Source organism: Nostoc sp. C057 (genome assembly GCF_013393925.1).
Classification (GTDB): Bacteria; Cyanobacteriota; Cyanobacteriia; order Cyanobacteriales; family Nostocaceae; genus Nostoc; species Nostoc muscorum_A.
Map to the genome: position 1 here is coordinate 1 of NZ_CP040286.1, position 56,592 is coordinate 56,592.

The window sequence follows — 56,592 nt, forward strand, 5'->3', positions numbered from 1 at the left end:
ATGGACGATGATACTCAAGAACTAATCGCAATTCAGCAAGAACTTTCAGGAATCAGCGAACGCCTGAGAAAGATTTTTCCGTCAACTCATCCCCAATTTGACAGCGTATTTGAAGACGTGGGTGCAGCTGGATATTACATCCGGGAAGCAGGTTATCGTCTGGAATCAGTTCTTATGACTGTTCAAGGTGATAGCGCAGGTTCTGCGAGTGATGCAGAGATTTCAGAAACTGAAATTGAGTAAACTTCAGTGGGCAAACAACGAAAGAAAGTCATCAGCAAGTCAGCCCTAACTTGGGGCGTGCAGAAATTCAAAACTCGCCGCATCGCCCTAGTACTAAAAACTTCGGCAACTTCCGCCACCCCCTCTAACAGGTGATCTGGTGATGACTCCGATTCAGCAATCAACATCGGGAAGTATGTACGGGCTAACCACTTTTCATCCTCGTCTAAGTCAGCCAAATTTTTATTACTACCGCTATTAAGACTATCTAATAGCAAGAGTAATAATTTTTTAAAGTGCTGCCAGCCCCCCCAGCGTTGGGTAAATCGGCTTACCCATCCTTGGGTAGTGTCTATGATTTTGGCGATCGCCTTTTGTCCAATTTTCTGGTGTGACTGCCAAAGCTGGGTGAACGCTTTGACGATGGCGTGTCCGGTCTGCTGATCTCGGCTACCCGCTTCGGTGCATAGAGAGCAGGCATCAACGCTTTCTAATTTGACTCCTGGTAATTCACGATCGAGGAAACTGAGATCATAGTCAGCGCAGAAGTAGAATGTTAGCTCCACATTGGGGCGACGATGAGCGCGTAATCGCCCAATCTCTTGGATGATTTCTGCACGGATCAGGTCTGTGAGATACTTTTGGAAAGCGCTGTTTTTATCTTCCAGGTTGACTGGTTCACCAGTCATCACCTGATATTGTGCGGCTAAAACACCGATGTTTTGGTAAGGAATGCCAAAACTTGCGATCGCTGCAACGTCACTAAACCGATTAACACCACGCCCATCGACAAAGTGACCGTATTCTGTGCGGCCCTCGGTTTGGGATGCAATCTGTTTCCAATCGATAATGCCAAGGTTGGGGCAGAGTTTTTTCAAGGTTTCTTTGAGGGCATTAACACGAGCGCTAAGTGGGAGGGAGCGATTTTTAGGCAATTTACCCAGCCCAGTAACGTTGACGACTTTTAAATTGTCGTAGTCTGGGCGTTGTTGCTCAATGATTAACACAGGATCATTGATCCCCAGTTTCAATTTCAACTGTTGAGATTTGAAAGTGGCATCAAGGTAAATATTAAATTTGGCAGAATTGGCCAATTCAGTATGCTTGGGATTTCGGCGGTAAATGCTGAGTACACCCCATTGAGACTGAAAACTACCATCACCTTTCCAAGCTTCCAGAAAGTCAGGCAACCAGTAATTAGGCAAGTCAAGAAACTCCCTGCCTGCCGTTCGTGCGCTGTCTTTAACTACCTTTTTGGCAGCATAACGAGCGGCAGAACTTTTTTTGAGTTGTTTATCTTGGGTAATATCAATTGAGTCCAAGTCTTCTAAGAAAGTTAAATCAGGTTCTGAGGTTTGGCGAATCGCTTCGATATCTAAGCCTGTGGGGAAAGGGGGCAGCAGCGCACGGATGCTGGCATCATCAAAGCCGTAGCGGTCAGTAGGTTTAATTTGCTGAGTAAGCAGTTGGTGTAAAACTTTTAGTGCAGGTTGCAGCTGTGATAGAAGATTTGGTTCTAACAGTAGCAGCTTGCCGACAGTAGTTTCAAAATCGCCTCGGTTCACATCAACCGAACGCACGGGCTTGATGAGTGTGCCAGCTTCTTCCCATAAACGCCCAACGGTGAAAGTTTGGTCAGCAGCATTAGTTAAGGTGACAGGGGTAGAGTCTGGGTGCGCTCTGAGTTCGGAATAATTTTGAATTGCACTGCGTTTTTGAAAGCGGAAGCCAAAACCATCACCACTAGCGAAACGGCACTGATTTTTAAGGGAACAACCGCCACAGATGGGACTAATACCGCTCTCTTCAAAATCAAGGCTGCTAAAATTCTTGTTGCGGAAGGCGTTAAATAAGTAAGTTCTGTGACAATTGCCATCAGTGTCAGCAGTCTCACCCGCTTTAGTCCACAGTTTAAAATCCTCACCTGTAGGAGTTTTGCGGGTGGGGTCAAGTTTAAAGCCGTTGTGTCGCACTGGCAGGTCAACAAAATTCGTCTCAATGGGTAGTGTGGATGGGTTTCTGTGGTTGGCATCCTGGTAAATTAGTTTATCAACGCCAAATAAGGCCGCTGTCAGTTGCCCTGCGTTGTAAGACTTACCTAGTCCTGGGTGGGAATTATCTAAGATTTGCGTCCAGCCTTTAGAAACAGCTTCCACCCAAGCGGTAATATGTTCTTCTGGCTGGCAGGAGATAGAGATATTGCCTGTAACTTCAGTTATGTACGGGATATTGCCGGGCTTGTAAATAATTACATTGGGCGAAGGCGTGTCAATTTCGGGTAAGGGCAATGGTTGTGGTGGGGCTTTAAATCCTTTAAATATCGAACTAAATGGAGCGATGCCTACGGCGGTAAACAACGCTTGCTTTAATAAATTTTGGAAGCTGCTCAAGTCCTCTCTAACTCGCCCAAGCTCCCACTCTTCACGGCTAATTACTCCTTTGTTGCCGAGGTTGGGTTCATACTGCCGTTGTGGAAACCGAAAGCCATACTGTTTTGCAATGTGAAACAGTGTGCCGATCGTAATTCCCCCACGGCGAAAACTGCGAATCTTAGCGTGGATGTTCCAAGTTGAACCCTTGATACTGGGCGACCACTGTTCTGCTATAATTTCCGCATCCGTTGCCCCATAATGGTTAACCAGTGCCATCAACACCTGACGGCATTCGTCGTAGTTACCGCTTCCTGGGGTACGTGGTGGGATGAATGAAAGCGCGTTCTGGATTAGCTGGTCAATGTCCCAGCCTTCAGTGAGGGAAATCTCACGCCATTCTTTACGCCGTGACTCAATTTCCTGGATTCGTAGCTGATACTCAATACGTTCCTGTTGCGCGATCGCTACAGCTTCCTGAATCCATTCTGCTGGTAAAGTGGCTTCAGGGTTGACTAGCGGGAATTCTGCCTCTGTGCTGCCGTAGAAAACACGGCTTGCGTCTTTACAAGCTGGGTCATGGGGCAACTGCTGCATGAGGAAGCGTGTACAAGCTTCTACAGTATCAGCGCCTTGGACATATTCGGGCAGAAGGAAAACCAACCGGAATTTGTGCCACTCTGGTTTATGACTGGCTGTGGTGTAAATTAAAGCACAGTGTTTTTTAATGAAGGGATGGGCTAGGGCTTCTTCTATGGTTAATTGGTGATCGTAAACTTTGATATAATTCCCGTTTTCGTCTTTAATCGGCTTGTCATAAGCATCACGGGCGACATCGGAATTATCGATGTCAATTAGTAGCCAGTGAGAACCAATAATATTGGCCTTACTGCGCCATTTACCACCCAATAACCCAGCACAGATAGCGTGACCTGCTTTAATATGTTCCTGGACATCGGCTAGAGTGCCCTCTACATCAATGAAGTTACCGGCCAGCTTTTTAAAGTCCCAGTCTTTGTTTCTGCCTGTGGCATTAAACGCAAACTTGATTTTATTACTAGGTATGACTGGGGGTAAAAACGCGCTATCGTAAATAGATTTTTTCCCTGATAGTGCCGTTCTTCTGCTCTCAACTACGGGGTTTGTCATTTATTAGTCACTCCTTCTAGGAAACCGCCGCTTATCAGCCATTACCTCCTCTGTTGGTACACGCCAGGGTGCTTATTGTGGGAAGTAAGGTTTGAGGGCAGCTTAAGGTTTTCAGTAGCCAAAAAAGTTTTTGACATTTTTGGACATCAAGAAATAATGCCAGATTGGGCAAAACCACTAGGCAAAACTGATCTAATTAATCTAATTAATCAGGGCTGTTTTAAGGGGCTACAACCCTTATGCAGCAAGGATTTCAAAAATGGATTGTCCGGGGATTCTAGAGTTTTTGTCCGGGGATTCTAGAGTTTTTGTCCGGGGATTCTAGAGCCTTTGTTTTAAGAACCAAAGCCTTACAGGGCAGGGCTTTAAAGCCAATTTTTTGAATTATTTTTTTTAAAACAAGACTGCAACAGAAAACCAGCCAACCACAGCCGATCATCAACTCGTAGTTGGGAAATTTAGAGTAATAATACTTAGTCTTGTATATCTAGAAGCGTTTGGATCTGGGTGGCTAGCTGTAGATTGAAGGTGCGCTCACCCCGTTCAATCAGGGAAATAAGGTTTTGAGATACGCCGAGAAAACCAGCCAGTTTCGCTTGCGACCAGCCTTTAGCAATACGTGCTTCTTTAACTTGACTGCTAGTCAAGCTGATCTGTTGTTCCTGTGTGGGCTTGGCTTTGGGCTGTAACTGTTCGACTTTGGATTTAACTTTCAATTGCGATCGTTCAACCGTGAGTTTGGACTTGGATGCTATAAGTTCCGGGATAGGGGTTGGGGGTTTGATGGTGAGTTTTGCATCCAACAGCTTATCAAGGTAGCCTTTAGGTTTCTTATGCTTGGAGTCTGGTCTTAGCTCTTCGGGGTAAGTTTCGGGGTCAAATGCAATCTGCCAGCCCAGTTTTAGTAGTAGCTTTATGGCACTATCCCAGTGCTGTTTTAAGTCATAGGCTCGGCGGCGATCTAATCGAGCTTTATCTATAATCGGCTTGGCGAATGCAATTTCTAATAGCTCCTGTAGTTTGTAATTTCCATCAAGGCGAATTCGACTATCTAATGTTAGATATATAGCCAGCCTGAGTGCGAGTTCATCATGGTAGGGATCAATTTTCAAAACTTGTTGGGCTAAGTAGCCAAACTGATATAAAGCGTCCCTTGATTTTGCTCCGGCTCTGTTCAAAAAATGTTGAGTCCAAGCACCAGGTTGAATAATTAACTGAACTTCATTAGGCTCTTCTATTTTTCCTTGCAAATTTATCTGACCATAAGGCACAACTGTAATGTTCCACATTCGGCCTACAGGGGTACTAGCATTTATTCCACCTTTTTTGTTCCTACCTTCTATCCATACTGCTTTAACTAACAAACAATCTAATGCAAACGCAGTTTTGGCTATTTCTGAGAGTTTTTTATGTTTGGGTAAATCTGTTCGCTGATCCCAACCCATATCTTTTATCAAGTCGCTGGCATTGAGAATAAATAAGCTTTCCCACGGTCTTTCCTGTTTCATTGCATAGGCAGCAAAGATTAAGTGCAGTTTTGCGCTGTTAAACCCAAATTTATCAATGATTTGTAGTGCTTCATCCCAAGGGAGCATGGAAATATCACCGGGGTTGGCAATATAATGCTCAATGAAGTTTTGGGAATCGCCCTTAGCTCTATGTTGTAAGTAGGCTATGCCATCTTCATTTTGCTTCCACAATTCTTTTTTGATTTGAGAGTCAATACTGGAAAACATAAGTGCTGCTGTTGGAATAGCTTCAAAGTCTTGGGACTTAAATAATTTTGATTGTCTAACTGTGATTGAAGGATTGGGGATAGAATTAGCTGGAGTTTCAAAATAACTTCTGTTTTCCTGACTACTATTTTTACTTTTCTCCGTTTGAGATTTGGTAGCCGGAGGATATAATTCATCTTCGGCATTTTCAAAAAAATTGTTTTCTATCTTTCTCAGATTGATGGAAGTTGTTACAGGAACTTCTTTGAAAGACTGTAACAAATGACTGCGTAAAGCTTTTAGAAATTGTTCCTGGTTAGGAAATAGAGTTGAATCAATTTCTATGATTAATTTACTGAGGTCAATGTTTTCCTGGCCTTCTTGATTAATCAAGTTGAGATTTACTATTAATGGAAGTTGAGGATTTAAATCATTCGCTGCCATAAGATAACTCTAATCGAATGAAATTTATCGGCTAGGACTGCATGGGCAATAGCAGGCGGATTTTTTGATTGGTGTATCAGTTAACCGCCATTTAATGCCAGCAAGGAAAAGTTTTTTCTGTTAATTATGTGTGTCAGCTATTTCAAGCCGTTGTTTGAGCCAGATTTGCTGCCTCCGCTTGAAAGCTTGGTTTGATAGGTTTTGTAAATACAAGGTTGTTCAGCGTTGACTGAATGCCTAAAAGTCATTATTTTGCAGTCCCCTATTTCCCTTCTAAAAGAAATAGGGGGACAGTTGGGCTGAGGCGATCGCTTTAGTAATAGCAGGGATGGCACTAAAAGTGGGTTGATGTCAGTGTTCATTTATCCTCCTTGCCTTCCTGGTCTTTCCACTCGAAATACTGGCGCAATAGGTTCTCCAGCCCCTGACTGTTATCGACACCATTTTCTACACAATAAATTTTGAATTTTTTGAGTAGGTCTTGTGGTACCAACCCTCTTACCAAGCCGTAGTTAGGATCTTTTTTCTTATCTGTCACAGTAGCAATGTGCTGATGTAGCAACTCCTGCTCCATTATTCCATGCCTCCTCTTTGAATCTCTTTTGTATCGATGTTGCGACATTGCGATATAGTGATATAGTAACTTATAGGACGCAGAAAGTCTGCAAATTTTTTAGAAGACCAAAAAAAACCCAATTGCGTCCAATCTTATTTTTTGGCATGGGCATCTGATTGCAACCATGCTCACAGTTATGTCTGCAAATGTCTTACTTAAGGACTCAAAAATATGGCTCAAGCGCGAGTTGTGATTAGGGGTGCGGCGCTGGAAAAGGGCGAACATCTTTTGAAAACTACCAAATTAGCAAGTTTAACAGAGCTAATTAATGTGATGTTTTCCAGGTACGGCAGGCATTTAGAAGCTACTTGGGAAGTTTTACCAGCCTTTGATATAGATGAACGCGATTCTTTGGCAAAATCAGTGCCCACAGTAGTTACGCAAATATCTTTACCAGCAGAAGATTTCACTTTTGATGAACCAATTAGCAGATTGTAAGCTACCCACCACCGATAGAAGCAATCAACGAACTACCTTTTGAGAGAACAATGCTTAATCAAAATCAATTACGAAGGTTAGAAGCAATAGATCGCTGGCTCAGAGAAATTCGAGATTCTGAGGAATTCAGCCAACTGGAATACTCCCCAGATGTGATGCTAGGCGACGCAATCCAAGCAGTAGGCGAACTACTTGATTTTCACGTTCCCTATGATTCCAATCCCTTGAATTTTACTAATTCAGAGTGGCATTCATATCTAGAACAAAAGCCAGTAATGCATATTCTCCGTGTGAAAACTTGGCGTGAAAAGATTTACTCATTCATACTTAATGGAGCGTCATCAGTAGCAATTGTGAGCTTGGTAACTACTAGTTTTATGGTAGTTGGTTCTATCTTTTGTCACGGCTTTGACCGGATTGAAGAAGGCAGAGGTGAGGAATATCAACCCACATGGATTTACAACGCCAAAATTTTTGAAGGAAGCGCGATCGCATCAATTGCGGTTTTCTTGGGTGCAAGCTTGACAGGCGCGTGTGTTGCGGGAGACAAGAATGATGATCGATAAACAGCTTGTAGGATGCGTAACCCTCCTAAGCAAGTCCAAAACCTACAGCATTGATGGCGCTCTCTATCGCTATCTCTATAGCAATGACAGTATCAGACACACACAATATTATTTCCGTCCTTTACCGCGTCAGTCTAAGAGCGCTGACTTAAAGCTCAATCGTGACAAGGTGCTAAGACGCTGCTACGAAGTGCCGAGCTTATATAAACAGCACACAGCAGAGATAACTAACAACTCAATACAGTTGAGTTTGTTCTAACCCTTGGTAACATCTATTACCGCGCGTCGCGGACAAAGGCTTTGGTACAAGCGCGTCAACTAGTCCAAAAGGGGCGTATTCGCGGGGGTAAACGAGAAAGTGTCAGTAAGTCTTAAAAGCTGACAAACCTTGTTATTACGTGGTTATAGCCTCGGAAAAGTAAGTTCTTCGTGATTTGTCAGATTTATTTTCCAAGGTTATTGATAGTCGTCAGCTAACTGCTCATATCAAATAACTGGATTCAGCTAATTACATACATCAAATACCTTGTACTTGTCTGGAATGGCAGTTAATTTTATACACACTTAAGCATTAACCAGGAGAAAATGTGGCGACGAAAGAGTATATAGCTAAGTATCGCCAGTTGAAACAGATTTACGAGCGCGAGTTAAACAAACAGATTGCTGATATCACTTGGTATCGAGTGGTAGCAACCTTAAAGCAACACTTCAGTTTTGAAGTACAGGCAGTTGATGCTCAAAAGATAGTTGAAGGTTTCGCTGGATTAAAACGGCGCTACGGCAGTTTTACGGGTCGTGGTGAGGGGTTTACGGAACGCTGGCAAGCATTTAGACATTTCTATGAGTTAGATGCTCACTACTCAGGCAGACAGTTTTTAGAAATTCTTGCAGACTATCTCAAAATCAATCTTTCTGACGTACCGCGCAGTACTCGTTATTACTGGTTTGAACGCGCTGGCCTTTCTTTGAGCGCTAAGGAGGGGCATCACAGCAAAGATTTAGCCCTTGTTGCGTTTGTTGCTGCTAAATGGGCAATCAACAGACGACCCCCAAGTGTGAAATCTGCAACCACCGAAGTTTTAACACTAGCCCTATAAGGAGCAATCACCATGTCTGACAAGTTTACTAACAATGTCCGCGCTCGTTTGTACAAACAGGGTTATCAAGGATTCACTAAAGATGATTACACTTTGGCTGCGATCGCTGTCGAGTGCGATGACCTTGACAATCCCACCAAAGACCAATTGAGTCAAGCCGTTGATTATCTCAAAGTCAAATCGACAAGCCAATTATCTGTAATTGATGAACCCGTTGAAGAAACGTTTCTAGTAGGGGCAGAAGATGCACAACCTGACGCTGAACTTGATAACAGTCAGCTTACGGTCGCTTCCCAAGAGATTAACAGCATCACTGTAACTAGTGAAGATAAGCGTTCCTTTGTAACAGCCCAATCATCGGCGCTGGGGTTTGAGTTAACCGAACAAGAAACATTAAGTATCGCTCTTAATGTTGACGACACTTTTACCGACTACAGCCAATTCATCAGTACTGTAACGGCTGCAATCAAGAACTACGTTGATCAGAAATTTGATGTCATTGAGCAATCATTTGAGACTAACGCCCAAGACTTGCGAGAACACGTAACCAACAGAGCTTCTAGATTGAACCAAAAGGTTAACAACTTCTCAGGAGACATCAAAGCGGATATGGGAGTCATCCGCCAAAACATTAAAAGCACCCAATTCTCAATCCTCGCAAGGCTCAAGGCGGCTCAATAGCGATAACTTGACGCTGCTTGAGTGCTTGGGTATTCGGTGGGTGAGAATGAGCTACTTCTCAAGAATTGCTGTTAGTTTGGGTGCGCTCGGTGCTGTGATTTTACCCTTGTATAGCTGGGTATATCTGCCAATGCTAGAGCAATCAAGCTATCAGCAATATCTCAAACGAAAGTCAAATATTGAGCAATATGTAAGGCGAATGGAGTATCACTGCAACCAAATATTTACCCCATCAAAGGAATATCGCTGTGAAAAGTTCAATCAAGCTAAAGAATCTGGTAACTTCCAAATCACGCCACCTAGAGCGCCAATTAAAAACTAAATTTAACGCATCTACTAACTTAGTAGTTAGAGCGCTAACAGGTGATAAATCAGCCCTAAAGCTGATAGGCCAAATGGGTAATGACGGGGCAAAGATTAGTGAATTCGCCCCACAGGTTAGAGAGCAGATGTTAGCTGCTATCAAGGGGACTGAGGACTTAAACATAGTCCTTAGCGACATCTACAAACAAGCAGGTGTTAGCGGCGAAAAGATTGAAAGAGCAGTACAGTCAGCAATTTTAGCTGATACTCATCTAGCTAACATCCTAGAAGAGATGAAGCTTGATTTCACTTCATCCAAGGAGAAAGAAGCGCTACGCCATCAACAATCAACAGACCATCTATTGCTCAAGGCGTGGGTGGATAAACACATGATGCAAGTTGATGGCGAATATAAGATGTTGCAGACAGAATTGCAAACCGACATTAGACAACAAACAATTGACCTACAACATGATAGAGAACTGGGCAAGTATTACTTAGAAATGGGTGATAACGCTCGTGATGACTTTAAACCTAAAAAGCAATATGCTGGGCGCTCGATTGTACAAAAAATCAAGGATGCCCTAATAGGTTTCTAATAACTAAACCCGTCATTAACTTTAGCCGAGCGCTGACGGGTTCGAGAAATACCTAATACAGATATGACATACGATATTGAAGAGTCACAAGAGGAAGTAGTAAGCGAAATTGCCCCAGATACCCCGTTACCAAAAGACTTAATAGAACATTTAGAGTCACGCAAGCAGCACCGCAAAGACGTTATCAATACAACTGAAAAACTGACCAGATTCTTTGTCGGTTGGTCGCTAAACTCTACGGGATTCTTTATAGCTAAATATCTCTTAATAACTGGCGGTAGCGTTAATCTCTGGCTGGCAATTTCGCTCTCATTTTCTATATGCAGCGTTGGCTCTCTCGCTGGGCTAACGGGCTTGAGAGTTAATTACAACAGTGATGGATTAGAGGTAGATAATATGCAAAATCTTATAAAAACTGCTGGGGGCTTGGTGTTTGCAGGTATCACAACTTGGTTAGCAGTCAAAGACCATCAATATTTTGAGAATTTGACTAAAGAAACAGTCACCCAGATTAGCCAAGATATCCAAACCATTGAAAAACAGAACCCGCAATCAGACCCTTGGGTAAGTATTGCAGTCGCGTTGGCTTTATTTATTGGTTCCATTGCAATTATTTTTAAGGGGCGGGAATGAAACAGGGTGTTTTCGAGTTAGCGCTGGCTGGTGTATGTGGTGTAGCCGCAATCATCGGGCTAGCAACATCGCAAACACGCCAGCCTTACGATTTAACACAGATTCAGTTCTGCCCAAGGTCAGCAAACGGCGTACACAGCCAAATAGCTTTGGATAAGCGTTTTTGCAACCAGCCGCGTTTTGTCCTGACTGAAGAATGGCAACGCTACGGATTGTATGGCAGCATCATTCCGTACAAGGGCGATGCAATTCAATGGGTGCGTGATTTGCCCACAGATAACCCTAATCAGTTGCTAGGATATGGGATTGCAGTTATTGGGCTATGGGGTGTCGTGGGTTGTTTGCTCGTTCGTTCGCAACGCCTCAAGCGCACGGATTATGAACTGGGCGAACTCGAAAAGACTGGCGACTATGCAACTTGGCAGCATAATAAGTACAAACGTGAAATTAAGCAGCATTCGACCCAGCTTTACACTGAACGCTTGAAAGATGGATTAACTGACCTAGACGTTCATTCTCGTAAAGAATTGGGGCTAACCGATGAGGAAAATGAACGCGCTAAGGCTCGAATTCAGTTAGAGGACTTTATGAAAGCCCGTGCTGTTAATCATTCAGTGATGGATAAAACCATTGCTGAGAATTTGCGAGACAGGGCGAAAGCTGACCAGGAACGCAGCAAGATTGAGGGTAAAACCAAGAGCGCGATCGCAAATGACAATCATCCTTTGACTGACCAGCGCCTCATCAGTGATTTAATCGAAGCGCTCAAGAATCATGAGGATGGTTGGCTGTGGAAGATTATCGACAATCAAAAGCCCGTTTGGGTGCTAGGAGAAGCGGGAAGCGGTAAATCAACCCTAGCAGCTTCAATTGTCATGCTCAGAGAATATCTGTTTGATATGCCTTTGTATCAGCTGATAGACGCGCACTCCGGGGAAAATCTCAGAAACGCATGGAGATACTTAAGCCCTCAGTTGATAGCGCAAACAGAAGAAGAGATTGGACTTGCTTTTGATGATGCCCGTTCACGCTGGTTAGACAGAATTAATAATCAACCCAACAAGCAACCGCAACAGTTACTAGTTGATGAATTCACTAATTATTCTGAGTCTGATATCACCAAGGAACCTGCTAAAAAGTTTGTTAAAGCATCTCTTAGTGACCCTAGAAAAGCTGAAGAAAGATTAGTCTGTATTGCCCATTTCTTCACTAATACCGCCGTTGGTGGCAGTGATGGAACTGCTAAAGGTAGAAGTAGAGGAACTATTCAAATTGACCGCAAAACCGCCGATGGCAAGACACCTTTAAAAGTTGCGACAGTTAACGGTTTAAACAATTCCGAAGGGGATGCAGAAGTAGATAAAAAGGTGACAATTCCTGGTTGGTTGACTCCCGAAAGCATTCACAAGCATTTTAACGGTCAGCCAATTGATTTTGATGCGTAAATTTATGCGCTTGCTGAGGAGCATACCTGCAAACATGAGGGCGTTCTGCAACCATAAACAGGCTGTATCACGCAGAAGCCCAGCAGAGCAAGTAATAAAACTTACATAATTTCTGCGTCTGCTTTTGCATAATTTTACGATGCTTTCAAATCACATTACTTTGACAGATCATCGGTTACTCTGTGGAAAAACATAATGTTCCACAAATATGACACACCTTTCAAATGTGCATGGTCGTGTATTAGAGTACCTGATAACGGAAGTAATAATTACAACTCATCCAGGGGTCAGCCTAACAGTTAGAGCTAACAATGCTCAACTTAGAGATGTCAGCAAGTTAACAAAATTAAAATCATTACTCCTAAATGAATTGAGACTAGCGGCTAATGCGCTGCTGCTACTGTGGTTGAATCCTCAATTTCAGTTGTCCGAGCAACCATCAATCATGATAGATCGATTACCAGATCAGAATAATAAAAATGTTACTGACATTTGTTTAATTTTACCTGCACAGTCAGTTAATCTGTCACTCAAACATAACCATGCCGCACTCAGATCTCAACGTCCTGGGACAACTCCAGTTCACTGCGGTTACTCTAAAAATAGCGCACAGATACAGCAGTTTAAACAAGAATACCTAGCAATTACACAGCAGTTCAGGCAACATGTTGGGCAGGCGACGCTCTTTAGACAACTACCGCCTGGTTTGAAGGAACAGCATTTATATACTCCAGTCTGTAATTTGGTTAGCCAATTTATCAATAATCATGCTGACGCTTGTAGCACCAACTTATTTGAATACCTTGTTGGTGATGTAAATTACTACAAAATTATTGTTAATACTCACACGCAAACCCTGAGTATTCAACATTTTGCTGCAATCCAGATGCCTACTAACGTTATCGCAACGGTCAGCAAACAGTATGTTTTTTTGAGTTTTGACAACGGATGGGAAATTTCTATGCGCTTACATAACGCATCAGGGCAACTGAAAAAATCTCCTGGTTTAAAATTTGATACTACAGCACTAAAAAATCCGCTTACTGCTACGATAATTCCTTATGTTTAAAAGTCCATTACGCTATCCTGGCGGTAAGCAAAAGGCAATTCCTCAGATTGCACGCTATCTACCTCCTACATTTAAGGAATTCCGTGAACCTTTCGTTGGTGGAGGTTCTGTATTTTTTCATGTTTTACAGAAGTACCCCAGTATGCCTTGCTGGGTCAATGATTTCAACCAAGAACTCTACTACTTCTGGCATCAAGTCAAAACCAATCAAAGAGAGCTAGTTGAGGAGGTCTGGAAAGTAAAACGCTCTTACACAGATGGACGCGCCTTGTTTAAATCTCTCGCCGTCGCAGATACGAGTACCATGAGTCCACTAGAGCGGGGTGTGCGGTTCTTTGTTCTTAACCGGATCAGCTTTTCAGGAACTATTGAGAGTGGCGGTTATAGTAGTGCTTCCTTCAAAGGTCGGTTTACAGACTCTTCGATTGAGCGACTAGCGGCTTTGAATGGTTGCTTTGTTAATACCCGTGTGAGTAACTTCGACTACAGCACCCTACTTACCGAACCGGGAGAAGATGTATTTATCTTTCTAGATCCACCTTATCTCAGCAAGACTAAATCTAAGCTTTATGGTAAGAAAGGTGATTTGCATACCTGTTTTGACCATTCTCGCTTTGCCAAACTGATGTCGGAGTGTTCACACAAATGGTTGATCACTTACGATAACTGTGAACAAGTGCGGCGTAACTTTGCCTTTGCCTACATTTATGAATGGGAGTTGCAATACGGGATGAACAACTACAAACAGCAGAAGGCAGACAAAGGCAAGGAACTGTTCATCACCAACTATCCTGTTGAATCATACATTTTGCCTACAATTATGGAAGTTGTATGAGGATAAGGTTAGAACTAGCGGATTCACAGAAATGACGATACATTAGTTTGCTAAAAAGATTAGTAATAATATGGAAAGACAGGAAATTATTCTTGGTGAATCCGAAAATAAATTATAACCAGATACTCAGCATCTCAAAAACATGGCACTCAAAAAAGTTAGTCATTCTCACATTTCTGCTGAAACCCCTGAAGCACTTTTTCGAGATATTAAAAATAAACAATCAAAAGGGTTGCTTTCTCACCAAGCTGACATACTTAGAAAATACTGCCAGCCAGAAAATCTCAATTTACCAGATGTAGCCTTACAACTTCCAACAGGTAGCGGTAAGACAGTCGTGGGGCTTTTGATTGGAGAATGGCGGCGTTCCCGTTTTAATGAAAAAGTAGTGTATCTTTGTCCGACTGTTCAGCTTGTGAATCAGGTAGTAGGGCAGTCATTAACTATTTTTGGGATAAAAGCAAATGCTTTTACAGGTAAACGGGCTGAATATTCACCTACTATCAAGGCTGAGTATACAAATGCTGAAACTATTGCTATCACTACTTATAGTGGCTTATTTAACACAAATCCTTTCTTCAATAACGCCGATATAATAATTCTTGATGATGCCCATGCTGCTGAAAATTACATAGCAAAATATTGGTCTCTTTCAATTGAGCGACACAAACATAGCACTCTTTTTAAAGCTTTAGTTTCGGCTATGCGTGGTATTGTGCTAGATGCACACTACTCCAGGTTGATGTCTACCTCTCCTGATTTGGGAGATATTCAATGGGTCGAAAAAATACCTACTCCATTCCTGTATGAAAGACTTGAAGAAATAACTACAATAATTGATACACATATCAAGGATATAACGGAGTTACAGTATTCTTGGTCTGTTCTCAGGGATCACTTATTTTCGTGCCATATATATAGCAGCTATAACTCTATATTAATTCGTCCTGTCTTACCTCCTACTCGTACTCATCAACCATTTTCTAATCCTAAACAACGCATATATATGTCTGCTACATTAGGAGAAGGAGGAGAACTAGAAAGGCTCGCAGGTACAGAAAAAATAACTCGTTTACCAGTTCCAGATGGATGGGATCAACAGGGCATTGGTCGTCGCTTTTTCTTTTTTCCAGAAAGGTCTCTTAATGAAGAAGCTGCTCTCAATCTTGCTATAGATATGATCAAAGAAACACCAAAAACTCTCATACTTCTCCCAAATAATTCTACTGAAATTGAACTTGCACAACAGATATCTACAGCAACTAATTATAAAATATTTAATGCTAGTGAAATTGAGAAATCAAAGCAGCCTTTTATATCTGAAGAAAAAGCAGTAGCTATAGTTGCAAATCGGTATGATGGCATTGATTTAGGAGGTGATGAATGTCGTCTCTTAATAGTAAAAGGACTGCAAAAAGCAGTAAATCTTCAAGAAAAGTTCTTGGTGACACGAATGCCAGCAAGTATTCTATTTAATGACCGTGTGTTAACTAGAATTGTTCAGGCAGTAGGTCGTTGTACAAGATCAGATAACGACTATGCCGCAGTAGTAGCTCTAGGATCGGAATTGAATGATTTTTTACTAGATAAGAATAAAAGAAAATTTTTACATCCAGAAATTCAAGCTGAGATAGAGTATGGAATTGAGCAATCTAAAAATGTTCAACCATCAGATTTTATCGAGAATTTGCAAATTTTTCTCAAACATAAAGAAGAATGGAATGAAGCAGAGAAAGATATTATAGATTTGAGAGATGGCTTAAAACAATCTCAACTGCCAGGTATCGAAAAATTACAGGTATCTGTTGCTCATGAAGTTAAATATCAAAATGCACTTTGGAGCGGTAATTTTGAAAAGGCAGTTGAAGAATGTCGTTCTGTATTAAGTTCGCTTAGTGGAGATGATGTTAAAGGATATAGAGCTTTTTGGTGCTACCTTGCTGGAAGTGCAGCCTGGATAGCGGCGCAACGTGGTATAGCTTCTATGGAAAGAGTAGCCCGTGATTTCTTTAAGCGTGCTGCTTCTACTACTGAAGGAGTTAGTTGGCTCTATCAACTCTCTAGGTTAAATTTAGAAGAAAATAACGAAAATCAAGTTGATAAATTGAGGTTGACTTTTGTTATTGAAGGACTAGAATCGCAATTGTCACTATATGGCAATTTCAATGATAAAAAGTTTGAAGCAGAGGTAAAATTAATTCTTGAGAATCTCTGGAGAGTGAAGGACACGCAAGAAGACTCCAAAGCATTTGAAAATGGGCATGAAAGATTAGGGCGTTTATTGGGTTATCAAGCTGGAAATTCAAACGGAGATGCTGATCCAGATCCCTGGTGGATTGCTGATGATGACTTTTGTATTGTATTTGAAGATCATTCAACTAATAATCATGGAAATTCACTAGGGGCAACTAAAGTTAGACAAGCAGCTTCGCATCCTAACTGGATTAAACAAAATATTTCGTCGCTTCGCAAAGAATCAGAAATCTTACCTGTTGTGGTTACACCTTGTAAAAATATTACTAGTGGTGCAGCACCTCATACACAAGATGTGTGTTATTGGAATCAGCAGGAATTTCAAGATTGGGCAGAAAAGGCAATCACAGTAGTACGTGATCTAAAACGTACTTTTCCTGGTGAGGCTAACTTGGAATGGAGAGAAACTGCTATGAAAGCTTATCAAGATTATGGTCTTGACCCAGCATCCTTAGCAAAAAACTTACGTGCTAATAAATTAACTAATCTCCCAATTAGTGGATAGTTAACTGTAGCGAAGATACCGTAGTCAAAAGTCAAACGGTTTGCCGTTTCAGTGTGTAGTTGGGGTCAAACTGCTGTCCTTTGCCCGATATGAGTGATTGAGAACTTACTCATTCAATTAAAAGGAAGACTAATAGTGAATTTGTATTAATACTTATTTGTTTAAGTAGTAGTAATACGTATTATCATATTCGCGTCTTCGCCTAGCAATTACCCCTTGTTTCATAAGTTCGTATAAGCATTTTTGAATAGTTGACTTTGATATTAATAATGTGTCAGATATTTGTTCCACTGTGAGTTCTTTACAGTGCCGCGTTAATTCTAAAATTGTGGATTGCGTTTGCAAACTGGTAGTTGAATTAGAGGTTTTTTGAGCATGAGGGGGAAGTTTTTTTGCTTTTTCTGCGAGTTGTTCTTGACGCTTTTTCTCCTCAGTCCACTTCTGATATTCTGTTACAATGCCAACTACTGCACCTACTACAGCAAATGCTCCACTTATAATTTGCCACATATCTATACACTAAGTAATTGTAAAATAACTCATTATCCCCAATAGAATTTATTAAAAAATAAATTTTATTGGGGATAAATATGTAAATAAGTATTATTTCATAATAAACTTCTATATTCTGATAGCAAATAGTGCATATACGTAAAGAATTTAACTTACGATAAAAATTAACGATAGAATTAATAGTGAATAAGCAGCAAAATTACCGTTGTTTTAGTGAAACGCGACTCTATTTATTACCAAATATTTAAGCGATTTCCTGCGTTAATTTTTGAACTTGTTGATGACCGTCCCCAGCAAGCGCAGAATTATCGATTTGAATCAGTTGAGGTGAAAGAAACCTCCTTTCGCATTGATGGGGTCTTTTTACCTCCAGAGGGTGCAACACCCAGAGTTATCTTTTTTGCAGAAGTTCAATTTCAGAAAGACGAAGCTCTTTATCATCGCTTCTTTACTGAGTCGATGATGTATTTGAACCGGAATCAGTCTCAATACGATGACTGGTATTGTGTGGTAATTTTCCCAAATCGCAGTTTGGAACCAAGTAATACAAGAATTCATCGAATGTTTTTAAACAGCGACCAAGTGCAGCGAATTTATCTGGATGAGTTAGGCACTCCTAATCAGCAGCCAATAGGCATCAATTTAATGCAGTTGACAATCGCCTCAGAGAAAGCGATGGCCGAGCAAGCTCGTCTATTAATTGAGCGGGTACAATTAGAAGAAACAGGAACACTGGCGAAAAACGAAATAATAGATATTATTACCACTATCGCCGTTTACAAGTTTTCGTAAGTTTTGCCGTGAAGAGGTGGAAGCCATGTTGGGACTGAACATTGAAGAAACACGAATCTACCAAGACTTGGAACGTCAAACCAAATTAAAAGCAGCAGCACGCCTTTTGAGCATGGGCTACAGCATCTCCGAAGTGGCAAAAGCAGTTGATTTATCGGTAGAGGAAGTCACAACAGAGGTAGTAAATTCTCAAACCCACACAGGACAAGATGATCGCACAGAGTAGGTATCTCGGCGGCCACCCAAATAGAGTTACCTGCAAGCTGCTTTCCATCCTGTCCTATAGCGATATCACAGTTTCAGTAGATTCGCCCTGCGCGTGACGAGGGCGAAGATGTAAGGTGATTTCTGTATCAAGTCGCTTGAGGAAAATGAGGAGTTTGCCCTCGCTGAACCGTTGAAACTCTCCTTTCATTAGATGAGATACTTCCGGCTGCGGAATGCCAAGAAGTTCGCTGATTTCACGCTGTTTCAGGTTGCGTTGTTTCAAAAGGCGGAGTACCTGAATCCCTATCTTGCCCCGTGTAAAAAGTTCATCCGCATCCGACAAACCGAGGTCAGCGAATACGTTACCACTGCTTTCTTCAAAAACTGGTTCTTGTGTCATTGTTGTTTCTCCCTTGCCACCGCGTCCTTTTTCTTGACTAAGACAATGCAAAAGAGTAGAAGGAAAAGAACTCTCAGCTCAAGCTATAGACTACCCGAATACCAAAGCTTTCTTTCTTTAGTATTAATGGGCTTTGGTTACGGAGACCACTACGGCAGTTTCCAGGAGCAATTTCCCAGAAGCCTCCACGTAATATTCGGCGTAAACTGTTTTCACCTGTTAACCAAGCACTTCCATTAGTCGGTGAACCTTGGTAATCGTAATGCAGGTAATCTTGGCACCACTCCCAAACATTGCCGTGCATATCATATAAACCAAAAGCGTTGGGTGGAAATCTGCCAACTGGGACTGTTTGAAATATTTCTCCGTAACAATTAGCTAAATCAGGAGTAACAGTTTCACCAAAATAGAAAGGTGTAGTAGTTTCTGCACGACAAGCATATTCCCATTCAGCTTCACTGGGTAAACGATAGTAGTTTTTACCTGTTTTCCGTGAAAGGCGCTTGCAAAACTCGACAGCATCATTCCAAGTAACATTTTCTACAGGTCGATTCTCACCTCTAAAAACAGAAGGATTGTTGCCCATTATTGCTTGATATTGTGACTGAGTTACTTCATATTTACTCATGAAAAACTCAGGAATTGTTACTTGATGTTGGGGTTCTTCCTTTACGTCATTGGGTTCATTCTGCACTATACTGCGAGGTGAACCCATAGTGAAAGTTCCAGCAGGTATCTGTACCATTTCTAAACTAACACCGTTTCCCATATCTTCTACGAAGTATTTTACTTGACGCTTTTGGCGATTAGTAATATTACCTTGTGTATCTACTTTCACTACTTCAAATTGAAACTTCTGTAAGTCCAATTTTGTTATCAGACGCCTATGTAAATTAATTAAATTAAGGAACTGCGTAAGACGATTTATTAAAATCACTAACCCAAAACCAACTCCTATAAATCCAACACTTTGAATCACTTTACGCCGACTCCAAGATGAAATTGGCGCTAGTTCTGGTAATGGATAGGGGTTAATTACTTTTTTTTTAGCGCTTTCTTAAAGAGTCCTCTTAGAGGCTGAAATGCCTGTCTTAATGCGTTTTCTGTATCTAGCTCCACCTCATAAGATAAAATTCCCGGTAAAAGAGGCAGAGCTAACTTTGCCTTAGCTGCCGCAGGTACCCCTGGTTCATTGAGTTTGTCTCGAATTTCTAGTAACAGTTGCATGAACTCATCAGGATAGCGGACACTGGGCTTGTTTTCAATCAGTTCCACCTCCTGTACAACTTGAACGATGGCATTACGCGCATCGACTTCTTCTACTGCACACGAAGGGGCAACTTGCGCCAGAAGCTGCCAATACTCGGCTTCATACTTACGAATCTGCGGAAGAATCTCATCTCGGATTTGCTGCTTGATAGCAATCTTTGCACGCGAGTCATAGGTTCTAGCAAGGTCTTGTTCCATACTTCCCAGATTTTCGTACCATAACTCTAGGTTTCTATCGACGTCTGCTAACCTTCCACTTCCGGGCATTCCAGCCTAACTCCTGTGAAATTAAATTACTAACTTGAAATAAAAATTACATTGATTACGGATGTTGACTACAAAAATGAAAATTATACTTAGTGAACTTTCTGGTAACTCTCCTTATTAGAAGCATTTTCTCCGTATTGCTTTTAATAATACGCTTTTTAGACTAGTTTTATGAGACGAAATTACTTCTGATAATAGGTAATCGCTTTGATAACTGCTTTAACTTAGTTGTTTGGGAAACCCAAACTGAGCAAGCGTTATAAGCTTATCGACGAAAATTGTTCCATTACTACAAAAACTCTCAATTGCAGCGCATAACCTACTGATGCACGCAACCTCTGAGGTAAGTTTAATGTCCAGTTTTCAGTCTAGACATAGTGTAGACGCTGGTGCAGACTGCCGTTGATGGTTGACCTGGGGTGAAAATCTGCTTGCGGGGCGGATCAAGATCCGCGTTGATATCATCATTGATATCAATTTCTCCTAAATCTGGTATTGCATCCAGCTTTCATGGTGCATTCCTCCACCTGATGAAGCGACTTAAGTAAAACTTATCAATCAACGAGAGAATCAGGATCGCAAGCGGAGCGATTGATAAGCTAGGGTAAAGTGTGTGAAGTCGTTCACGAAAGAATCAGCTTTTCTGGGAGAATGGAGTGTAATAGTAGGTTTCTACTCATAACATGCCTGTTGCTGAAATGAGAACGCTGACTGAGTTGGTGGAAGAATGGTTGGACGTACATCATGGTAAAACAAGGGCTTCGTATCACAATACCATTCGCAAGTTCTTAACTTTTACCTGTGTCGATGCGATCGCTGACATTCAGATCCGTCACGTCCGGGATTGGTTAGATTTCCTGCAAGAGGCAGACACGACCAAGGTTAAGCATCTCAACATTCTCAAGGCGTTTTTTTCCTATGTAACCAGTTTGGAGAAACCGCCGATTTCTCGCAGTCCGATCCCCAAGCAGTTCAAGTTGCCCAAGCCGAAAGATACCTTGGTGGAGCGTATTCTTACACCGTCGGATGTGGATGCGATGATTGCAGCGACAACTGACAAGCGCAATCGGTTAATTTTAAAAACTTTGTATTTAACTGGGATTCGGGTGTCTGAGTTGTGCGGTTTGCGGTGGAAGGATGCGATTGCTTCTCGCTCTGGCGGTGGGCAGATTAATGTTTACGGCAAGGGTGGGCGGACTCGCCGAGTCCATGTCCCCCAGTCGCTATGGGTGGAGTTAATGGCACTGCGCTCTGAAGCGTTGAAGGATGCGCCTGTGTTTGCCAGTGCTACGGGTAGACCTCTGGCCCCTTCTCATATTGACCGAGTGGTGAAAAGGGCGGCGGCAGCAGCAGAATTAGAGAATGCTATGAATGTTTCAGCGCACTGGTTTAGGCACAGTCATGCTACCCATGCATTAGATGAAGGTGTTCCGGTGCATTTGGTACAGGCGACTCTTGGGCATACAAGTTTGGATACCACGAGTAAATATCTGCACGTTAGCCCTGATAGGAGTTCTGGGGAGGTTTTAGTTAAGCGATGGTCTCAGCCATTTTAAATTTTGATTTTTCGGAACTTGGAATTATTAAGCTTATGACTTCTAAAGAGAATATCTTTTAGTAGGTTGAGCATTTTTCATCCGCAAACAGAATCAGGCGGAACTTAGCAGCAAGCTGGCTCAACGGGTAGGCAAGCGCAAGTCTTCATGACCCTGTATGACGGCACAGTTAGTATTTGTTGTCTCATTGCGAATCAGAATTGGTTTAGGCCATTTTAATTAGCGATTCCTTGCTGATAAGAAAGCAAGTTATAGACACTATCTATGGATTTGATGCAAAAAACCGTCTGGCTTTATATAGTCATTGGGGCAATTATAGGAAATATAGTCAATCCTTAATCCCACAACAGAAATATGGTTAAACTAATAGCCCTAGATCCAACGCAAGCAACTGGCAAAGTCAGGGAGTTGTTAGCTCAAGTCCAAGCACAATTGGGTATGGTACCGAACATGATGCGGACAATGGCAAACTCGCCCGCTATGCTGGAAGGTTATTTGAGCTTTAGCAACGCCTTGGCTGGAGGTGTTCTCAGTCCTCAGTTACGCGAGCAAATAGCCTTGGCAGTTGCCGAAATTAATAGCTGCGAATATTGTTTATCAGCACACACTACTATCGGGAAGATGGTAGGGTTGAGCGAGCAGGATCTGAACTCTGGTCGCCTGTCATTTTCCGACGATCCAAAGGTTGATGTGGCCTTGAAATTTGCCCGCGCAATTGTAGTTAACCAGGGTAAAGTAACTACAGACTATCTCAACCGTTTACACCAAGCGGGTTATGTCGATGCTGAAATTGTCGAGATTATTGCCAATGTCATCCTGAATATCTTCACCAACTACTTCAACCATATAGCCGAAACCGAAGTAGATTTCCCTAAGGTAGTACTCGGTGACGCGAAGGTAGCCTGAATTAACAGCTTGTACTCGCCACTACAGTCATAAGCATGAACGCCCCTACCCTGCTTTCTATTCAAGTCAGCTTACCAAAATATTTTGGCGTTGAAGGTGCATCCGACCCAAATAAGCGTCCTTGGTCAACAGGTATTTTCAAGGAACCAGTCCAAGGATCTATTCTAGAACGGCAAAACTAACTGGAGAGGTGAGACTAAAGGCTTAATTACGTATGCGTCTTAGAAAATATCAAATGAGTATACTATGCTTCCAACCTACCTCTAGCAAGTTTTACCGCTCTAGGATCTATTTGGTTAGGACGAACCAACCTGGTTGGTGATTGTTAGTAACAGTAATTCTAAACGTTGAGCGCTTTTCTCTGAATTATGCCCTTATTAGGGTCTTTCAGCAAATTCAACTTTATTAAGTTTTATTATGAAAATCGAAATAATGCATAAACTAAGTTTATTTGGCTGACCCTTATTAAGGGACTGAAGGTAACAATTAAACTTACTTCAAAATTGTCAATTTTTGAAGTAAGTTTAAAAAAAATGCATAAAAACTAAATTAGTGAGCGATAGATTAATAAGTGCCCGAAAGTGGCGAAAGTGCTGACAGAAGAAAGTTAAAAAATAACATTGTGAAATTTAAAACAATTGTTGTCATAAAAATAGGTCATATCATATCAAAAAGACCTATTTAATGAGAATACGCTAGTAATTTACTAAATACACCTCAAGCGTCAATTATCTTTAGACAATCAACAGAAATTAATCATGGTCACAATAGATGAACCATCTTTAGCTAATGTTCTCGGATTGATAGCATTAGTTAGCTATTCTATAACATTACTCCCCACAATTCTGAGAATTGTTTTTCCCCAAACCAAAGAGACTGGTATTCCTAAATTGCTGCTGAAACATCGCCGCAGTATCGGTATTATCTCTTTCTGTTTAGCTTTAGGTCACGGATTACTGATGATCCAGAAGAGAAACTTTGATTTTTTTGACCTAAAGACATTTGAGATTTATATCCAAGGAATAACCACTTTGATGATTTTTACACTTCTCGCTGTAACTTCTAACAATTGGAGTGTAAAAAAGCTGAAGAAGAACTGGAAACAATTACATAAGCTAACTTACTTAGCTATGTTTGTTTTGACTTGGCATATCTGGGACAAAATGTCTGGTCATTGGACGTATTTAACTCCTATTAGTATTGTAATTATCATGGGAATTATTGCTTTATTTGTGATCAGACTTAGGATTGAACACCAGGGTAAGCAACAAATATCTGAACCGAAGCTAACTCCAGCAAAGTTGCCAACTAAAATCACTAAATAATGTCACTATTTGTCAAATATATTGTGTAATTGGAAAGACTATTAATGCTGTCAGAACCAATTTATAGGAAACTTACAACAGCCTTGGTAATTAGTACTACAGCCGCTGTGGGGATCAGCTTGTCTAGATTACAGTCGCCATTCAAGATGTTTACACCTGCTGTTAAATCTTTATCTCTCCCAATTATTCAACCCGATCGCACTCTCAAAGACCATTCAGCCTGGATTTATGCGATCGCCATTAGTCCAGATGGCAAGACTCTAGTCAATGGCAGCTATGATGGGACGATTAAAATTTGGAATCTGCATACTGGCAAATTACTCCATACCCTCAAAGGTCATACTGATGCAGTGACATCCCTCGCCATCAGTATTGATGGCCGTATCCTTGCTAGTGGTAGTTGGGATAACCGGATTAAGCTGTGGAATCTGAAAACAAGTACTTTAATAAGTACTCTTGATGGACATAAGGACGATGTAGAGGCTGTTGCTATAAGTGCCAACGGCAAGTTCCTTGCCAGCGGCAGTGCCGACAAGACCATTAAGCTCTGGAATCTGGACACAGGCAAAGAACTCTTTACGCTCCAGGATGCAGACTGGGTGAGGTCTATTGCTTTTAGTCCCGATAATCAGACCTTAGCCAGTGGTAGTACAGATGGCTCCATAAGGATTTGGCAGTTAGATACTCGCAGTCCTACGCTCCTGCACACCATAATGGGGCATTCTCAAGCCGTGTGGTCTGTTGCTTTCAGTCCAGATGGACAGACCTTGGCTAGTGGTAGTGTCGATAAAACAATCAAACTGTGGCATCTGAGCGATCGCAAAGTGTTACAGACACTGGCGGGGCATTCTGGAGCCGTGTGGTCTGTTGCCTTCAGTCCGAACGGTCAAACTTTAGCCAGTGGTAGTAATGACAGAACAATCAAGCTGTGGCATTTAGCTACTGGTCAACTCATAGGTAACTTTGTGGGGCACACCAACCCTGTGTGGTCTGTTGCTTTCAGTCCAGATGGGCAGACTCTAGCTAGTGGTAGTGGTGATCAAACCATCAAACTATGGACTGTAAAGAGTGACACAACTTCTCAAACTCAAAAATTAAAGAATACGCTTTCAAAGACCGAATACAGATATCTGGAGAAAATACAATGATGAAATATAGCCAACAATATTTAACCTCAAATCTTACATCCAGTCTTGGCAAATGGACTTTGCAGTTAAACGGACGAAGCCCGCCACTGTAAATTAAAAAGGAAAATAATCGACTTTCTAACTTATTTATAGAGGCAGATTTAGTCGAGAGCATCTCAGCTTCGCAAAAATATTTGAGAAAGAATACGAAAAGCATCAATCTCAGTTTGTAGATCAGTATATATCCACAAAAGTGAGATACACCCGATTTAGCCGCGACTGTGATTCTAACCACCTAAGTAGATAAGGTTCAAACTTTCAATTTAAACCGCGTCTACTGTGAAAACCGTAGTTTTTTGTAATGAGGCTAAAGCTCAAAACTAAAGCCACGACAGAATAATATACTTTCTTAAAAAACTCTAGGTTTCAAAATAGACGGGGTTTAGTTGAACTGAACTTTACCGACAATAGGGCAAAAACAAACAAAATACAAAGGAGTTTTATGTCAGATCAAGTTATCAATTGGAACAATGTATATTTACAAGCAATCCGTTTAAACGGTGGCGCACCTGGGCCGATCGCCCGTACAGGTGCCATGTTACATGCTGCAATATATGATGCAGTCAATTCCATTGAGAAGACACACAAACCATATTTAGAAATCATTCCGGCAAATCCAGGAGCTTCCAAAGAAGCGGCAGCAGTTTACGCTGCATATACTGTCTTAACCAGCGACATTGTTTATCCTAATGCTAATTTTCCCAAGTCCAAGGATAAAAACAATAGCTTCTTCGATGCAGAACGCAAAAAAGCCATTGAAGAACTTGAAGCAAGTGGTGTATCGCTACAGAGCATCGGAGATGGTAAAGAACTTGGCATAGCAGCAGCTCAAGCAATCATTCAAAATCGCCAAGCAGACGGGTATAACGACAACACCCCTTATACTCCTGGAAATCAGCCCGGTGATTGGCGTTCAACTGGTTCTGGCGCTCCAGTTACTCCGAATTGGGGCAAAGTGAAACCTTTCTCAAAGACAGAAATAGAGCGCTTCCGTCCGACTCGACCAGCCGGCTTCAAGACCAAGCAGGCTCTGCTCGCCAGTGTCGAATATGCTGCTCAAGTCAATGAAGTAAAACGCCTTGGTTCTGCTAACTCCACTGAGCGCACCCAAGAACAAACCGATATTGCTCTTTTCTGGGCAAACGATCTTGATGGAACCTATAAGCCACCCGGACAGCTGTATGCCATAACCCAGATTGTCTCTAAATTGAAGGGTCTGAGCTTTTCCGAGAATGCACGACTGTTTGCCCTTGTGGGTTTAGGTTTAGGGGATGCAGGAATCTTGGCTTGGGATGCGAAGTACAACACCGATTTGGACTTGTGGAGACCGGAAAGTGCAATTCAATTGGCAAATACGGACGGAAACCCTGCAACGATCGCCGACCCCACCTGGAAACCTCTGTCGCCCAATGCTGATGGCACTCGTTTTTCGCCTCCGTTCCCAGCGTATATTTCTGGTCACGCAACTTTCGGAGCAATCCATGCCGGAATCCTACGCAACTTCTTTGGCACGGACAATGTTACCTTCACAGCAACATCAGAAGATCCAGCTGCCAGGGGTAATAATGGCATTAGGATCACGCGCACATTCAATAGCTTCTCCTCAGCAGCTTTGGAAAATGGCCGCAGTCGTGTTTATCTCGGTGTCCATTATCAATGGGATGCAGATGCAGCTTATGTCTCTGGCACAAAATTGGCAGATTTCGTGTCTGAAAACTTCCTAACGCCAACATCATCTGCGGTATCTGTGACGTTGAAAGTTAGTGTTGAAAACCTAGCACCAGACAAGGGCACGTTCCTGACTCCCCTTTGGGTTGGCTTACACAATGGCACATTTAAGATTTACGAAAGAGGCAAATCCCTATTGAACCCCAGTTTGGAGTCTTTAGTAGAGGATGGCTTAACTGAACCCTTTGCTGAGTTCTTTTCTGAGAGTGGATCTGGTGTTGTCCAAGGGACAATATTTGGTGGCCCCGCTCGTCCAATTGCTCCAATTGCCCCTGGTCAAACTGCCTCAGTGACGTTGACATTCGATAAGAGCAGCATTTCCACTAGCCAGTATTTTAGCTACGCTACAATGATCATCCCTAGTAATGATGCTTTCATTGCTAATGAGAACCCACATCAACACAAAATCTTTGATGATGATGGTAATTTTATCCCTACTAGCTTTGTAGTTACTGGCGCTGAGGTAAACGATGCTGGTACTGAAGTCAACGATGAAAATCCCACAAATACTGCTTTCTTCGGTCAGATGGTTCCTAACACTGGCATTCCTGAAGAAGAGGGCGTGGTTCTTCAACACCCAGGCTTTATACCAAATGGGCCGATTCTGAGTGATTCTAGATTTGTTAATGCTGATTTTACGGCTACAGGCTATAAAATAGCACGCATTACGATTGAGAAAGCCTAAGAGTCATCTGAATACAAGATAAAAGACTAGGAAAGGTTGACACAAAAGGGTTTTATAAGATTTAGTTCAACTCTTATAAAACCCTAGTGAAACTTTGAAATGCTCTTGTGCCTAAACATGTGGAGAAAGTAGCGAGCCTGACATTAGCCACCACATAACGTCTGAAGAGCTTGCTACGAAAAGCTTACAAAAATGAAATTGCTATTTAATCCGATATTGGCATTGAGCCGAGATGTCTGCACATTCGGAAATTAAAGCTTTAATAATTTGCTAATTGTTGATACGTAACACCGTTATCGGCAAGGAAAAATTCAGCCTTTTCAGCCCCTATTTCTGTTTTAGTTTTGATGTCGGCTCACTAACAGTTTGATAACCATAGTTCCTAAAAAATAGGAATTAACATAGATTTTACCAAGGAAGAAAGAGAATGTTGAAATTGAATTACTCTGAAAGATTATCAGTCAAATCAGACTTAGTACAGACCAATTCCTGGGAAGTGCTTAAGCAATATTTTAAGCAGTATGTATACCCCATCGAGCAAGTCGAAAATTTGGCACATGAAGGTTTTCAAAATAAAGGAGGTCTTGCTTGGCGAAAAATTCAGTTCCTTTTATTTGACATGAACTTGCGCTTGATGCGAGAGGGGTTTGGGTTAGCAACTCCCCGCTTCCTCAGAGAATGGGAACTTCGCCACCTGATTGAGCAAGTTGAGCAGCAATACTTACCCCAGGAACAACTCCCTCGTGAACTCGATCGCTTTGAAGTTTTCATGCCGTGGCTAAAAGAGCGAATTAGCCAGCATCGAGTCAACCACCATCCACTATTTGACCTGTTTGATCGCGATGATTTGAGCCATGAAGAAGTTCGCTATTTCCTTGCCAATTACCGAGTCAATATGCAACGTTTTCACCTGCACGTTGCCGCCTTTAGCCTGATTGTGCCCTTTGAGATGCGCGAAGAACTCTATCACAATCTCCATGACGAGTTCGGTCAAGGGAATTTTGCCCAGGCTCACCCCAATTTATTTGAACCCCTAATGGATTACTTCGGCGGAGCGCGGGAAGAGGATGTTAACCCAGAGACTTGTCACCTGCTCAATACTAAGATTAACCTCTGCTGGTTTGCCGATGGACTTCATTACGGCATTGGCGGGATGGGAGCTTTAGAATTGGCAATTCCCCTCCAACAGCGCCGAGTTTTGGGACATCTGCGCCGTCGCGGTTTGAGTGAAGATATGGTGAAATTCTTTGTCGTTCACTGCGAACTTGATGAAGACCACGGGGAGGGGTGGTTTGCTGCGGGAAAACCCTACATACACACTTCTGAAGACTTGCAAAAGGTGTTCTCTAGTGCGATGCGGATGCTCGAAGCCAGAGCCGGAGTTTATGACGGCATTCTCAAGGGCATTTTAGAAGGCCGCAACCAAGCCAACAAAGGACTCTCCGCCGCTTGAACGAATGTCCCGAACAAAAGGTGAAACCTAGTCAGGGCAGGGTATCGGGGACTATTTGTCGGGTGTAGAGAGACATTGAACTTCTGACTGTGAAACAGGGCTTACTTCTTCTTAATTCCATACACCCCAAATACCTGGGTTAGTGCTTTACAAGCATACTATTCGTCGCTTGAACACTTGACGTGGTGTTTGAAACAATCAAAGCCGAAGTGTATGTCTTTGCCGTTACGGTTTAAGCATTGGTAGCATTACCAACTAAACGAGAAGGAATACAAGCTATGCCGCTCATAACACTAAGGGCTAATAAGATATCTTCTGAAAAGATCAGAAGCAGCCTTGCTGAAAGTTTATCTTTGATAACCGAGAAAATTCTCAGGAAAAATAAACAAGTAATTGTTGTTCGTTTTGAAGCCGTCGATCAGCAAGCGCAATGGTATGTAGGCGGTGCTGTTAAAAGTGATGATGAAGCAATTTTTGAATTGAGCATTATTGTCACAAAAGGAACAAATACCGACTCAGAAAAAGCTGAGTGGATAGCACAAGCCTGGAGACTCGTTACAGAGGCTCTTGGCAGTGCGCCCCACCCCAACTATATTTCGATCCAAGAAATAGATGGAAAAAGCTGGGGTTACAACGGTCTTAGCCAAGAACAAAGAAAGATTCAATCAACGTAAATATTGAGAAGCAAATGTCAAACAAAGATCAAATGTCAAAAAGACTTCTAGCGGGATACAACGGCAAAAACAAAGGTGACGATCCAATTCCCAGAAATGGCCAATTGATGAGCAATGGACAAGTAAAGTTCGAGCCATTCCCATACAATTCCATTAACGACAGGGTAATTAAGTTCCAGGGTATGGAAAATGTTTTCTTGCCAGATGATCTTGAGTTCGTACCTTATCAACCAGAGGTGAGAAAAGGTGTTGGGATTCACACAATCTTTAGTCTGGTAGACCAAGACCCGCAAGGCCCTGATGCCGCAATTCTTAAATATGAGCCAGGCGCATTTATTGCCTTGCATGAACATATAGGGTATGAAATGGTCGTGGTGTTAACCGGGGATTATATAGAGAATGGTGTTACGTTCTTGCCCGGATCATTAATACTTCGTTCACCAGGCACCTTTCATACAATGGCTTCCATCAATGGCTGCACCATTTTGGCTACGCGTTATATCAAGGTCAAGCAGCGGCCTGATTTGTGGAACGAGTTTGCTTCAGGTAACGAAGATATTAATCCTGTTTGAGGATAAATCTGATTTTGTGGTCAATGAAGAGGCAGAGGAGTATGTAGAGACGTTGCGTTGCAATGTCTCTACATACCATAACATCCCACTAGCTTAACCGAACCGTATTGGGAGAAAGGCGAGGTTTCACCTTTTCTTCGTACCATTCGCCGATAAATAAATGTCACCTTTTCTTCATGACATTTGGCTTGAAACCATTTTTCTTTCTTTTGCCTTTTAACTTTTTACTTTTACCTTGTTTGGCTATATCAGTTCGTATTAAAAGAGAACCTATGCATTCCTATGTACCCTTGAGTCCAACCACTTTCTTAGAGCGCAGTGGTCAGGCATTTCCTAACCGAAGCGCGATCGTCTACCCTGATGGAATAATGACTTACGCCGAGCTATTGCACCGATCTCGCTGTCTGGCACAAGTGCTGAAGCGACTCCATGTGGGGTATGGAGATCGGGTTGCTCTCCTAACAGAGAACAACCGACAGACAATCGAAGCCCATTTCAGCATTCCAGCTATCGGTGCCGCGATCGTCATGCTTAATCCTTGGCTGGCGGCGCAAGATATCGTATCCCTGCTGGACTATTGCGAGGCTAAAGTCTTGATTGTGGATGCTTTCTTCAGCGAGAAAATTATCCTTAACCCTCAGATTGCCTTATCCCACTTGCAACAAATTATCGTTATCGATGGTGCAGCCAACCCAATCTATTCTGGATTTCTCGACTACGAAACTTGTCTAGCAGGTGAAAATGGGTATTTTAGGCTGGATCAAACTGTTATCAGCGAACTTGATACCCTCGCTATCAACTTTACGAGCGGTACTACTGGTCGTCCAAAAGGGGTAATTTGCAATCACCGAGGTGCTTACCTTAATGCACTGGGGCAGGCGCTGATGATTGGACTCAACCGAGCCTCTAAATATCTGTGGCTGCTCCCCATGTTTCATGTTAATGGGTGGGGGCACATGTGGGTAAATGTTGCCGTAGGAGCCACTCAAGTTATTCTGCCAAGTCATCAAATCCGAGATAGCTCTGCGGTGTGTCAGGCAGTCTCCCAGTATCAAATTACCCACCTATCTGGTGCGCCTCGCCTTGTGCGATCGCTCGCATCAGCCCCTGGCGACAAAGAAGCATTTCGGGGGCTGACGATTACCACAGGGGGAGCTGCTCCTGCTCCCACCTTGATCCAGCAATTAGATGAGATGGGGGTCAAGCTTATCCACCAATATGGGTTAAATGAAACCTTCGGCCCCTACACCGTCTGTGAGGAGCAAGAAGACTGGCAGGCATTGCCGCCTTCAAACCGTGCCCTCAAGCGCGCCCGTCAAGGAGTGGCAACTATACATGCTGGAACGGGATTGCGAGTGGTGGATGTCTCAAAGCAAGATGTTCCTTGGGACGGTTCTACTTTGGGGGAAGTGATTGTGGCGGGTAATACAGTAGCGCCAGGTTACTACAAAAATCCAGAAGCTACCGAAAAAGCCTTTCGAGATGGATGGTTCCATACCGGCGACGTGGCAATTATCCATCCAGATGGCTATCTGGAGATTCGAGACCGCCTGAAGGATTTAATTTACGTAGAAACAGACTATGGTTGGGAGAATATTTCTTCCATCGAGATTGAAAATGTACTATGTCGGCACGAACAGGTCAAAGAGGCTGCGGTCATCGGTATCTCACCCGAAGAGCTAGGAAAAAACCGCACCCTGTTGGTTGCTTTCGTCGAAGCAGTGGATTCCCAAGCCCTCACCAAAGAAGATTTGCAGCATTTTTGTAAGTCTCAACTTGCTTCTTACAAGCAGCCCCAAGTATTTTTCTTCACCGACTTGCCCAAGACGGCGACGGGCAAGGTTCGCAAGGATTTGTTAGTAAAGGAGACGCTTGGGCGCTGCGAACTGAAAATTTAAAAATATTCAGATCATGACTAGACAGACAAGTCTGTCTAAAGTATTCTTAATCTTATGACCTCACAAAATTTATCTGGTGACTCCAGTACAAAAATATTACAAACAGCATCGAGGCTGTTTTACGAGCAAGGCTACCATGTTACTGGTATCAATCAAGTGATTGCCGAAGCAGGGGTAGCCAAAGCAAGTTTCTATCACCATTTTTCCTCCAAAGAAGAGTTGTGTATAGCATACTTGCACAAGCGTCATGAAGATTGGTTTTCTTGGTTGCAGCAAGAGGTTGAACAGAATGAAAATGACCAAGAACGTTTGTTGAGTCTGTTTACTTTTCTAGAACGATGGTTGCCTAATAGCAACTTTAGAGGCTGTGCTTTCTTAAACATCGCCTCTGAATTTCCTTCACCCGACAGTAAAATTCGGCTCTTAGTTGTAGACCACAAAAATGCTTTGCAAGATTATATTAGGCAACTTGTTGACAGATTGAATATTTCACCCAAGAAAAAGAACACAGCAATGCTTGCCGATTTAATCTATCTTCTGTTTGAAGGAGCAATTACTAAGAGTCAAATTTATCAGTCAACAGGATCTATTGAAGCTGCACGAGAAGCAGTTAGGCAGTTAATTAATTAATTAACCATTTTTTTTTGACTGTGTTAGACAGACCAGTCTGTACAAAGTAGCTAATAATTTGAGGTAAAAGTGTATGGTAAGGCAATCAAATAGCGATATTGGTAGCAACAGAAAAGCAGCGTCTTGGATAAATTTCTTTGAGAAGCTAAAAGGAGATAATACTAAACTGCCTCCTAAGCATTCGGCTAGAGCAATAATACTTGCTTGGTTAGGAGGATTTGTGGCAATCAGTGCAGTTGCACTTCTCTCCAATACATTTTCTGTAGCACTTGTACTAGGCTCTTTTGGAGCGTCCTGTGTTTTGATTTTTGGGTTTCCAGACGCGCCCTTTTCACAACCGCGAAACATTCTTGGAGGTCATTTTTTGAGTTCCTTGATTGGTTTGATATGTCTGACGCTTTTTGGCGCAACCTGGTGGTCAGTTGGTATAGCTGTTGGTACTGCCATTTCTGTGATGATGCTTACCCGAACAACTCACCCACCAGCAGGCTCCAATCCAGTTATTATTTACCTTACAAAACCAGTATGGAGTTTTCTGCTGTTTCCCACTCTTTTTGGGGCAGTAGTTTTAATCTTGGTTGCGCTTCTCTATAATAATTTTACCCGCGAAAGTAGATACCCGAAATATTGGTGAAGCAAATTGGGCATCCTGTCAATAACCGTGTAATTCCCTACAAGATGCTCTGAAAGCCCTTATCCTGTATGGGTGTGATCAGCTTCGGTTGCTCATTTCAGCCCTACTATTACTCTTTCAGAAAAGCCACTAGTTTTGATCACAACCCCTTTCTGCCAATAGTGACTAGTTGCAAAGGTGCGGAATACACGAACAACGTCTGATTCCTGTCGCATTCTCCAAATCAGCCCAACTGTGCGAACGAGATTTAAGTTAGTAATAGGGATGTATGTAATATCTGGTATGCCTTGCCACTCTGGCATAATTGCCACTCCTAAACCTGCTGCAACTAAAGATATAACCCACTCTTCATGATCCGCTCTGTATATAGTATGCAGAGCAATGCCTTGGGATTGAAACAAATTCTGCGACTCTCCCCACATTTCACAATTGATCCGCTCGATATATGGAAGTCCATCCAGTTCCGCCAAACTGACAGTTTCTCTTTGAGCCAGAGGATGTGTCTTGGCTACTGCTAGCAGGCGACGCTGTTGAAACAGAGCTAGAGAGGTTTTAGAATCTACACAACTGCCCAATACCGTAACAGCCAAATCAATTTCGCCTTGCTCTAACCATTTTCTCAGTTCTTCAATATTGCCATCGCACAATTCGATGGACATATCAGGATACTTTGCCCGAAAACTACCAATCAGCCCAGATAACTCAGCAATCCGAATTGTCCGCAGAGCGCCCAATTTCAAGGTTTTCTTAGTATGGAAGCCCTTGAGTTCATACATTGCCGACTGATATTCATTCAAAATAGTTTTTGCTTTTTCTAGAAAATGCTTACCCGCAGGTGTTAGAATGGCACGTCTTCCCCCACGCTCGAACAAGGTAACACCCAGTTCTTGCTCTAGTTTTTTAATACCTGCTGATAAAGAAGGCTGAGAGACGAATAGATGTTCTGCGGCTTTGGTAAATCCACCCATCTCTGCGATTGCCAAAAAATACTTAATCTGATAAATATCCATTAGTAGTAGGCATCTCATTTTTATCGTAATACATTGAATCTACAAACCGAAGTTGCAGAAATCCAGATTTTTTACAGATGGAGTATTTTTACCTGACTGGAGCAATGGTTCAGAAAAAATCAGTATCATCAACTAAGTAATACACGACTAGAAGAGTAAAGAGAGCAACTATTGGCGCAAGTGGCGCAACTTGGGGAAGAGAATGAACTGTTGTTAGAACAGGTTCACTTACTATTCGGCTAGACTGTGTACGGGTAGCAGGACTATATGTAGACCCACAGTTTTCGGAGGACGGCGTTAACCAGGATGAGCGATGCCGGGATACCGTTGCGCCACATACAGGAGATATCGGGGCATCGGACTTTGGCAGCTTTGGAGCGTTATCTGGGTGTCACTGAGAAGCAGAAGCAGAACGCTATCTCTGCTTTGGATTTTTGAGCAAGAGCTATTTGAGAACTAAAAATTAGATGCGCTTCTAGTTAAGCGATGGTCTGAGCCGTTTTAAATTTTCAGCTTTGAATTGGTTGCACACTCAGGCGATAGCCGAGATGATGCAGAATAAGGCTGATGGTTCGCAGTTCTGGGTTGCCTTCTGGCGACAAGACTCGGTAAAGATTCTGGCGGTTCAAACCCGTTTTTTCCGCAAGGTGCGTCATCCCCTCCCGTGCTTCCACCACGTTCCGCAGCGCTTCCAGAAAAAACGCAATATCGCCATCCTGCTCGTACTCTTCAAGGGCAACGTCCAGGTAAGCCTTTGCCATTTCCGGGTTCAGCATTTGCTCGAACACAACCTCGTCATGGTTTCTCAGTTTCTTGCTCATCCTGTTCCTCCTGATAAGCCTGCCAATATCCTTTAGCCTTTTCTATGTCCCTGTCCTGGCTGTCCTTGTCGCCACCACATAGAAGAATTACTAGATCGTTCGCGGATTCTCCAAAGTAAACGCGGTAGCCACTGCCAAAGAAAAACCTCATTTCTTGCACGCCTGAGCCAACTGACTTGCAATCCCCGTAATTGCCCTGCTTGAGTCGCTCTATCCGTCGGATTATCCTGGAACGGATCACATAGTCCTTCAAGCTTAAGAGCCATTCGGTGTACGGCTCCTTGCCGTCTTCTGTAGCATAGACTAGCAGTGTTTTTTGACGAACGATATCAGCCATAGATTATAAACTGTAGCTTAAAAGCGACAAAGTTTCAACCCCTGGTTGATTCTTGCAGAGGTCAACACCTTGTAGCGGAAATGTCACCAATTACTTCTTCCAAACTGTCGGTGAGATAATTTTGGCTGATTGATCATCTAAATAGAAATTGTAAACAGGCTCTCCTGATAATTCACAGCGAAGCGGCTCAAGAATTTTAGTGAACGGATTCCAAACTGCTGTAACAATCCGTTTCGCTTTCTTTCTTTGCAACTCACACTGAATATGTACCGTAGGTAGATGGATAATCATTGCACTGTGCAACGAAGCTTCTACACTCATTGCATAACGCTCTTGGATATCTAACAATTTTCTCTCTAACTCTCTATTAGTGGCTTCAATTCGTGCTAATTCTTTGTCTTGTTCATCACCAATCAATTTTTTTAACTCAATCTTGTTGCGAATCGAGTCGCTAATCGTGTTGTAATAATCCTTGAGTCTTTCTTCATCTCTAGCTCTTGCTCTTGTTAATTTAGCCTGCCAATTATCTAGAGATTTTCCAATCAATATTGCACTTTGATGTTCAATTAAGCTCAACAATTCTTCAATTGGCATCGCCAATGGTGTCTCTTGATGCTCCACAGTCATTAGGTCAGACTCCCAAAACAAAGCATCCCCAATTTCTACTGGTGTTACTCCGGTTATTTCATTGATAATGAACGAAACTAAACCAATCCTTTTTTCTGAAGCATTGGCTGTGTAAGCGACATTACACAAGATGTAACGAGTAATTTCTGGTTTAGCATCTAAAAAACGAATTAAGCCATTTTGAGGTGCGAGTCTCTCCAATAAAATTTTCTCGAAGCCTGTGTTTTTCAGATGTCCATCGATTTTAACACCCAACGCACTAATAAGTCCTTTAACAGCTAATAGTTCAGATAGCTTATTTAAGACTTCTGAATGATAGGTGACAAAAACACTTTGGGGTACATCAGCAATAGTTGTAAAAGTAACTTCTTCTGGGAGCGAAAGCAACGATGCTATATTTTCCGTCAACAAAACATTTAAAATGTGTTCACCAGCAGGTTCTGCTATTCCATCATGCAGAGAAACAATTTTTTCTAAGGTAGTAATAATTGGGTCTGATAACATATTTATTCAAATCAATCTCTCAGGCTTCAAAATCTTCGCCAAAAATCTGTTCATCCAGTTCTTGAATTTGCTGATACTGGTTTTTGGCTTTCAACAAATTATCTGCCAATTGCTCGAAGGCTGTATCTAATTCCGGCTTGACCTGATGCTTGAGCCAGATATCCATAACAATTTCACTAAAGTCAAATTCATCATCCACGTTCCCTAAAATTGTTTCAATCTCTCCGACCACTAGTTCAAACATATTAATTTTGTCATGCAAGATCCGCAGAATATACTCTTCGATACTGCCTTTTAGACAAAAGTTAAAAATAAAAACATCCTGGGTTTGTCCAATGCGGTGGATACGACCAATGCGCTGTTCTATTTTCATTGGGTTCCAGGGCAGGTCATAATTAACGATCGCGTTCGCAAACTGGATGTTACGTCCCTCTCCGCCTGTTTCCGATGCCAGCAGTACAGAAACAGTATCTCGAAATGCGGCTATAGCCTCATCTTTCTGTTTAAGGGACATCCCACCAGTAAATTCTGCAAAGGGGATATTTGCAGCTTCCAGAGTTTGAGCCAAATAAGTGCTAGTTGCTTTATGGGTTGTGAAGACCAAGGTTTTCTGGGAAGATTTTGAGAGCATCTCTACCAATACTTTTGCTTTCTCGACCTGCTTCACCTGGGCTGCTCGTCTTGCTAAAGACTTCAGTTCTTCATCGGGTAGGCGTTTGGTCAGTTGCTTGAGGGAGTCAGCCAAAGCACCAGGGGATGAACCAGCACGCATTAGCAAATTGGTGCGGGAGAGTCTGTCTAGCTTGTCCTCTGAGGAACGTAGATACTCGCTCAAGTCCTGGTAAAGTTTCTCCTCGCCTGCCGACGGTGTAACGGTAATTGTGGTGGCGAAGCGTTTGGGCAGTTTGACATCTACTAGGGCGCGGGTATTTCGCACCATGACTTCCCGCATCAGGGAGCGTAACTTTTCGGGATTTTTAGGGACTCGTCCATTCCTGGAATCGACATATTCTTTTTTAAAAGCAGCTTCTGTTTGTAGCAGTCCCGGTTTGAGAAGGGTCAGCAGATTAAACAGTTCAATAAGGGAGTTCTGCACTGGCGTAGCAGTGAGCATGAGAATAAACCGCTTATTGAGGGCGTTGACCAGTTTCCAGTTGAGGGTAGTGCGATTTTTCAGGTGGTGGGCTTCATCGACAACAACCAAGTCCCAAGTGCGACTGGTGACGTGAGGATAATGTTTAGCAGACTTAGCCGTGTTTAATGAAGCGATAATTCGCGGATTATTCGTCCAAAATTCGTCTATCGGTTGTTGCGGGTCACGGTTATCTGTGGTGATAGTAGCAATATTAAATTTGTCACTTAACTCTGATTGCCACTGGGAAACTAGGGATGCGGGAGTTAGCACCAGCATGGACTGTACCATACCCCTTGCTAAGTATTCGGCTATGATTAGTCCCGCTTCAATGGTTTTGCCCAATCCGACTTCATCGGCTAGTAATGCGCGTCCACCCAGTTGTCTAAGTACTTTTCGGGCTGTTTCAATCTGATACCAGTATTTGTCAATAGCAGTTAGTGTGGGCAGGCAAATTAGCTGATCGTAGTCTGCCATTACGGAGAGGTTGAACAGGTTTAAACGCGCCTCGTAGAAGTTGATCGGGTCGTATTTACCAACTTTCAGGGCTTCTAAGGCAGTGGAAGAATTGAATTTAAATGTATAGTTTGTCTCCATGATGCACCCTTAATAGCTACTTTTTACCACACCGCGCACGTACATTTGACCAGTTCAACACTTAGTCGCCATAGAGTTCCGAGTCTAAGTTGGCAGCCAAGGAGCCATGAGATACTGCACCAATGAAGTTTGCCAGGGGGTCGCTACTGCCAGTAGGTGAGTTTGTGGTTGGTGATTTATGAGTACGTGCAAGCTGTTGAACATACCGCAACACGTCTTCTTGGTGCTGCTCTGGCAGTTGTTCAATCGCTTCAAAAATGGCTTGTTTGGTTGTCATAGGAATGACTTAATGTTGCTTGATTCTATAAAGTCTACTGCTGAAATTACCGTCTTAGCTAGAACTTCTCTTCTTCTGATACACTTCAATAAACTGGAAACTAAAACCGAGCCGGTTGACCAAATGTCAACGTATCTTCTAGGAACGAAAGCCAGTGTCAACTTCTGACAATCAATGCCGCATTATTGCCCTGTTTAACCAAGCGGGTGGTGTCGCCAAATCGACACTAACCCAAAATTTGGGATACCACCTAGCGCGACGAAAACATCGTGTTCTCCTCATTGACCTAGACCCCCAAGCGTCCTTGACTAAATTCATGGGGCTAGTGCCATCTCAGTTACAAAAAACCGTTGCTGATGCCATTATCGACGAGCAGCCCTTACCGATTCATGAGGGCATTCACGGTATGGACTTGGTTCCAGCAAGCCGAGTCCTAAGTGGAGCAGAAATGCAGTTAGTCAGTGCTGCGATGCGCGAGTTGCGCCTTAAGGAAGCCGTTGAATCTGTTCTAAATGAATACGACTTCATTCTTATAGATTGTCCCCCCAGCTTAGGATTGCTTTCCTATATCGCCTTAGTCGCGGCCACACACGTACTCGTCCCCGTTGAAACCCATCTCAAAGCCTTTGAGGGAACCGACGAACTTTTACAAACTATCACCCACGTAAAAAATAAAGCTAACCGTAAAATCACTATAGCCGGGTTTGTTCCCACTCGGTATGCTCAACAGAATTCAGCCGATAAACGCGCATTAGCAGCCATCCAAGAACAACTTTCCGCTTGGGGTCGGATTTTCCCACCTATCCCCAGAGCTACCGCTTTTGTCGATGCGTCAGAAGAACGTGCGCCCCTAGCAGTATTTGACCCGAAACATCCTGTAATCGCTATTCTTGAAGAAATCGCCAAGGCTTTGGAGGCTTTATGAACCGACGCAAACAAACTGACAAACCCTTTGGGGGTCAAATTACAACTCCACCACCTGCACCTTGGTTATCCTCACCAGATGGCGAGTTGCCAGCCGCTACTGAAACTACTATCAAACTTTCAGATATAGTTCTGCCCCAACACCAGCCCCGACGATACTTCGACCCACAAGCATTAAAAGAATTAGTCTCGTCAGTTAAACAGCATGGCATTCTCCAACCTTTGTTGGTGCGTCCAATTGGTGGAGGGAAATACGAATTAGTAGCAGGAGAACGACGCTATAGGGCAGGGCAGGAAGCCTTACTTGAAGTCGCGCCTGTGGTTGTGCGTGAGCTATCAGATGACCAAGCGTTTCAGTTGGCTTTGATTGAAAACCTGCAACGAGAAGACCTTAACCCTGTTGAAGAAACTGAAGGGATATTGCACCTGTTGGAAATCCGGCTGCATTGCGATGTAGAAGCCGTCAAATCCTTGCTGTATCGAATGAAAAACGCTCACAGTAAGGGGGAACAGCCGTCAAAATCCTCATTAAATGAATCTAGTAAAAACGTTTTTCCTAACTCAGATAATCCACAAACTGAGGACAACATTTCTGACCAGTTAGCCGATGAAACTGAATCTAGTAAAAACGTTTCTCCTAACCTAGATGAAGAACAATCAAACACGGTACAACAGGTGTTTGAGAGCCTGGGACTCATGAATTGGCTATCGTTCATCACCACACGCTTACCTTTGCTCAATCTGCCCGAAGAAATTTTAATAGCACTGCGTTCCGGTCAACTGGAATACACCAAAGCACAAGTCTTGGCGCGGGTAAAAAATAATGAAATCCGAAAAAAACTTTTGTCCGAAGCGATCGCTAACGATTGGTCTTTAAGCCAAATCAAAGAAAAAATCACCGCTTGGACGGATGATGAACTTACGCCCGACTCGAAAGCATCTAACCAAATACCAGACCGCCTTCAAAATATCACCCAGCGCATTAAAAAGCGTCAGTTATGGAAAGAGCCTAGAAAGCAAAAGCAGCTAGTAAACCTTTTGAACAAGCTCGAAGCCTTACTAGGGGATGAGTGACTTGGGGTAAATTGTCAGGTAATCTCTACTTTTAGAGTCTTTTTACCTTTGGTTCATGATTGGGTGCGAGGGGAGAAACAGAGATGGCGCAAGATTCACAGATTCGAGCATTACTCAAAGCTTGGTTAGATTATATCCATGTTGAAAATTTGAGTAATGCCAAAGTAGAAGCTGACGATTCAGAACAACCCAACATCTGGGACTCTCTCGTAAATCTGGTAGGCGATAAATTATTAATAGACGAGTCTTTATTTAAAAAACTAAAGCAACCGTTTAAAAGTGCAAAGAACTTTGAGCAAACAAAATTACCATCAATTGCTGTAGCTTTCCCGCAGCAATATGTAGTTGAATCGAATCGCCGTCAATTTCGCCCGTTGTTCACAATCAACGTTTCGACAATATTCGAGGGCAATTATCGCAGTAGCGGATGGGATTTAACTGAGTACGAGTTTCAGCCTGTTATTCCCAATTTGATGCAATGGTACGGGCTAGAGGAAGAAGCGGCTGAGTCACTGGTGACAAGGGAGGGTTTGAAAGTTTTTCTCGAAACTACTTTCAATCGTCCCTTTAAAACGCTACAAGATTTTATGGGGCTGATTGAAATACCGCCGTTCCCCGTGCGGTCAAAACTTCTCCCTTATCTATTGGATTTTGACTACGCTGCTTTTAATTACAACCTAAAAAAAGATTTTCAGAAAATTAGCGACCAGAATTACTTTCAGTGGTCAAGACCAGGACATCCGGCTTACGAATATTTATTTGGACAACCAAAAGCACCTCAACATGAAGTACTTTTTTTGGGTGCTTTTCCAAAATCACAGCCCGATGACTATCAAGCACTTGCTCTTAAACATTCGCAGTTAAATCCTATTACTGCTGTGATTGGGCCACCGGGAAATGGCAAGACCACACTGTTGTTACATAAGATAGCGCAGCAAGTGGTACGTCGAGCCGTGCAATTAGCAACAACGGGTGAAGATAGAAGTAACCTAACTGTGGTAACAAGCACTAACAAATTTGCTGTAAATAACGTTGAGAAAATCTTAGCCAACAACTTGACCTCTGACCATTTCTATCTATCAGGAGGCTCAAAGGATTTAGTTGAGAGCCAAGTGTTACCTAGCTTGCAAGCTGCACTCGATTGGTTAGCCAAAGAAACATTTAATTACGATGAATGGGAGTCAGCTAGGCAAAAATTGTTAGCTGGGGTTCAGCAAATACAAGATCATAGACAGCAAGACGAGCATGATCTCCAACAGAAAAGTGCTGATGAACAATTATTAGAGTCGCTATGCCGAGATATACAATTGCTTGACGAGGCAATAAAAACCTCTGCATTTAAATCTTCGTCACCATTAGAATTTGACCGCGACTACAATAAGTTTCCACTAGAAGCTTACCAGCAGATAGGACAATATCTTAGCAGTGCTATACGTTCTTTGCCGTCTGAAGATTACAGGCAGAATAAGAGTAAAAATGACTTCTGGTTTGCCCAGATTTTGCAGACGATTAAACGATTCTGGCAGTCGATAACCAAAACCAGCCATCGTCATGTTCTCAAACGCTTGCACAAACAGATAGAGATGCCTGTGTTGGCGACGCTGGCCACCCCATTTCAATTTCAAATCCCACTAACAACTGAATCTCTCATCGCCGCCCAGCAGAGCGTTGACCAGCTTATTGCAGAAGCATTGAACTGGCAGCAACAACAGAATGGTATTGACAGCACACCAAAACAGCTAGATTTATTACAGCAACAACTGACTAACCTGATTACTCGCCGTTCTCAAATCGAAAACCGACTCGCTACTTATCCCACCAAAGATTTATACAGTCGCTTCTACACTGAATTGCACTCGCTGCAAGTAGAGTTATTTGAGTGGTCTTGGCAATTTCAGCAACAAGAAGCTCTGCGACGGAAAGATGAGGTGATAGCTTCCTTTAGGACTTACATTGCATTATTGAATGGCGAATGGGATGCTTACCGTCAGTTAAGTCTAAATTGGAAAAACATTTATCGGGATATCAGTCTGTTATTTCCAGTGTTTCTTTGCACTTTGCACTCTATCCGCAATTTGTTACCCTATCCCGATAGTGGCTGTATTGACCAAGTAATTGTAGATGAAGCGGGTCAGATTCCACCACATCAAGTTTTCCCTGTTTTAGTGCGGTGTAATCGGGCTTTGATTGTAGGCGATCCGTTGCAATTGGAGCCGGTTGTTAATTTGAGCGACCAGAAGAAAGAGGAATATCGCAGCAAATCTTTTCTGGAACAGGGACTTACAGATGTAGATTATGACCGCTACAGCCCCACTGCTTCTACAGCTTATCACCGAGCGGCTGGGGCATCAGGGCAAATCCAAGATATTGGTCAGGGGATTATCCTTAAATATCATTACCGTTGCGTTCCGATGATTGCTAATTTTTGCGATCGCTTGTGCAATTACGGCATGATCATCAAAACTGAACCAAAAACTTCTCGGTTAGGTACTAACTTGATTGCTTGCAATGTAGAAGGGAAACTAGAAAACAACGTAAATTGGGCAGAAGTTGATGCGGTAGAAGCGTTGATTGAGGAGTTGTTAGCGGCGGGTTATTGCTTAAATCCTACTGATTCTCTTAACGAAATTGGCGTGATTTCACCTTATCGCCGTCAAGTAGATGCACTGACTCAACGCTTAAAATCTCGCTGGACAGATTTTTCAAAGCAGAGCATTGGCACAGTTCACACATTTCAAGGGGGTCAGAAATCAGTAATAATTTTATCGACTCGCCAATGTTCTGCAACTGATAGTCTCTGGTTTATTAATCGTCGGCCTAATTTACTCAATGTTGCTGTTAGCAGAGCGCGAGAACTGTTTATTCTGGTGGGGAACTTGGGGCGAATTTCTGAAGGAGGGAATACGAGAGAGTTGGTGGAATATATTAAGGAATTTGGCGAGATGCGATAATTTTAATCACTGTAACTAAGCAAGCTTTTTAATACGAATCGCACTCATTACAACACACCAGATAAAGCCTGCTTAAAGCTTGCAGCATCTTTAAAATAGATTTCAGGTTTATCTACCAGAGCTTGATCAATTAATTCTGCCAATTGTTTTGGAATTGAAGCATCGCGTTCACGAATAGGCACAGCGTTAGTTTGCAGGACTGCTAAAAATGGGTCGCCAACAAAATTGCGGGGAAAAGCACCAGTCAGCATAAAGTATAAGCAAGCAACTGTAGCCCAAATATCTACCTCCGGCTTGGCATACTTAAAATTAATCACTTGCTGCCGAGGCATAAAAACAGGTGTCCCAGCTTTAGTTCCGCTCCTAGTTTGACCGCTTAAACCTGCTTGGTCAAATGCTTTTGCTAAACCGTAATCAGCAATTTTAGCGGTGCGATCGCCATTAATGTTGGTGATGAAAATGTTACTAGGCTTCAGGTCACGATGTACCAAACCTCTTCCTCTACCAAAATTTCCGTCAGCAAGTTTTACATAGGGAATATCGGCTTGGTGAGCATATTCCAATCCGTCTAAAACTTGCATAATAATTGATATAGCTTCATCAATAGATAATCTGCCACCTCTTCGTTGCATCAAATCAAAAACGGTGCCGCCGTCACAATATTCCAAAGTGAAGAAAAAAATGCCATTATAATAACCAGAGTTTAACAGCTTAATAATATTGGGATGGTTTAAAGCTTGGGTGTTATCAATCTCTCGTAAAAACCTTTCTGTAATCTCAGGGTTACTAGCAACAGCAGGTAACATTATTTTAAGTGCCACCTCCTCTTTAGTTTCGTTGTGACGAGCCAGGTAAACAGCACCAAATCCGCCTTCCCCAAGCTCTCTTAGTATGCTGTAGCCTTGAATTGACAGTAGATCCGATTTACCAGCATTTGCTTGCTGCACCAATTGTTGCACATTCTCGGAAAGTTCTATTTTACCTACAGAAGAAATATTTAATCCAGGTTTATTTACTTTAAATTCGCTGACTTCCTCAATGCTGACTTGAAATACAGTGTCACCCAATTGAATTTCATCGTTGGGTTTCAAATCATATTCTGGAAAGGTTAATTTTGCACCTTCTTCTGGAGTTTGTTCTGGTTGGCGTTGTCCAATTTTTGTGCCGTTGACGAAAGTACCGTTTCTACTACCGAAGTCGCGCACACGGATGTCAGGAGGGTTAATATCTAGCAAGCAGTGGTAGCGGGAGATGGTGCGATGTGCTTCGTCATCGGGTAATTTGGGGTTACAGTCGGGGGAGCGACCTATGATACAGGTAGTGCGTGAGTCGAAGATAAATTCTTGACCTTTGAGAGTACCTTCGGTGATTGTGAGTATGACTTTGGCAAACATTTCAATTATTGCTTCCTATATTTATTTTTAAACTTCTCCTATTGCCGAACTAAATTTGTTTAAATAATCCTTTACTTGTTGGTAATTGGCTATCTCGCTTTTTGCCAGATATATTTTTGCTGCATTCTGAATGTCGGCTTTTCCCCCTTTGTAATCACCAAGTTCCAAGCGAGCACTACCTCTTCTAAAATAGGCTTCGGCGTTATTAGAATTAAGTTGTATTGCATAGTTAAAGTCTTGAATACCTTGCTGATACTTACCTAGCAGGCAATAAGCGTCACCTCGTCTAAAATAGGCTTCAGCATTATTAGGATTAAGTTGTAGCGCATAGTTAAAGTCTTGAATTCCATACTGATAGTTACCTACCAGACAATAAGCGTGACCTCGTTTAAAGTAAGCTTCACCATCATTAGGATTAAGTTGAATGGCACAGTTAAGGTCTTCAATTACTTGCTGATAATTTCCTAAATGGTAATGAGCTATAGCTCGATTCAAATAACCTCTAGATTCTTGGGGGTCGAGATATATAATACGACTACAGTCTTCAACAACTTGCCAATAGTTTCCCAGATTAAAGTGATAAGATGCTCGGTTGTAAAAAGCTTCAATGTCATAGGGATTATGCTGAATAGCAAGGGTATAATGCTCAATTGCCCTATCTTCTAATTTCTCAACATCTCTTATTTGCCTAATTTTGTAATGTACTCCTTTAGGTCGCAGCCAGCCGTAACCCGCGCAGCCAAGAGTGTAAAGCAGATTTTGGAAGTCTTTTTCGGTATAAGACGCAGTACCACTGCGAGTAAGTGCTAGAGTTATTTCTTCATCTGAGGGGTCGCGGTTTTCTGGTAAAGTAGCGGCGTAGGGCGTGCATAAAGTCAGGAAATTTTCTAGATAAGGTTGCGCCCCCTCGTCCCAGTCAGCAGGCGGTTGGTCTTCTAGTTCCCAGTCTAAAATCCACAGCTTCAACGTTTTGTCACGGCTTGCAGATAAAGCAAATCGACCATCTGTACTCAAAAAGACTGAGTTCACCCAGTCTGTGTGCCCTTCAAAAGTATGCAGACAGCGACCCGTTCGCACATCCCAGAGCTTCAGCGTATGATCAGCACTTCCAGATAAGGCAAATCGGTTGTCTGCACTTAGACTTACTGAAATTACGCTATCTGTGTGCCCTTCAAAGGTACGCAGACAATGACCCGTTTGCACATTCCATAACTTTATAGTTTCACCACTCCCAGACAGAGCAAATCGGTTGTCGATACTTAAATACCCTGAATTCAAACCCCGCAAGCCAGAGTCCCACGTAATGTAATCACCAAATTCTAAGTCAGCAAGTTTAGCGTTTCTCTCCTCAATTTGTATGCGTTTCTCGTCTGGGTGTTCAAAAGTACGCAGACAGCGACCCGTTTGCACATCCCACAGTTTTAGCGTCTCGTCATGACTTCCAGACAAGGCAAATCTGTTATCTGCACTTAAACAGACTAAAGTCACAGATTTTGTGTGTCCCTCAAAAATACGCAAACAGCGACCCGTTTGCACATTCCACAATTGCAGCGTATGGTTAACGCTCCCAGATAAGGCAAATCGATTATCTGCACTCAAACAAATGGTATTTACCAATTCTATATTTCCTTCAAAGGTACGCAAGCAATTACCTGTTGCCACGTCCCACAGCTTCAGCATTTCATCCCCATAGGAAAGAGCTAATTGGTTATCTGCACTCAGACACACTGCACCTAAATAATTTGCGTTTCCACCAAAGGTACGCAAGCAATTACCTGTTGCCACCTCCCTAAGTTCTAGAGTTCCGTGGCTAGTTCTAAACAAAGCAAATCGATTGTCAGCACTCAGACAAACTCTTTCTACCTTTTCAGGGCTTTTAAAAGTTATACTTTCCCAAGCGCCTGAGAATGCCTTACGGGGTAAACGGACATAGAGACTTGTCCATAGGTTCATAGCTTCTTCGCTACGAAAGTATCCTGGTTGCGATCGCGCCAAGCGAATATGTTGGGCTGTTGCTACATAGTCACCTTTATTAAAAGCTATTCGTGCTTGTTGTATTTCTTGCTCGTAAATTAAATTGATAGAAAGCACTGTTTCTGTTGCCAGAACCTGCGATAGAATCATTGGTGCTAGATAAGAACTTTTGTTGTAATTCATGCTGTCACTATCGCGTCCTGTCAAGGGGATAGTGGCATGTATAACACCTTGCCCCTGCATTAACCCTAATACCCCAGATTCGTCTTTTAATGTATGTAGGCAGCGCCCCGTAGCTACTTCCCAAAGCTTAATGTTAAGGTCATGACCCCTGGATACAACGAATTGTCCATCGTCACTTAGATATGCTGTGTGTACCCTATCTGTGTGTCCTTCTAAAGTACACAAACACCGATGTGTAGTGACATCCAATACTTTTAAGACACGGTTTTCACGCAATAGTGCAAGTTCTTCCGGTTGATAGTCCTCGTAGAAGTGAGGATACATTAATCTGAAATGGTGTATGGTATTTCGCCGCCATGAGTTAGGTAAACGCTCTTGAGCAAATGCCAGTACTGCTTTTACTTCCTGTTGTTGTGCAGCTTCCTCTTGAATGCTCTCCAGGGTTTTAATTGCCGTTGAGCAATCATCACGCTCTAAATGTACCAAAGCTAAGAGATAGTAAGCTACCCAATTAAAAGCATGGGACTGGCGCACCTGTTCCATATCTCTGACGAGAACATCATCGTTTATCTTGGCTTCTCGCCACAAAACCAAACCCCGGTTATATGTAGATTCAGGATGATGCGGTTGTATTTTAAGTGCCTGTTCCCATAACTGTAATGCTTCAGATTTTTTTCCCAAGTCCAGCAATGACACTGCTCTGTTATTGAGACTATCTGCTATATCTTTGCCCGTTTTATGTGGTTGTCGCGGGTGAGCTTCCCCCGTCACCTGTTGGTATATTTCTTGCAATTCATTCGCTACTTCCAGCATATCGTGGGGGCGCTCATCAGGATTTTCCCGAAAACAGCGCCGCAGTAATTGCGCCAGTGGCACTGGTATATGAGGCAACTGGGGATCATCTGTTCCCGTCTCCAGGTAATACTCCAATGCTTCAGCAGCTACAGTGCCATGCGACCAGGTTATTTCCCCTTGGAACATTTCCAAGACGGATATAGCCCAACTCCATAAATCGGTGCGTCGCGTCAAGGTTTTCCTGGTTGCCTGCTCTGGCGAACAATAGGCTGGTGTCATTGCACCACCACCATTCACTATTAAGGTTTTTTGCTTGCCAGATATTCCATTAAAATTTGGAAGACTGAGTACAGTTGATATATTTGGTGCGTTGGCTAAACCAAAATCTGTAACTTTTACCACACCTTCAGCAGTCATCATCACATTGTGCGGCTTCACGTCTTGGTGAATCAACCCCTGTTCGTGGGCATAGTGCAGTCCCCAAGCAAACTGAATTGCAATATCCAGAATGCACGGTAAAGATGCTGTTGCTCCCCCTCCATACAATGTGCGATTCTTAATCCAATCGTGTAAGCTTCCCCCCGCCACATATTCAGCGAATACTACAGGACTACGATCAATACGTCGCACGTAGTAACAGCTTACAGTGTGGGGATGTAAGCCCAAATTTACCCAAGTTTCAGCCTCGCGTTCAAAGTTTTCCACACCCCCCGCCGCTTCCACGATTTCTGGCTTGGGAATTTTTACAGCTAGGTCAATATTCCAACCTTGGTGTCGCACCTTATAAACCTTGCCAAACCCCCCCTCTCCAAGGATGTCGGTAACTTTGTACAAATCCAGAATGATATCTCCAACGTTCCATTGGGCAAAATTCGAAGGCATGATTTCCCTTGTCTGTATATGCTGTCAACTAGTGTTGTTCTGGGGTGTAAGATGTTCAAGATATTTACTTAAACTTTTGTCCACTAGCAGAAACAAAGTTATTAGTTCCCAATGTTGCAGATAGCACAAACGTCAGAGCTATGGTTGTTTTTTTCATAATAAATGATTCCCGTAATTTATCTAGGGTAAGATGAGATCAAGATTCAAATTGCACTGCCTATTACTTTTTACCTACACACTAATTTGTTGTTTTTCGGTCAAACATACGGCAACACCTTTCTCGTAATAAGCTGCTTCATTGATGAAGACTGGGTAAACTATTGATTTACCTTCATAAGCAATAGTTTTGCCCTCAAAAGTTAAAAACATCGGCTGACCAGGATTGAGAGGTTCATAATCTTTAAACTGTAGATTTGGGTGAATCATCGCTTGAATCTCTCCATGCTCATTTCTGGGATAATCAATAGTCCCTACATGTTGATAGAGCGTGAGCGTGTCGTTTTTTAGTGAAATTGAACCTTGGTTAAACGCCTCTACATAATCCAAAATTTCATAAATCAGTTTCTCCGTTTTCTGAAACAAATCTGCACTCAACACACCTTGAGGTACTGAACCAACTTCAACAGCAAAACCCAATTCACATTGCGAAATAAAGAAAGAATCTTCTTCATGAGATTGAATATAAAGAACCTTCACCAAAGGATTTATTGAACTCAGATATGCTGCTAATTGCAACAAGAAAGGATGAAGCTTAATAATAATCAGAGTCAATCCCATGTTTGCAGTCGTGCTGTGCAAATCCACAAAGATACTTGTCTGCGATTTATTTTTCGGTTTGAGGATTTCGATAATCAGTCTTGCCTGCCTATCTTCATTGCTCCTGAGTTCCAGATTTTGCAGGTCTTTTTTGTGGAATTTGCGGTTTAAGTCATCGTCGATGTAACGCCTGCCTTCTGCAAAGGCTTTCGGATTGCCCAACAATGTTAGTGTTTCAAAGCTAGATCGCTGAATTAGGTGAGGAAATTGCTCAAAGAGTTTAGTTATATATACTCCTGTTAGTTCATTCCCGTGGATTCCACCAATAATTACGGCCCGGTGGATTTCTTGGTTGCTTTGGTTCATGTATAGTTACTCGCTCAATACTTGTAAAAGCATGATAAAAGTAATACTATGCTTTTACAAGCTTGTATTGGCATAAAGTTAGATTAAATTGGCATAGTGCTTAATAGGTATGGAGTTAGAGAAGCTAAAATACTTTACTGTTCTGGCTGAAGAACTCAACTTCAGTCGATCTGCTGACCTCTTAGATATTGATCAGCCATATCTGAGCAAGCATATTCGCCGCTTAGAAAAGGACTTAGGATTTGAACTGTTTGACCGAGAGAGACGACCACTCCAGTTAACGCCTGGGGGAAAAGTTTTCTTTGAAGATGCTTCTGAGATTATTAGGCAGGTTGAACGGGCGAAGAGACGAGCATACAGAGCTAGTCTCGGCGAGGTAGGAAAGTTGACGATCGCACTTAATAGTTCAATTACTAACAGTGTTCTGCCAAATGTACTGCAAGCTTTTCGCTCCCATCGTCCTGATGTCGAGCTAGTTTTATGTGAGTTAGCACCGAATGAGCAAATACAGCAGTTGCTTGATTACCGAATTGATATTGGTTTTGATTTTTTGCCCAATGATAATCACCCAGATTTAGAGTCCATAACCATTTTGTCAGAGTCACTAGTGATTGCTTTACCTGAGTCACATCCACTAGTAGCTAAATCCCAAATTCCACTCAAGGCATTAGCGAATGAACCTTTTGTTTTACCTTCACCAAAGGTAGTCCACTTCTATCAGCAAATTATTAATTTTTGTGAACAGGTTTTTGGTCATGAACTAAAAGTTGTCCAACAAGCAACTTGGATGCTGACCGTATTGAGCTTAGTTGCGGGTGGAGTTGGGGTGTCTTTGCTGCTAAAAAATGCCCAAAATATTCAGCGTCAGGGAGTTGTGTACAGACCAATTGAAGGGAAGAACCTGAAAATCGGGATTGTTGCGCTTTGGCGGCGTGATGACAAATCTAATGTCTTAAATGAGTTTCTAGAGGTTGTCAGGGATATAAGCCGCAGATGGGAAAGTAAGAAAGGTCGTGGAGAATTTGCGAACTCAGGTTAAATCTAAAAAGAAGATGAAAAAGCGCAAAGTCTGAGCGTTGGCTGACGGCGATCAGAACTTTGTAAGAACCGTTTGGTAAAACTGATTGATAAAATTCTTTTACGCAAACGGGCGGTAATTGAGTCTGTCAATGAGCATCTCAAAAATATGTGTCAAATAGAACACTCTCGGCAACGCAACGTGTGTTTAACTTTTTGGTCAATTTGATGGCTGGTTTAGCTGCTTACACCTACTTGCCCAAAAAACCGTCGATTGATATTTACCCAAAAGATTTGCCTGCACTACCTCCTGCCGTTTTCTAATCGTCGAACTCACGTTTCTTACTTACGCCTCAGTCCATAAGTAAACGCCTAATTATTATTTTTTAGCCATTAATTTTCATCTATGCTTTAACTTTACAGTGTCTCATTTCCCAGATTTAAGAACTCGTGGCTCGGAGTCGGCGTAGCGGAGTGGCTCTTGCGGGCTTGCAGGATCTAGTCGGCCCAATCAGTAATCTTCATGCCCGTAAGAGCCACCGACTCCGAGAGCGTAGCGGTCACGAGTTCGGTCTACTTGGCGTAGCTCACAGACTAAAACCACGATCCTGCTGTCGCTGCTTTTGTTGCTCCTCCCTCAAATGAGCTTCTAATTCCTGACTCCAATCAGGATTATGGGTTTTGAGTCTTTTCCCCTGTGGCAACAATTTTAATACTGCACTAGCGGCTTTATTCCCTTGTTCATCATTATTGAATGCTACGACAACCCTATTGAAAGTCTTGAGAAATTCCATAGGTAGGTTATTCGGGTCATCAGCTACTATCAACATGGTTCTAGTTGCTGGTAGCCCCTTGCAACTTGAAAGAAGGTAGGTGGCGGCTGACATCGCATCAATCGGTGAAGAACACAGAAAGACGTTTTCCACCTTGTCCGTTGGTTGCCCTCCCAATCTCAGATAAAACCAACCATAAGGTGTAGAGGTGCTTTGGTCGTACTCTACAGTGCGATGATTTTCTCTAGGCTTTGACCAAACTAATGCGCCAGTTTTTTCACCATCTAAATCACGCTTGATAAATAAAATATTTCGTTGCTCATCCATGTAAAGCAACTGATTATTATGTAATCCTTGCGAAATATAATCTGGTATATAGCGTTTCTCGCTTAAGTACTTGTGCAACACTTGCCAAACAACTGTATCCTCTGGTGGTGGAGTGAACTGGGGCTGTTGCTGTTTGCGTTCAATCTCTTGAAGAAACTTTTCTAACTGCTCAACTGGGAGTGGTTTAACAGGTTTGAGCAATAATTCATGAATAGGTTCATCATCACGTTCTGGTTGGTAGTCAACGCCACGATGTTTTTGCAGGCCAGGGAAAGTGTAAGCTGCACCTAGTTGTGTGCCACTAAAAGCTTGCCCATCTTTCTCATAAGAAATGCCTTTAGACTTACCATTCCTAGTCCATCCTGTTTTTACACTAATGCCAGCTTGCTGCAACCGCATAATCAGCATTGGCATTTGGGGATTATCAACTCTGGCTCTATCAATCGTCTGCTGAACTGACTCTTTGATGGTGCGTTGTGGAGGAGAATCACGTTGTCCCTGTGAAAATTCTTCTTGTTCTCGCCTTATGCGTCTAATTTGTCCGGTGCTGGGTGTGCGATTCAGTTTCTCTCTGCTGCCCTGGACTTGCACTAAATCATAGTCCTGCTCAATCTGCCGCAGAACTTTTTCAGAGCGAACATAATCCCAAGAATCATGGACTAACAGCCCAGTATCCATCCTGATCCGGCTGGCTGCAATGTGGATGTGGTCGTCATCGGTGTTGTGGTGGCGGAAGATGACAAACTGATTGGCATCAAAGCCCATTTCCTTCATGTAGCGATCGCCAATTTCGCTCCACTTCTCATCATCTAATTTATCACCCTTAGCTGCTGACAATGAGACATGGTAAACAACACGTTCTGCATCAGAATTTAGTTGTCTCGACAGCTTAAATTCCCGTGCCAATTCACGGGCATTTCTCCCGCTCATATTGCCGCCGATTAGTTTAGCATCTTCGCGGGATTCTAAATAATCCAACAGCTTGCGAAAACCTCTGCCTTTAGTCTGCTTCCCAATCATCCTCTTCCTCTTCATCCTCCCAGTCGTCAGATTCAACATCATCTGAGGCAATGTCTCGTCTGCACTGATGCAACAGTTCTAAAAGTTCTCGTAACAGTTCTGGTTTTGCTGGTGGAGTTCGCCCCATTAATATAGCTATGTTTGTGGCTTTAACAAGCTGGTTTAGATTGTTGCCGATTTGCCCTAATTCCCAATATGTTTGTAGACTAATTTTACTCAACCGTTTTGGTAATGGACGCATCAACGCATTACGTCTCATCAGTTCACTTGCTGACATCCCCGCATCAAGTGATTTTATTCGCAGCAAGTCTAGTTCAATATCACTTAATCTCACTGGAAAAATATGCTTTCGGACTAGAGCTTTAGACTGCTTGCGGTTCACCATAAGTGGAGAATATCAGGGACATTGCGAGGGGGGTTTTTTAAGGGGGGTTTCCCCACTTGAACCAGTCTGCCGTTCGAGCGCAGCGAGACAAAGCGTAAGCTTTGAGGCATGGCTGGCTTCTAGCCCAAATACGGGGGTGGCTAAGGTGTCGTGTGCTACGTATATACGGAGGGAACAGCAGGGGGCTGAAGGCAGGAGTATAAAGGCGTAGCCGTGCTGCTAATTATCCTACAACTTACAAGGGGGGATAGCAACGGCGTAGCCGGAATTTGAATCAAATCAAGTAGTCGGTAAATTCTGGTTCGGCGTAGCCACTATAGAGGAGATAAAAACGGTGTAGCTGCTATATAAAAATTCTCTGATTTAGCGAAGCTGGCACACAATATAATAGTCTGGCGTAGCCACAATACGAAAAGATAATTCAGCGTAGCTGTTTTAAGTAAAAGTCTAGATTCAGCGTAGCTGTAATAGCCAGATTTTTTAGCATTAGCTTGAATAAGAAGACCAGCGAAGCTGCCACACTAAAAAGTATAAGGCGTAGCCGTGATGCGAAGAGGTAATTCGGCGTAGCCGCAATAGCCGATTTTTGTAGGATTTTGAAAACTCTCTTGGTGCAAATTATTTTAAATAGCCGATAATTATTAGTTAATCGGTATTCATGAGTAACCATGAGTGAGCATCAGAATTCAGAAGTGATTACGAAAGAGAAGATTGATGAAGCTATCAAAGCACTTAAGGAACAGAAGCCGAAAGAGCGAGAGTCTGTATCGGATAGAGAAGCTATTAGAAAAATGAGGCGATATATCGAGAAGCTAACATCCTCTAAGTATGGGTATACTTACGATGAAGTTTCAGAGATGTTGAAGGGTCTGGGCATCAATTTGAGTGGCAGCAGAATCAAATATTTATTGGGCGAGTTGAAGAAAAGCAGCCGTCGCCAGAAAAAAACATCTACAAGCGACGATAATAATCCGTCATCAAATCCGGCTACTGAAACTCAGCCAACAGTTGTAAATACTGCATCAGATCAAGCTAGTAGTGAATCGGATAAATCAACAGTAAATAGTGCAAAGGGCAAGAGACAAAGTAAACAGCCAGCACCGCAGCAGCAAGAGGCTGAATCAAACCTATAATTAGAAAAATCCTATGAATATAGAATTATTAATTGGAACATGGCTGTTAACGGGAAGCATTTCTCTAAACAGCGACATAAAATTTATCGGTGATGAACCAGATCCGAATGGTGTCGAAAATTGGTTGAATGGTAACAGCAATAATTTAATTGCTCAGGTAGAAGCAACCGAAGGGCTAACTCTAACTATCTCATCAGATGGGAAATTTTTTGAAGAAAGAACAGGCGAACCAAAAGTTTATTGGTATGACAGAGAAGGGGTATTGGAGTCTGAAGTTATACCGTTTAACGGTCATCTAAGTTTCTATGACTCTAAAGCCTTCTTATTGGTTGATGATCTGGTATCGTGGGCTGTACCTAGCGATGAAGTTAATAAAAAAAAGCTTAGATACGATGATGGGGACACGAAAATAGCTGATAGCATTGAAGTTCAAGGCTCACAGCTTATACGAACCATCTCAGTAGTAACGGATGAACTTTACTTAGATAGAGTAATTATCGTATACAAAAAAGCAAATAAGTGAAGGTATGCGCTAGCCACTTTTCATCCTCGTCTAAGTCAGCCAAATTTTTATTACTACCGCTATTAAGACTATCTACATAGCAGGAGTAATATTTTTTCTTTCCGTAGCCCAGCCAGCAACAACATAGAAACAATGGCATCCTAGTTTTAGTCTTTGAACGGGTCAAGTTAGCCACATAATAGGAATCAATATGGGAGAAGCTAGAAGGCGTAAAAAGTCAGACCCCAATTGGGGTAAATCGGGAGGATTTAAAAAGTCAGACCCCAATTGGGGTAAATCCGAAGGATTTAAAAAGTCAGATCCCAATTGGGGTAAATCCGAAGAATTTAATCATCCCAACAAACCTAAAATCACCTACTTGACTGAATCACATCCCGATTATCAAACCGCCTTTGACATTAAAAATGCTCACTACGCTGGCAAAACTCGTGTTTACCTTGTTCGCTTAGATTATGACGATGGTGAGTATTTTATCGGCGCAGTCAACACATTCTTAGTCGGTACTGAAATTACAGTCAACGCCATCTGGACTCCCTACCCCAACAGCCAACGCACAGGTCTAGAAATTCTAGACAGTATCCGTCGAGATATTGGTTTAAAAGCTAGAGACGAAATGTTTCAGGCCGATGCTGTTCTGATCGACTTTGAATCTGACTGAATAAATTAGCAGTTTGGTACTGGTGATGATTCTGATTCAGCAATCAACATCGGGAAGTATGTACGTGCTAACCACTTTTCATCGTCGTCTAAGTCAGCAAAATTTTTATTACTACCGCTATTAAGACTATCTAATAGCAGGAGTAATATTTTTTCTTTCCGTTGCCCAGCCCTAGAAGCATTACAATTCTCAAAGCTTTAGTTTAATTAGACTGATGACGTTCACCTATTCTCTATACCCAGATAATTGGTCAGAAATTGCCACGGCCGTTAAGCAACAAGCCCAGTGGCGTTGTCAAAAGTGCGGGTTACACTGCATAGCCCCTGGTGAAAAAACATCACATTTAACACGCTCAAAACGCAGGGTGTACACCCTACAGGTTCATCATTGGGACAGAAACCCAGCAAATAACCACAGAAGCAACCTTATAGCTCTTTGTAGTGCTTGTCACCTTTTATACCATAGAGGTGGGAAATCAAATGTTTCACCGGGGCAGCTATCTTTGTGGTAAATAAGT

Annotated in this window: 50 protein-coding genes and 3 pseudogenes; 35 read left to right on the forward strand and 18 right to left on the reverse strand. The window is 42.4% G+C overall.

All coding sequences use genetic code 11. The features are described from left to right. A complete protein-coding gene (locus FD724_RS40455) occupies positions 1–243 on the forward strand; it encodes a hypothetical protein (protein ID WP_218651554.1) in 243 nt (80 codons plus the stop codon). On the opposite strand, the gene FD724_RS34195 is transcribed toward FD724_RS40455, so the two are convergent. The 3 genes from FD724_RS34195 to FD724_RS34205 form a co-directional block, all read right to left on the reverse strand. After that, entirely contained in the window at positions 183–3,740 is a 3,558-nt protein-coding gene (locus FD724_RS34195) for a PriCT-2 domain-containing protein (RefSeq protein ID WP_179076139.1), read from the reverse strand. The genes FD724_RS40455 and FD724_RS34195 overlap by 61 nt on opposite strands. 473 nt (positions 3,741–4,213) lie before the next feature. Next, entirely contained in the window at positions 4,214–5,899 is a 1,686-nt protein-coding gene (locus FD724_RS34200; protein WP_179076140.1) for a helix-turn-helix transcriptional regulator, read from the reverse strand. 358 nt (positions 5,900–6,257) lie between these two features. Continuing rightward, positions 6,258–6,473 carry a hypothetical protein gene (locus FD724_RS34205; protein WP_179076141.1) on the reverse strand — a complete coding sequence of 72 codons (216 nt, stop codon included), beginning with the start codon at positions 6,471–6,473 and terminating at the stop codon, positions 6,258–6,260. Between the two features lie 213 nt (positions 6,474–6,686). On the opposite strand from FD724_RS34205, the gene FD724_RS34210 reads away from it, so the two are divergent. The 12 genes from FD724_RS34210 to FD724_RS34265 all read left to right on the forward strand — a co-directional run bounded on the left by FD724_RS34210 (position 6,687) and on the right by FD724_RS34265 (position 16,939). Continuing rightward, positions 6,687–6,953 carry a hypothetical protein gene (locus tag FD724_RS34210; protein WP_069071944.1) on the forward strand — a complete coding sequence of 89 codons (267 nt, stop codon included), beginning with the start codon at positions 6,687–6,689 and terminating at the stop codon, positions 6,951–6,953. Between the two features lie 50 nt (positions 6,954–7,003). Beyond that, positions 7,004–7,519 (forward strand): hypothetical protein, encoded by a 516-nt coding sequence (locus tag FD724_RS34215; protein WP_179076142.1) that lies wholly within the window; start codon positions 7,004–7,006, stop codon positions 7,517–7,519. Next, the gene (locus FD724_RS34220; protein ID WP_256874686.1) at positions 7,506–7,778 is read left to right on the forward strand and encodes a hypothetical protein; all 273 of its coding nucleotides are present in this window, start codon (positions 7,506–7,508) and stop codon (positions 7,776–7,778) included. Before FD724_RS34215 ends, FD724_RS34220 begins: the two co-directional genes overlap by 14 nt. Before the next feature lie 328 nt (positions 7,779–8,106). Continuing rightward, positions 8,107–8,616, forward strand: coding sequence for a hypothetical protein (locus FD724_RS34225; RefSeq protein WP_179076143.1), 510 nt, complete (start codon positions 8,107–8,109; stop codon positions 8,614–8,616). A 12-nt stretch (positions 8,617–8,628) separates the two neighbouring features. Then, positions 8,629–9,297, forward strand: a complete 669-nt coding sequence (locus FD724_RS34230) for a hypothetical protein (RefSeq protein ID WP_179076144.1) — start codon at positions 8,629–8,631, stop codon at positions 9,295–9,297. Positions 9,298–9,343: 46 nt separating this feature from the next. Beyond that, positions 9,344–9,619 carry a hypothetical protein gene (locus FD724_RS34235; protein ID WP_179076145.1) on the forward strand — a complete coding sequence of 92 codons (276 nt, stop codon included), beginning with the start codon at positions 9,344–9,346 and terminating at the stop codon, positions 9,617–9,619. Beyond that, complete coding sequence (locus FD724_RS34240; RefSeq protein ID WP_179076146.1) at positions 9,546–10,199, forward strand: hypothetical protein; 654 nt, start codon at positions 9,546–9,548, stop codon at positions 10,197–10,199. Before FD724_RS34235 ends, FD724_RS34240 begins: the two co-directional genes overlap by 74 nt. A 63-nt stretch (positions 10,200–10,262) precedes the next feature. Then, the gene (locus FD724_RS34245; protein ID WP_179076147.1) at positions 10,263–10,832 is read left to right on the forward strand and encodes a hypothetical protein; all 570 of its coding nucleotides are present in this window, start codon (positions 10,263–10,265) and stop codon (positions 10,830–10,832) included. Continuing rightward, entirely contained in the window at positions 10,829–12,277 is a 1,449-nt protein-coding gene (locus FD724_RS34250) for a hypothetical protein (protein WP_179076148.1), read from the forward strand. Before FD724_RS34245 ends, FD724_RS34250 begins: the two co-directional genes overlap by 4 nt. A gap of 208 nt (positions 12,278–12,485) precedes the next feature. Further along, on the forward strand, positions 12,486–13,346 hold the full coding sequence (locus FD724_RS34255) for a HaeIII family restriction endonuclease (RefSeq protein WP_069071951.1): 861 nt from the start codon (positions 12,486–12,488) through the stop codon (positions 13,344–13,346). Further along, positions 13,339–14,181, forward strand: coding sequence for a DNA adenine methylase (locus FD724_RS34260; protein WP_179076149.1), 843 nt, complete (start codon positions 13,339–13,341; stop codon positions 14,179–14,181). Before FD724_RS34255 ends, FD724_RS34260 begins: the two co-directional genes overlap by 8 nt. A gap of 142 nt (positions 14,182–14,323) precedes the next feature. After that, positions 14,324–16,939 (forward strand): DEAD/DEAH box helicase, encoded by a 2,616-nt coding sequence (locus FD724_RS34265; RefSeq protein ID WP_179076150.1) that lies wholly within the window; start codon positions 14,324–14,326, stop codon positions 16,937–16,939. A gap of 153 nt (positions 16,940–17,092) precedes the next feature. Here FD724_RS34265 and FD724_RS34270 read toward each other — a convergent pair whose 3' ends face one another. Continuing rightward, positions 17,093–17,449, reverse strand: coding sequence for a helix-turn-helix domain-containing protein (locus FD724_RS34270; protein WP_179076151.1), 357 nt, complete (start codon positions 17,447–17,449; stop codon positions 17,093–17,095). 216 nt (positions 17,450–17,665) lie between these two features. On the opposite strand from FD724_RS34270, the pseudogene FD724_RS34275 reads away from it, so the two are divergent. Beyond that, a pseudogene (locus FD724_RS34275) lies at positions 17,666–18,470 on the forward strand (Rpn family recombination-promoting nuclease/putative transposase). Positions 18,471–18,524: 54 nt separating this feature from the next. Here the strand turns inward: FD724_RS34275 and FD724_RS34280 are convergent. From FD724_RS34280 to FD724_RS34290, 3 genes are all read right to left on the reverse strand, one after another. Then, complete coding sequence (locus FD724_RS34280) at positions 18,525–18,851, reverse strand: helix-turn-helix domain-containing protein (RefSeq protein ID WP_179076152.1); 327 nt, start codon at positions 18,849–18,851, stop codon at positions 18,525–18,527. Between the two features lie 73 nt (positions 18,852–18,924). Then, positions 18,925–19,689, reverse strand: a complete 765-nt coding sequence (locus tag FD724_RS34285; RefSeq protein ID WP_306297115.1) for a formylglycine-generating enzyme family protein — start codon at positions 19,687–19,689, stop codon at positions 18,925–18,927. 197 nt (positions 19,690–19,886) lie between these two features. After that, a complete protein-coding gene (locus tag FD724_RS34290) occupies positions 19,887–20,318 on the reverse strand; it encodes a hypothetical protein (protein WP_256874687.1) in 432 nt (143 codons plus the stop codon). Between the two features lie 752 nt (positions 20,319–21,070). Here FD724_RS34290 and FD724_RS34295 point away from each other — a divergent pair. The 12 genes from FD724_RS34295 to FD724_RS34350 all read left to right on the forward strand — a co-directional run bounded on the left by FD724_RS34295 (position 21,071) and on the right by FD724_RS34350 (position 33,635). Further along, positions 21,071–21,943 (forward strand): tyrosine-type recombinase/integrase, encoded by an 873-nt coding sequence (locus tag FD724_RS34295; protein ID WP_256874688.1) that lies wholly within the window; start codon positions 21,071–21,073, stop codon positions 21,941–21,943. A 354-nt stretch (positions 21,944–22,297) separates the two neighbouring features. Further along, entirely contained in the window at positions 22,298–22,849 is a 552-nt protein-coding gene (locus FD724_RS34300) for a carboxymuconolactone decarboxylase family protein (protein ID WP_179076154.1), read from the forward strand. A gap of 35 nt (positions 22,850–22,884) precedes the next feature. Then, a complete protein-coding gene (locus FD724_RS34305; protein ID WP_179076155.1) occupies positions 22,885–23,031 on the forward strand; it encodes a hypothetical protein in 147 nt (48 codons plus the stop codon). Positions 23,032–23,607: 576 nt separating this feature from the next. Next, positions 23,608–24,174 carry a ferric reductase-like transmembrane domain-containing protein gene (locus FD724_RS34310; protein WP_179076156.1) on the forward strand — a complete coding sequence of 189 codons (567 nt, stop codon included), beginning with the start codon at positions 23,608–23,610 and terminating at the stop codon, positions 24,172–24,174. A 44-nt stretch (positions 24,175–24,218) separates the two neighbouring features. Then, a complete protein-coding gene (locus FD724_RS34315; protein ID WP_179076157.1) occupies positions 24,219–25,322 on the forward strand; it encodes a WD40 repeat domain-containing protein in 1,104 nt (367 codons plus the stop codon). Positions 25,323–25,803: 481 nt separating this feature from the next. Continuing rightward, the gene (locus tag FD724_RS34320) at positions 25,804–27,774 is read left to right on the forward strand and encodes a spondin domain-containing protein (RefSeq protein ID WP_179076158.1); all 1,971 of its coding nucleotides are present in this window, start codon (positions 25,804–25,806) and stop codon (positions 27,772–27,774) included. Between the two features lie 427 nt (positions 27,775–28,201). Beyond that, positions 28,202–29,227, forward strand: a complete 1,026-nt coding sequence (locus tag FD724_RS34325; protein WP_179076159.1) for an iron-containing redox enzyme family protein — start codon at positions 28,202–28,204, stop codon at positions 29,225–29,227. A 239-nt stretch (positions 29,228–29,466) separates the two neighbouring features. Next, complete coding sequence (locus FD724_RS34330; RefSeq protein WP_179076160.1) at positions 29,467–29,901, forward strand: hypothetical protein; 435 nt, start codon at positions 29,467–29,469, stop codon at positions 29,899–29,901. Between the two features lie 14 nt (positions 29,902–29,915). Further along, positions 29,916–30,473 (forward strand): cupin domain-containing protein, encoded by a 558-nt coding sequence (locus FD724_RS34335; protein ID WP_179076161.1) that lies wholly within the window; start codon positions 29,916–29,918, stop codon positions 30,471–30,473. Positions 30,474–30,745: 272 nt separating this feature from the next. Continuing rightward, positions 30,746–32,371, forward strand: coding sequence for an AMP-binding protein (locus tag FD724_RS34340; RefSeq protein WP_179076162.1), 1,626 nt, complete (start codon positions 30,746–30,748; stop codon positions 32,369–32,371). Positions 32,372–32,425: 54 nt separating this feature from the next. Next, positions 32,426–33,001: a TetR/AcrR family transcriptional regulator gene (locus FD724_RS34345; RefSeq protein WP_179076163.1), complete on the forward strand. Its 576-nt coding sequence runs from the start codon at positions 32,426–32,428 to the stop codon at positions 32,999–33,001. A 73-nt stretch (positions 33,002–33,074) separates the two neighbouring features. Continuing rightward, complete coding sequence (locus FD724_RS34350) at positions 33,075–33,635, forward strand: HPP family protein (RefSeq protein WP_179076164.1); 561 nt, start codon at positions 33,075–33,077, stop codon at positions 33,633–33,635. Positions 33,636–33,727: 92 nt separating this feature from the next. Here FD724_RS34350 and FD724_RS34355 read toward each other — a convergent pair whose 3' ends face one another. Then, positions 33,728–34,645 carry a LysR family transcriptional regulator gene (locus FD724_RS34355; protein WP_179076165.1) on the reverse strand — a complete coding sequence of 306 codons (918 nt, stop codon included), beginning with the start codon at positions 34,643–34,645 and terminating at the stop codon, positions 33,728–33,730. A gap of 273 nt (positions 34,646–34,918) precedes the next feature. On the opposite strand from FD724_RS34355, the pseudogene FD724_RS34360 reads away from it, so the two are divergent. Next, positions 34,919–35,083: pseudogene (locus FD724_RS34360) on the forward strand (tyrosine-type recombinase/integrase); the annotation flags it as partial. Positions 35,084–35,154: 71 nt separating this feature from the next. Here FD724_RS34360 and FD724_RS34365 read toward each other — a convergent pair. From FD724_RS34365 to FD724_RS34385, 5 genes are all read right to left on the reverse strand, one after another. Beyond that, positions 35,155–35,466, reverse strand: a complete 312-nt coding sequence (locus tag FD724_RS34365; RefSeq protein ID WP_179076166.1) for an addiction module antidote protein — start codon at positions 35,464–35,466, stop codon at positions 35,155–35,157. Then, positions 35,441–35,803, reverse strand: coding sequence for a type II toxin-antitoxin system RelE/ParE family toxin (locus tag FD724_RS34370; protein WP_179076167.1), 363 nt, complete (start codon positions 35,801–35,803; stop codon positions 35,441–35,443). The genes FD724_RS34365 and FD724_RS34370 overlap by 26 nt, the downstream gene beginning before the upstream one ends. 90 nt (positions 35,804–35,893) lie before the next feature. Continuing rightward, positions 35,894–36,934 (reverse strand): hypothetical protein, encoded by a 1,041-nt coding sequence (locus tag FD724_RS34375; protein ID WP_179076168.1) that lies wholly within the window; start codon positions 36,932–36,934, stop codon positions 35,894–35,896. A gap of 19 nt (positions 36,935–36,953) precedes the next feature. Beyond that, entirely contained in the window at positions 36,954–38,663 is a 1,710-nt protein-coding gene (locus tag FD724_RS34380) for a DEAD/DEAH box helicase (RefSeq protein ID WP_179076169.1), read from the reverse strand. A 61-nt stretch (positions 38,664–38,724) separates the two neighbouring features. Then, the gene (locus FD724_RS34385) at positions 38,725–38,940 is read right to left on the reverse strand and encodes a hypothetical protein (RefSeq protein WP_179076170.1); all 216 of its coding nucleotides are present in this window, start codon (positions 38,938–38,940) and stop codon (positions 38,725–38,727) included. A 154-nt stretch (positions 38,941–39,094) separates the two neighbouring features. Here FD724_RS34385 and FD724_RS34390 point away from each other — a divergent pair, with 154 nt between their 5' ends. From FD724_RS34390 to FD724_RS34400, 3 genes are all read left to right on the forward strand, one after another. Further along, positions 39,095–39,865, forward strand: coding sequence for a ParA family protein (locus FD724_RS34390; RefSeq protein WP_179076171.1), 771 nt, complete (start codon positions 39,095–39,097; stop codon positions 39,863–39,865). Beyond that, entirely contained in the window at positions 39,862–40,938 is a 1,077-nt protein-coding gene (locus FD724_RS34395) for a ParB/RepB/Spo0J family partition protein (RefSeq protein ID WP_179076172.1), read from the forward strand. Before FD724_RS34390 ends, FD724_RS34395 begins: the two co-directional genes overlap by 4 nt. 83 nt (positions 40,939–41,021) lie before the next feature. Continuing rightward, entirely contained in the window at positions 41,022–43,889 is a 2,868-nt protein-coding gene (locus FD724_RS34400) for a DEAD/DEAH box helicase (RefSeq protein WP_179076173.1), read from the forward strand. Between the two features lie 47 nt (positions 43,890–43,936). Here the strand turns inward: FD724_RS34400 and FD724_RS34405 are convergent, their stop codons facing one another. The 3 genes from FD724_RS34405 to FD724_RS34415 form a co-directional block, all read right to left on the reverse strand. Further along, a complete protein-coding gene (locus FD724_RS34405; RefSeq protein ID WP_179076174.1) occupies positions 43,937–45,283 on the reverse strand; it encodes a protein kinase in 1,347 nt (448 codons plus the stop codon). A 27-nt stretch (positions 45,284–45,310) separates the two neighbouring features. Further along, on the reverse strand, positions 45,311–49,117 hold the full coding sequence (locus FD724_RS34410; protein ID WP_179076175.1) for a protein kinase: 3,807 nt from the start codon (positions 49,115–49,117) through the stop codon (positions 45,311–45,313). Positions 49,118–49,348: 231 nt separating this feature from the next. Further along, on the reverse strand, positions 49,349–50,239 hold the full coding sequence (locus FD724_RS34415; RefSeq protein WP_179076176.1) for an aspartoacylase: 891 nt from the start codon (positions 50,237–50,239) through the stop codon (positions 49,349–49,351). Between the two features lie 109 nt (positions 50,240–50,348). Between FD724_RS34415 and FD724_RS34420 the strand changes: the two genes are divergently transcribed. Then, positions 50,349–51,278, forward strand: coding sequence for a LysR family transcriptional regulator (locus FD724_RS34420; RefSeq protein ID WP_179076177.1), 930 nt, complete (start codon positions 50,349–50,351; stop codon positions 51,276–51,278). Positions 51,279–51,341: 63 nt separating this feature from the next. Continuing rightward, a pseudogene (locus tag FD724_RS34425) lies at positions 51,342–51,580 on the forward strand (transposase); the annotation flags it as partial. A gap of 263 nt (positions 51,581–51,843) precedes the next feature. Here the strand turns inward: FD724_RS34425 and FD724_RS34430 are convergent. Both FD724_RS34430 and FD724_RS34435 read right to left on the reverse strand, forming a co-directional pair. After that, positions 51,844–53,376 carry a relaxase/mobilization nuclease domain-containing protein gene (locus FD724_RS34430; protein ID WP_179076178.1) on the reverse strand — a complete coding sequence of 511 codons (1,533 nt, stop codon included), beginning with the start codon at positions 53,374–53,376 and terminating at the stop codon, positions 51,844–51,846. Beyond that, a complete protein-coding gene (locus tag FD724_RS34435; protein ID WP_179076179.1) occupies positions 53,357–53,761 on the reverse strand; it encodes a plasmid mobilization relaxosome protein MobC in 405 nt (134 codons plus the stop codon). Before FD724_RS34435 ends, FD724_RS34430 begins: the two co-directional genes overlap by 20 nt. 668 nt (positions 53,762–54,429) lie before the next feature. Here FD724_RS34435 and FD724_RS34440 point away from each other — a divergent pair. From FD724_RS34440 to FD724_RS34450, 3 genes are all read left to right on the forward strand, one after another. After that, positions 54,430–54,894, forward strand: a complete 465-nt coding sequence (locus FD724_RS34440) for a hypothetical protein (protein WP_179076180.1) — start codon at positions 54,430–54,432, stop codon at positions 54,892–54,894. A 13-nt stretch (positions 54,895–54,907) separates the two neighbouring features. Continuing rightward, positions 54,908–55,417 (forward strand): hypothetical protein, encoded by a 510-nt coding sequence (locus FD724_RS34445; protein WP_179076181.1) that lies wholly within the window; start codon positions 54,908–54,910, stop codon positions 55,415–55,417. 190 nt (positions 55,418–55,607) lie between these two features. Further along, positions 55,608–56,075 carry a hypothetical protein gene (locus tag FD724_RS34450; protein ID WP_179076182.1) on the forward strand — a complete coding sequence of 156 codons (468 nt, stop codon included), beginning with the start codon at positions 55,608–55,610 and terminating at the stop codon, positions 56,073–56,075. Positions 56,076–56,592 lie beyond the last annotated feature (517 nt).

What these genes read in the sequence shown, in the direction of transcription:
- FD724_RS40455 (WP_218651554.1), top strand. Translation starts at nt 1, where the DNA reads ATGGACGATGATACTCAAGAACTAATCGCAATTCAGCAAGAACTTTCA.
- FD724_RS34195 (WP_179076139.1), bottom strand. Translation starts at nt 3,740, where the DNA reads ATGACAAACCCCGTAGTTGAGAGCAGAAGAACGGCACTATCAGGGAAA.
- FD724_RS34200 (WP_179076140.1), bottom strand. Translation starts at nt 5,899, where the DNA reads ATGGCAGCGAATGATTTAAATCCTCAACTTCCATTAATAGTAAATCTC.
- FD724_RS34205 (WP_179076141.1), bottom strand. Translation starts at nt 6,473, where the DNA reads ATGGAGCAGGAGTTGCTACATCAGCACATTGCTACTGTGACAGATAAG.
- FD724_RS34210 (WP_069071944.1), top strand. Translation starts at nt 6,687, where the DNA reads ATGGCTCAAGCGCGAGTTGTGATTAGGGGTGCGGCGCTGGAAAAGGGC.
- FD724_RS34215 (WP_179076142.1), top strand. Translation starts at nt 7,004, where the DNA reads ATGCTTAATCAAAATCAATTACGAAGGTTAGAAGCAATAGATCGCTGG.
- FD724_RS34220 (WP_256874686.1), top strand. Translation starts at nt 7,506, where the DNA reads ATGATGATCGATAAACAGCTTGTAGGATGCGTAACCCTCCTAAGCAAG.
- FD724_RS34230 (WP_179076144.1), top strand. Translation starts at nt 8,629, where the DNA reads ATGTCTGACAAGTTTACTAACAATGTCCGCGCTCGTTTGTACAAACAG.
- FD724_RS34235 (WP_179076145.1), top strand. Translation starts at nt 9,344, where the DNA reads ATGAGCTACTTCTCAAGAATTGCTGTTAGTTTGGGTGCGCTCGGTGCT.
- FD724_RS34245 (WP_179076147.1), top strand. Translation starts at nt 10,263, where the DNA reads ATGACATACGATATTGAAGAGTCACAAGAGGAAGTAGTAAGCGAAATT.
- FD724_RS34250 (WP_179076148.1), top strand. Translation starts at nt 10,829, where the DNA reads ATGAAACAGGGTGTTTTCGAGTTAGCGCTGGCTGGTGTATGTGGTGTA.
- FD724_RS34255 (WP_069071951.1), top strand. Translation starts at nt 12,486, where the DNA reads ATGACACACCTTTCAAATGTGCATGGTCGTGTATTAGAGTACCTGATA.
- FD724_RS34260 (WP_179076149.1), top strand. Translation starts at nt 13,339, where the DNA reads ATGTTTAAAAGTCCATTACGCTATCCTGGCGGTAAGCAAAAGGCAATT.
- FD724_RS34265 (WP_179076150.1), top strand. Translation starts at nt 14,324, where the DNA reads ATGGCACTCAAAAAAGTTAGTCATTCTCACATTTCTGCTGAAACCCCT.
- FD724_RS34270 (WP_179076151.1), bottom strand. Translation starts at nt 17,449, where the DNA reads ATGTGGCAAATTATAAGTGGAGCATTTGCTGTAGTAGGTGCAGTAGTT.
- FD724_RS34280 (WP_179076152.1), bottom strand. Translation starts at nt 18,851, where the DNA reads ATGACACAAGAACCAGTTTTTGAAGAAAGCAGTGGTAACGTATTCGCT.
- FD724_RS34290 (WP_256874687.1), bottom strand. Translation starts at nt 20,318, where the DNA reads ATGGAACAAGACCTTGCTAGAACCTATGACTCGCGTGCAAAGATTGCT.
- FD724_RS34295 (WP_256874688.1), top strand. Translation starts at nt 21,071, where the DNA reads ATGCCTGTTGCTGAAATGAGAACGCTGACTGAGTTGGTGGAAGAATGG.
- FD724_RS34300 (WP_179076154.1), top strand. Translation starts at nt 22,298, where the DNA reads ATGGTTAAACTAATAGCCCTAGATCCAACGCAAGCAACTGGCAAAGTC.
- FD724_RS34305 (WP_179076155.1), top strand. Translation starts at nt 22,885, where the DNA reads ATGAACGCCCCTACCCTGCTTTCTATTCAAGTCAGCTTACCAAAATAT.
- FD724_RS34310 (WP_179076156.1), top strand. Translation starts at nt 23,608, where the DNA reads ATGGTCACAATAGATGAACCATCTTTAGCTAATGTTCTCGGATTGATA.
- FD724_RS34315 (WP_179076157.1), top strand. Translation starts at nt 24,219, where the DNA reads ATGCTGTCAGAACCAATTTATAGGAAACTTACAACAGCCTTGGTAATT.
- FD724_RS34320 (WP_179076158.1), top strand. Translation starts at nt 25,804, where the DNA reads ATGTCAGATCAAGTTATCAATTGGAACAATGTATATTTACAAGCAATC.
- FD724_RS34325 (WP_179076159.1), top strand. Translation starts at nt 28,202, where the DNA reads ATGTTGAAATTGAATTACTCTGAAAGATTATCAGTCAAATCAGACTTA.
- FD724_RS34335 (WP_179076161.1), top strand. Translation starts at nt 29,916, where the DNA reads ATGTCAAACAAAGATCAAATGTCAAAAAGACTTCTAGCGGGATACAAC.
- FD724_RS34340 (WP_179076162.1), top strand. Translation starts at nt 30,746, where the DNA reads ATGCATTCCTATGTACCCTTGAGTCCAACCACTTTCTTAGAGCGCAGT.
- FD724_RS34345 (WP_179076163.1), top strand. Translation starts at nt 32,426, where the DNA reads ATGACCTCACAAAATTTATCTGGTGACTCCAGTACAAAAATATTACAA.
- FD724_RS34350 (WP_179076164.1), top strand. Translation starts at nt 33,075, where the DNA reads ATGGTAAGGCAATCAAATAGCGATATTGGTAGCAACAGAAAAGCAGCG.
- FD724_RS34355 (WP_179076165.1), bottom strand. Translation starts at nt 34,645, where the DNA reads ATGGATATTTATCAGATTAAGTATTTTTTGGCAATCGCAGAGATGGGT.
- FD724_RS34365 (WP_179076166.1), bottom strand. Translation starts at nt 35,466, where the DNA reads ATGAGCAAGAAACTGAGAAACCATGACGAGGTTGTGTTCGAGCAAATG.
- FD724_RS34370 (WP_179076167.1), bottom strand. Translation starts at nt 35,803, where the DNA reads ATGGCTGATATCGTTCGTCAAAAAACACTGCTAGTCTATGCTACAGAA.
- FD724_RS34375 (WP_179076168.1), bottom strand. Translation starts at nt 36,934, where the DNA reads ATGTTATCAGACCCAATTATTACTACCTTAGAAAAAATTGTTTCTCTG.
- FD724_RS34380 (WP_179076169.1), bottom strand. Translation starts at nt 38,663, where the DNA reads ATGGAGACAAACTATACATTTAAATTCAATTCTTCCACTGCCTTAGAA.
- FD724_RS34385 (WP_179076170.1), bottom strand. Translation starts at nt 38,940, where the DNA reads ATGACAACCAAACAAGCCATTTTTGAAGCGATTGAACAACTGCCAGAG.
- FD724_RS34395 (WP_179076172.1), top strand. Translation starts at nt 39,862, where the DNA reads ATGAACCGACGCAAACAAACTGACAAACCCTTTGGGGGTCAAATTACA.
- FD724_RS34400 (WP_179076173.1), top strand. Translation starts at nt 41,022, where the DNA reads ATGGCGCAAGATTCACAGATTCGAGCATTACTCAAAGCTTGGTTAGAT.
- FD724_RS34405 (WP_179076174.1), bottom strand. Translation starts at nt 45,283, where the DNA reads ATGTTTGCCAAAGTCATACTCACAATCACCGAAGGTACTCTCAAAGGT.
- FD724_RS34410 (WP_179076175.1), bottom strand. Translation starts at nt 49,117, where the DNA reads ATGCCTTCGAATTTTGCCCAATGGAACGTTGGAGATATCATTCTGGAT.
- FD724_RS34415 (WP_179076176.1), bottom strand. Translation starts at nt 50,239, where the DNA reads ATGAACCAAAGCAACCAAGAAATCCACCGGGCCGTAATTATTGGTGGA.
- FD724_RS34420 (WP_179076177.1), top strand. Translation starts at nt 50,349, where the DNA reads ATGGAGTTAGAGAAGCTAAAATACTTTACTGTTCTGGCTGAAGAACTC.
- FD724_RS34430 (WP_179076178.1), bottom strand. Translation starts at nt 53,376, where the DNA reads ATGATTGGGAAGCAGACTAAAGGCAGAGGTTTTCGCAAGCTGTTGGAT.
- FD724_RS34435 (WP_179076179.1), bottom strand. Translation starts at nt 53,761, where the DNA reads ATGGTGAACCGCAAGCAGTCTAAAGCTCTAGTCCGAAAGCATATTTTT.
- FD724_RS34440 (WP_179076180.1), top strand. Translation starts at nt 54,430, where the DNA reads ATGAGTGAGCATCAGAATTCAGAAGTGATTACGAAAGAGAAGATTGAT.
- FD724_RS34445 (WP_179076181.1), top strand. Translation starts at nt 54,908, where the DNA reads ATGAATATAGAATTATTAATTGGAACATGGCTGTTAACGGGAAGCATT.
- FD724_RS34450 (WP_179076182.1), top strand. Translation starts at nt 55,608, where the DNA reads ATGGGAGAAGCTAGAAGGCGTAAAAAGTCAGACCCCAATTGGGGTAAA.